Annotated in this window: 55 protein-coding genes (1 of these 55 running past the window's edge); 25 read left to right on the forward strand and 30 right to left on the reverse strand. The window is 71.3% G+C overall.

Going from position 1 to position 56,393, the window contains the following annotated elements; translation table 11 throughout:
- The coding region (locus Cco03nite_RS02610) for a family 20 glycosylhydrolase (RefSeq protein ID WP_203688293.1) at positions 1–2,206 on the reverse strand (2,206 nt) is incomplete at its 3' end.
- A 139-nt stretch (positions 2,207–2,345) separates the two neighbouring features.
- Between Cco03nite_RS02610 and Cco03nite_RS02615 the strand changes: the two genes are divergently transcribed.
- Positions 2,346–3,116 (forward strand): aminotransferase class IV, encoded by a 771-nt coding sequence (locus tag Cco03nite_RS02615; RefSeq protein WP_203688294.1) that lies wholly within the window; start codon positions 2,346–2,348, stop codon positions 3,114–3,116.
- Positions 3,117–3,228: 112 nt separating this feature from the next.
- On the forward strand, positions 3,229–3,426 hold the full coding sequence (locus tag Cco03nite_RS02620; RefSeq protein ID WP_203688295.1) for a hypothetical protein: 198 nt from the start codon (positions 3,229–3,231) through the stop codon (positions 3,424–3,426).
- A 54-nt stretch (positions 3,427–3,480) separates the two neighbouring features.
- Here Cco03nite_RS02620 and Cco03nite_RS02625 read toward each other — a convergent pair whose 3' ends face one another.
- Together Cco03nite_RS02625 and Cco03nite_RS02630 are read right to left on the reverse strand one after the other, a co-directional pair.
- Positions 3,481–4,224 carry a maleate cis-trans isomerase family protein gene (locus Cco03nite_RS02625; RefSeq protein ID WP_203688296.1) on the reverse strand — a complete coding sequence of 248 codons (744 nt, stop codon included), beginning with the start codon at positions 4,222–4,224 and terminating at the stop codon, positions 3,481–3,483.
- The gene (locus tag Cco03nite_RS02630; protein ID WP_203688297.1) at positions 4,221–4,766 is read right to left on the reverse strand and encodes a TetR family transcriptional regulator; all 546 of its coding nucleotides are present in this window, start codon (positions 4,764–4,766) and stop codon (positions 4,221–4,223) included. Before Cco03nite_RS02630 ends, Cco03nite_RS02625 begins: the two co-directional genes overlap by 4 nt.
- Before the next feature lie 81 nt (positions 4,767–4,847).
- Between Cco03nite_RS02630 and Cco03nite_RS02635 the strand changes: the two genes are divergently transcribed.
- The 3 genes from Cco03nite_RS02635 (at position 4,848) to Cco03nite_RS02645 (ending at position 7,344) form a co-directional block, all read left to right on the forward strand.
- The gene (locus Cco03nite_RS02635; protein ID WP_203688298.1) at positions 4,848–5,741 is read left to right on the forward strand and encodes a DUF4437 domain-containing protein; all 894 of its coding nucleotides are present in this window, start codon (positions 4,848–4,850) and stop codon (positions 5,739–5,741) included.
- Positions 5,742–5,838: 97 nt separating this feature from the next.
- Positions 5,839–6,495 (forward strand): HAD family hydrolase, encoded by a 657-nt coding sequence (locus Cco03nite_RS02640; RefSeq protein WP_203688299.1) that lies wholly within the window; start codon positions 5,839–5,841, stop codon positions 6,493–6,495.
- Positions 6,496–6,573: 78 nt separating this feature from the next.
- Entirely contained in the window at positions 6,574–7,344 is a 771-nt protein-coding gene (locus Cco03nite_RS02645) for a CYTH domain-containing protein (RefSeq protein ID WP_203688300.1), read from the forward strand.
- Positions 7,345–7,502: 158 nt separating this feature from the next.
- Here Cco03nite_RS02645 and Cco03nite_RS02650 read toward each other — a convergent pair whose 3' ends face one another.
- Positions 7,503–8,426: an arginase family protein gene (locus Cco03nite_RS02650; protein WP_203688301.1), complete on the reverse strand. Its 924-nt coding sequence runs from the start codon at positions 8,424–8,426 to the stop codon at positions 7,503–7,505.
- Positions 8,427–8,558: 132 nt separating this feature from the next.
- Between Cco03nite_RS02650 and Cco03nite_RS02655 the strand changes: the two genes are divergently transcribed.
- The 5 genes from Cco03nite_RS02655 to Cco03nite_RS02675 all read left to right on the forward strand — a co-directional run bounded on the left by Cco03nite_RS02655 (position 8,559) and on the right by Cco03nite_RS02675 (position 14,250).
- Complete coding sequence (locus Cco03nite_RS02655) at positions 8,559–9,017, forward strand: hypothetical protein (protein WP_203688302.1); 459 nt, start codon at positions 8,559–8,561, stop codon at positions 9,015–9,017.
- Positions 9,018–9,273: 256 nt separating this feature from the next.
- The gene (locus tag Cco03nite_RS02660) at positions 9,274–10,617 is read left to right on the forward strand and encodes a golvesin C-terminal-like domain-containing protein (protein WP_203688303.1); all 1,344 of its coding nucleotides are present in this window, start codon (positions 9,274–9,276) and stop codon (positions 10,615–10,617) included.
- Between the two features lie 95 nt (positions 10,618–10,712).
- The gene (locus Cco03nite_RS02665; protein WP_203688304.1) at positions 10,713–11,990 is read left to right on the forward strand and encodes a hypothetical protein; all 1,278 of its coding nucleotides are present in this window, start codon (positions 10,713–10,715) and stop codon (positions 11,988–11,990) included.
- Positions 11,991–12,055: 65 nt separating this feature from the next.
- Positions 12,056–12,637 (forward strand): hypothetical protein, encoded by a 582-nt coding sequence (locus Cco03nite_RS02670; protein WP_203688305.1) that lies wholly within the window; start codon positions 12,056–12,058, stop codon positions 12,635–12,637.
- 65 nt (positions 12,638–12,702) lie between these two features.
- Positions 12,703–14,250, forward strand: coding sequence for a golvesin C-terminal-like domain-containing protein (locus Cco03nite_RS02675; protein WP_203688306.1), 1,548 nt, complete (start codon positions 12,703–12,705; stop codon positions 14,248–14,250).
- 31 nt (positions 14,251–14,281) lie between these two features.
- Here Cco03nite_RS02675 and Cco03nite_RS02680 read toward each other — a convergent pair whose 3' ends face one another.
- The 3 genes from Cco03nite_RS02680 to Cco03nite_RS02690 form a co-directional block, all read right to left on the reverse strand.
- Positions 14,282–15,505 carry an RNA polymerase sigma factor gene (locus tag Cco03nite_RS02680; RefSeq protein WP_203688307.1) on the reverse strand — a complete coding sequence of 408 codons (1,224 nt, stop codon included), beginning with the start codon at positions 15,503–15,505 and terminating at the stop codon, positions 14,282–14,284.
- Complete coding sequence (locus Cco03nite_RS02685; RefSeq protein ID WP_203688308.1) at positions 15,502–15,834, reverse strand: YciI family protein; 333 nt, start codon at positions 15,832–15,834, stop codon at positions 15,502–15,504. The genes Cco03nite_RS02680 and Cco03nite_RS02685 overlap by 4 nt, the downstream gene beginning before the upstream one ends.
- Before the next feature lie 203 nt (positions 15,835–16,037).
- Positions 16,038–17,018, reverse strand: coding sequence for an ArsR/SmtB family transcription factor (locus Cco03nite_RS02690; RefSeq protein ID WP_203688309.1), 981 nt, complete (start codon positions 17,016–17,018; stop codon positions 16,038–16,040).
- Between the two features lie 65 nt (positions 17,019–17,083).
- Between Cco03nite_RS02690 and Cco03nite_RS02695 the strand changes: the two genes are divergently transcribed.
- Positions 17,084–18,337, forward strand: a complete 1,254-nt coding sequence (locus tag Cco03nite_RS02695; RefSeq protein ID WP_239167059.1) for an MFS transporter — start codon at positions 17,084–17,086, stop codon at positions 18,335–18,337.
- 384 nt (positions 18,338–18,721) lie between these two features.
- Here the strand turns inward: Cco03nite_RS02695 and tnpB are convergent, their stop codons facing one another.
- Positions 18,722–19,597 carry an IS607 family element RNA-guided endonuclease TnpB gene (gene tnpB, locus Cco03nite_RS02700; RefSeq protein WP_239167081.1) on the reverse strand — a complete coding sequence of 292 codons (876 nt, stop codon included), beginning with the start codon at positions 19,595–19,597 and terminating at the stop codon, positions 18,722–18,724.
- Between tnpB and Cco03nite_RS42155 the strand changes: the two genes are divergently transcribed.
- Positions 19,569–19,772 carry a hypothetical protein gene (locus tag Cco03nite_RS42155; protein WP_239167087.1) on the forward strand — a complete coding sequence of 68 codons (204 nt, stop codon included), beginning with the start codon at positions 19,569–19,571 and terminating at the stop codon, positions 19,770–19,772. The two genes, tnpB and Cco03nite_RS42155, sit on opposite strands and share 29 nt — an antisense overlap.
- Before the next feature lie 81 nt (positions 19,773–19,853).
- Here the strand turns inward: Cco03nite_RS42155 and Cco03nite_RS02705 are convergent, their stop codons facing one another.
- From Cco03nite_RS02705 to Cco03nite_RS02715, 3 genes are all read right to left on the reverse strand, one after another.
- Positions 19,854–20,516, reverse strand: a complete 663-nt coding sequence (locus Cco03nite_RS02705) for a DUF2306 domain-containing protein (RefSeq protein ID WP_203688311.1) — start codon at positions 20,514–20,516, stop codon at positions 19,854–19,856.
- 66 nt (positions 20,517–20,582) lie between these two features.
- Positions 20,583–21,251: a response regulator gene (locus Cco03nite_RS02710; RefSeq protein WP_203688312.1), complete on the reverse strand. Its 669-nt coding sequence runs from the start codon at positions 21,249–21,251 to the stop codon at positions 20,583–20,585.
- Positions 21,248–22,366: a sensor histidine kinase gene (locus tag Cco03nite_RS02715; RefSeq protein ID WP_239167060.1), complete on the reverse strand. Its 1,119-nt coding sequence runs from the start codon at positions 22,364–22,366 to the stop codon at positions 21,248–21,250. Before Cco03nite_RS02715 ends, Cco03nite_RS02710 begins: the two co-directional genes overlap by 4 nt.
- Before the next feature lie 93 nt (positions 22,367–22,459).
- Here Cco03nite_RS02715 and Cco03nite_RS02720 point away from each other — a divergent pair, with 93 nt between their 5' ends.
- From Cco03nite_RS02720 to Cco03nite_RS02730, 3 genes are all read left to right on the forward strand, one after another.
- A complete protein-coding gene (locus Cco03nite_RS02720) occupies positions 22,460–24,082 on the forward strand; it encodes an acyltransferase (RefSeq protein WP_239167061.1) in 1,623 nt (540 codons plus the stop codon).
- A gap of 9 nt (positions 24,083–24,091) precedes the next feature.
- On the forward strand, positions 24,092–25,210 hold the full coding sequence (locus Cco03nite_RS02725; protein WP_203688314.1) for a DNA glycosylase AlkZ-like family protein: 1,119 nt from the start codon (positions 24,092–24,094) through the stop codon (positions 25,208–25,210).
- A 484-nt stretch (positions 25,211–25,694) separates the two neighbouring features.
- Positions 25,695–26,684 (forward strand): hypothetical protein, encoded by a 990-nt coding sequence (locus Cco03nite_RS02730; protein ID WP_239167082.1) that lies wholly within the window; start codon positions 25,695–25,697, stop codon positions 26,682–26,684.
- Here Cco03nite_RS02730 and Cco03nite_RS02735 read toward each other — a convergent pair.
- The 9 genes from Cco03nite_RS02735 to Cco03nite_RS02775 form a co-directional block, all read right to left on the reverse strand.
- Positions 26,628–27,845, reverse strand: a complete 1,218-nt coding sequence (locus tag Cco03nite_RS02735) for a cupin domain-containing protein (protein ID WP_203688315.1) — start codon at positions 27,843–27,845, stop codon at positions 26,628–26,630. The two genes, Cco03nite_RS02730 and Cco03nite_RS02735, sit on opposite strands and share 57 nt — an antisense overlap.
- The gene (locus Cco03nite_RS02740; RefSeq protein ID WP_203688316.1) at positions 27,838–28,044 is read right to left on the reverse strand and encodes a hypothetical protein; all 207 of its coding nucleotides are present in this window, start codon (positions 28,042–28,044) and stop codon (positions 27,838–27,840) included. The genes Cco03nite_RS02735 and Cco03nite_RS02740 overlap by 8 nt, the downstream gene beginning before the upstream one ends.
- Positions 28,045–28,157: 113 nt before the next feature.
- Complete coding sequence (locus Cco03nite_RS02745; protein WP_203688317.1) at positions 28,158–28,559, reverse strand: STAS domain-containing protein; 402 nt, start codon at positions 28,557–28,559, stop codon at positions 28,158–28,160.
- A gap of 1 nt (position 28,560) precedes the next feature.
- A complete protein-coding gene (locus Cco03nite_RS02750) occupies positions 28,561–28,869 on the reverse strand; it encodes a hypothetical protein (RefSeq protein ID WP_239167062.1) in 309 nt (102 codons plus the stop codon).
- 196 nt (positions 28,870–29,065) lie between these two features.
- Positions 29,066–29,932 carry a hypothetical protein gene (locus Cco03nite_RS02755; protein WP_203688319.1) on the reverse strand — a complete coding sequence of 289 codons (867 nt, stop codon included), beginning with the start codon at positions 29,930–29,932 and terminating at the stop codon, positions 29,066–29,068.
- A gap of 53 nt (positions 29,933–29,985) precedes the next feature.
- Positions 29,986–30,408, reverse strand: a complete 423-nt coding sequence (locus Cco03nite_RS02760) for a hypothetical protein (protein ID WP_203688320.1) — start codon at positions 30,406–30,408, stop codon at positions 29,986–29,988.
- Positions 30,409–30,417: 9 nt separating this feature from the next.
- Positions 30,418–31,017, reverse strand: a complete 600-nt coding sequence (locus Cco03nite_RS02765) for a transcriptional regulator (RefSeq protein WP_203688321.1) — start codon at positions 31,015–31,017, stop codon at positions 30,418–30,420.
- Positions 31,014–31,355: a PEP-utilizing enzyme gene (locus tag Cco03nite_RS02770; RefSeq protein ID WP_239167063.1), complete on the reverse strand. Its 342-nt coding sequence runs from the start codon at positions 31,353–31,355 to the stop codon at positions 31,014–31,016. The genes Cco03nite_RS02765 and Cco03nite_RS02770 overlap by 4 nt, the downstream gene beginning before the upstream one ends.
- A complete protein-coding gene (locus Cco03nite_RS02775; protein ID WP_203688323.1) occupies positions 31,352–31,744 on the reverse strand; it encodes a DNA-binding protein in 393 nt (130 codons plus the stop codon). Before Cco03nite_RS02775 ends, Cco03nite_RS02770 begins: the two co-directional genes overlap by 4 nt.
- Positions 31,745–31,859: 115 nt before the next feature.
- Between Cco03nite_RS02775 and Cco03nite_RS02780 the strand changes: the two genes are divergently transcribed.
- Positions 31,860–32,651 (forward strand): sterol desaturase family protein, encoded by a 792-nt coding sequence (locus tag Cco03nite_RS02780; RefSeq protein ID WP_203688324.1) that lies wholly within the window; start codon positions 31,860–31,862, stop codon positions 32,649–32,651.
- A 16-nt stretch (positions 32,652–32,667) separates the two neighbouring features.
- On the opposite strand, the gene Cco03nite_RS02785 is transcribed toward Cco03nite_RS02780, so the two are convergent.
- On the reverse strand, positions 32,668–33,264 hold the full coding sequence (locus tag Cco03nite_RS02785; RefSeq protein WP_203688325.1) for a LysE/ArgO family amino acid transporter: 597 nt from the start codon (positions 33,262–33,264) through the stop codon (positions 32,668–32,670).
- A 77-nt stretch (positions 33,265–33,341) separates the two neighbouring features.
- Here Cco03nite_RS02785 and Cco03nite_RS02790 point away from each other — a divergent pair, with 77 nt between their 5' ends.
- Complete coding sequence (locus Cco03nite_RS02790) at positions 33,342–34,223, forward strand: LysR family transcriptional regulator ArgP (RefSeq protein ID WP_203688484.1); 882 nt, start codon at positions 33,342–33,344, stop codon at positions 34,221–34,223.
- A gap of 77 nt (positions 34,224–34,300) precedes the next feature.
- On the forward strand, positions 34,301–34,948 hold the full coding sequence (locus Cco03nite_RS02795) for an SIMPL domain-containing protein (RefSeq protein ID WP_203688326.1): 648 nt from the start codon (positions 34,301–34,303) through the stop codon (positions 34,946–34,948).
- Positions 34,949–34,971: 23 nt separating this feature from the next.
- On the opposite strand, the gene Cco03nite_RS02800 is transcribed toward Cco03nite_RS02795, so the two are convergent.
- On the reverse strand, positions 34,972–35,262 hold the full coding sequence (locus Cco03nite_RS02800) for a hypothetical protein (RefSeq protein WP_203688327.1): 291 nt from the start codon (positions 35,260–35,262) through the stop codon (positions 34,972–34,974).
- Positions 35,263–35,743: 481 nt separating this feature from the next.
- Between Cco03nite_RS02800 and Cco03nite_RS02805 the strand changes: the two genes are divergently transcribed.
- A complete protein-coding gene (locus Cco03nite_RS02805; RefSeq protein WP_203688328.1) occupies positions 35,744–36,352 on the forward strand; it encodes a dihydrofolate reductase family protein in 609 nt (202 codons plus the stop codon).
- 35 nt (positions 36,353–36,387) lie between these two features.
- On the opposite strand, the gene Cco03nite_RS02810 is transcribed toward Cco03nite_RS02805, so the two are convergent.
- Positions 36,388–37,461 carry a glycoside hydrolase family 19 protein gene (locus Cco03nite_RS02810; RefSeq protein WP_203688329.1) on the reverse strand — a complete coding sequence of 358 codons (1,074 nt, stop codon included), beginning with the start codon at positions 37,459–37,461 and terminating at the stop codon, positions 36,388–36,390.
- Positions 37,462–38,083: 622 nt separating this feature from the next.
- Here Cco03nite_RS02810 and Cco03nite_RS02815 point away from each other — a divergent pair.
- Both Cco03nite_RS02815 and Cco03nite_RS02820 read left to right on the forward strand, forming a co-directional pair.
- Positions 38,084–44,275 carry an RHS repeat-associated core domain-containing protein gene (locus Cco03nite_RS02815; protein WP_203688330.1) on the forward strand — a complete coding sequence of 2,064 codons (6,192 nt, stop codon included), beginning with the start codon at positions 38,084–38,086 and terminating at the stop codon, positions 44,273–44,275.
- Positions 44,272–44,871 carry a hypothetical protein gene (locus Cco03nite_RS02820; protein ID WP_203688331.1) on the forward strand — a complete coding sequence of 200 codons (600 nt, stop codon included), beginning with the start codon at positions 44,272–44,274 and terminating at the stop codon, positions 44,869–44,871. The genes Cco03nite_RS02815 and Cco03nite_RS02820 overlap by 4 nt, the downstream gene beginning before the upstream one ends.
- Before the next feature lie 118 nt (positions 44,872–44,989).
- Here Cco03nite_RS02820 and Cco03nite_RS02825 read toward each other — a convergent pair whose 3' ends face one another.
- Positions 44,990–46,216: an ROK family transcriptional regulator gene (locus Cco03nite_RS02825; RefSeq protein WP_203688332.1), complete on the reverse strand. Its 1,227-nt coding sequence runs from the start codon at positions 46,214–46,216 to the stop codon at positions 44,990–44,992.
- A 183-nt stretch (positions 46,217–46,399) separates the two neighbouring features.
- Between Cco03nite_RS02825 and Cco03nite_RS02830 the strand changes: the two genes are divergently transcribed.
- Positions 46,400–47,512: an RICIN domain-containing protein gene (locus Cco03nite_RS02830; protein WP_203688333.1), complete on the forward strand. Its 1,113-nt coding sequence runs from the start codon at positions 46,400–46,402 to the stop codon at positions 47,510–47,512.
- Positions 47,513–47,632: 120 nt separating this feature from the next.
- On the opposite strand, the gene Cco03nite_RS02835 is transcribed toward Cco03nite_RS02830, so the two are convergent.
- Complete coding sequence (locus tag Cco03nite_RS02835; protein WP_203688334.1) at positions 47,633–48,232, reverse strand: TetR/AcrR family transcriptional regulator; 600 nt, start codon at positions 48,230–48,232, stop codon at positions 47,633–47,635.
- Positions 48,219–50,033, reverse strand: coding sequence for an acyl-CoA dehydrogenase (locus Cco03nite_RS02840; RefSeq protein ID WP_203688335.1), 1,815 nt, complete (start codon positions 50,031–50,033; stop codon positions 48,219–48,221). The genes Cco03nite_RS02835 and Cco03nite_RS02840 overlap by 14 nt, the downstream gene beginning before the upstream one ends.
- Positions 50,034–50,217: 184 nt before the next feature.
- On the opposite strand from Cco03nite_RS02840, the gene Cco03nite_RS02845 reads away from it, so the two are divergent.
- The 3 genes from Cco03nite_RS02845 to Cco03nite_RS02855 all read left to right on the forward strand — a co-directional run bounded on the left by Cco03nite_RS02845 (position 50,218) and on the right by Cco03nite_RS02855 (position 52,194).
- Positions 50,218–50,988: an SDR family oxidoreductase gene (locus Cco03nite_RS02845; RefSeq protein ID WP_203688336.1), complete on the forward strand. Its 771-nt coding sequence runs from the start codon at positions 50,218–50,220 to the stop codon at positions 50,986–50,988.
- Positions 50,989–51,089: 101 nt separating this feature from the next.
- On the forward strand, positions 51,090–51,653 hold the full coding sequence (locus Cco03nite_RS02850; protein WP_203688337.1) for an MBL fold metallo-hydrolase: 564 nt from the start codon (positions 51,090–51,092) through the stop codon (positions 51,651–51,653).
- A 100-nt stretch (positions 51,654–51,753) separates the two neighbouring features.
- Positions 51,754–52,194: a hypothetical protein gene (locus Cco03nite_RS02855; RefSeq protein ID WP_203688338.1), complete on the forward strand. Its 441-nt coding sequence runs from the start codon at positions 51,754–51,756 to the stop codon at positions 52,192–52,194.
- Positions 52,195–52,285: 91 nt separating this feature from the next.
- Here Cco03nite_RS02855 and Cco03nite_RS02860 read toward each other — a convergent pair whose 3' ends face one another.
- The 4 genes from Cco03nite_RS02860 to sthA form a co-directional block, all read right to left on the reverse strand.
- Positions 52,286–53,575: a hemolysin family protein gene (locus tag Cco03nite_RS02860; protein ID WP_203688339.1), complete on the reverse strand. Its 1,290-nt coding sequence runs from the start codon at positions 53,573–53,575 to the stop codon at positions 52,286–52,288.
- A gap of 137 nt (positions 53,576–53,712) precedes the next feature.
- On the reverse strand, positions 53,713–55,140 hold the full coding sequence (gene gnd, locus Cco03nite_RS02865) for an NADP-dependent phosphogluconate dehydrogenase (protein ID WP_203688340.1): 1,428 nt from the start codon (positions 55,138–55,140) through the stop codon (positions 53,713–53,715).
- A gap of 201 nt (positions 55,141–55,341) precedes the next feature.
- Positions 55,342–56,346 carry an endonuclease/exonuclease/phosphatase family protein gene (locus tag Cco03nite_RS02870; RefSeq protein WP_373314203.1) on the reverse strand — a complete coding sequence of 335 codons (1,005 nt, stop codon included), beginning with the start codon at positions 56,344–56,346 and terminating at the stop codon, positions 55,342–55,344.
- Between the two features lie 5 nt (positions 56,347–56,351).
- Positions 56,352–56,393: the 3' portion of a Si-specific NAD(P)(+) transhydrogenase gene (sthA, locus tag Cco03nite_RS02875; RefSeq protein WP_203688341.1), read on the reverse strand. It continues 1,362 nt past the right edge of the window; the window shows 42 of its 1,404 coding nt (coding positions 1,363–1,404); its start codon lies off the right edge, out of view — the gene reads right to left on this strand; its stop codon occupies positions 56,352–56,354.

Raw genomic sequence — 56,393 nt, forward strand, 5'->3', positions numbered from 1 at the left:
CGAGCAGGGGGCCGGTGGCCGAGCCGGTGCGGATCTGGATGGTGCCGCCGTTTCCGCCGGAGGAGACGCGTGCGGTGAAGCCGGTCTTGCCGGTGGGATTGACGCCGGAGAATCCGATCCAGTCGCCGTTCTCGATGTAGCCGACGCGGTTGCCGCCGTGGGCGTTGGCGTCGGCGACGATCTGCACGCCGAACTGCGAGGTGTACGACTCCGCCTCGACGCGAGTGGCCGGTGGGGCGGTGCCGGTCAGGGCGAAGCTGTCGACGTCGAACAGGCTGCCGGTGCCGGTGAAGACGAGGTACAGCGGTCCGGAGCCGGTGGTGATGGTGGTGGTGATGTCGGTGTAGTTGCCCCAGCCGCCGGTGTTGGCGACGGTGGCGGTGCCGAGCAGGGCGCCGGTGGCCGAGCCGGTGCGGATCTGGATGGTGCCGCCGTTTCCGCCGGAGGAGACGCGTGCGGTGAAGCCCGTCTTGCCTGCGGGGCTGGCGCCGGAGAACCCGATCCAGTCGCCGTTCTCGATGTAGCCGACGCGGTTGCCGCCGTGCGCGTTGGCGTCGGCGACGATCTGCACGCCGGATTGGGAGGTGTAGGCCTCCGCCTCGACGCGGCCGGTCGCGGGCGGGGTCACCCAGGGGACCTGCGGCGAGCGGTAGAAGTTGATGCCCTGGGCCGTCCACCGCGGGCCCTGCGCGCCCAGGCGGGTCTTGAACGTGTCCCAGTTGCGGGCCGACTGCGGCGACCAGGCCAGCTCGGCGAGGGCGGGCAGGCGGGGGAAGGCCATGAACTCGATGTCGGCGAGTTTGGTGATGGTCTCGGACCACAGCGGGGCTTCCACGCCGAGGATGGCGCCGGCCGGTACGCCGGGCAGCAGCGTGGCGGGGTCCCAGTTGTAGGCGGTCTGCACCTCGATCAGCCCGGCCCAGGTGAGGCCGAGCGGGGTCTGGTTGGTGTACTTCATGTCGAGGTAGGCCTTGTTGGCCGGCGACATCACGACCTTGGCGCCCTTGCTGACCGCGGCGCTCAGGTCGGCGTCGGAGGTGCTGGTGCCCCAGTACTGGGCGATCCGGCCGGGGGAGTGGTCGGCCTGGCCGACCTGGTGCCAGCCCATGACGGTCTTGCCGAGGGCGCCGACGTACGGCTGGACCCGGTTCATGAAGGTGCGGTAGTCCGCGTCGGAGGTGCTGTTGGCCTCGTCGCCGCCGAGGTGCAGGTAGGGGCCAGGGGTCAGCGCGGCGAGTTCGGCGAGGACCTGCTGCACGAAGGTGTAGGTGACCTCCTTGCCGACGCACAGCGAGCTGAACCCGACGCTGGTGCCGGTGTACAGCGGCGGGGCCGTGTCGTTGCAGTTGAGTTCGGCGTAGGAGGCCTGGGCGGCATTGACGTGCCCCGGCATGTCGATCTCCGGCACGATGGTGATGTGGCGGGCGGCGGCGTAGTTGACGAGGTCGGTGTACTGCGCCTTGGTGTAGTAACCGCCGGCGCCGCCGCCGACCTGGGTGCTGCCGCCGACGGTCGCCAGGCGCGGCCAGGCGTCGATGACGATGCGCCAGCCCTGGTCGTCGGACAGGTGCAGGTGCAGGGTGTTTATCTTGTACTGGCTGATCTCGTCGAGGTAGCGCTTGACGACGTCCACGCCGAAGAAGTGCCGTGACACGTCGAGCATCGCCCCGCGGTAGCCGTAGCGCGGATAGTCGATGATCCGCCCGCCGGCGACCTCCCACGGTCCGGGCTGGACGGTGCGCGCCTCGACGGCGGCGGGCAGCAGTTGCCGCAGGGTCTGCGCGCCGTGGAACAGCCCGGCGGCGGTCTGGGCCCGGATGGTGATCAGCGCCGCGGTCACGTCCAGCTGGTAGCCCTCGCTGCCGACGCTCGGGTCGGCGCCGGACAGCAGCAGCGCGATGCCGCTGGTGGGGGTGCCGCTCGTGGTGGTGACGGGCAGCGCGTACCCGGTGGAGGGGCGCAGCAGGTCGGCCAGGTAGGTGCCGACCGTGGTGGCGGCCGGCGAGCCCGTCGGGGTCTGGATCGTGGCGGCGGCCGGCAGCGTGTAGGTGACGCCCGTGGCGGGCTGCACGGACACCGGTGCGGGCACCACGCTCTGCAGGCTCAGGGGGGCGGCATGAGCCGCGGGGGCCTGGGCGAGCCCGACGATTCCGGTGGCGGCGGCGACCGCGAAGACGAGTAGAACTTGCCGGACGCGATGGTGCACGACACCCTCCAGCGGAACGGTAAAGTTACCTGCCAGTTTGACGGCAGGCTATGTCTGGCGGTCGGCGCTGTCAAGCGACAGCTCCGATGTCTGGATCGGGCGGTCGGCGTCGCGGGTCGGCGCGGCGTACATTCGGCGCGTGACCGGACCCGACCACACGCGCGTGGAGATCGACGGACGCGCCGCCGACGCGGACGCCCTGGCGCTGATCGAGCACCGGGCCTGGGGCCACTTCACCGCGATGCAGGTGCGCGACGGCCGCACCCGCGGCTTGGACCTGCATCTCGCACGCCTGCAGGCCGCACACCGCGCGACGTACGGTGCCGATCTCGACGGCGCGCTGATCCGCGACCGTATCCGGCACGCACTTGGCGGCGCGCCGGACGCGTCGGTGCGCGTCTACGGCTACTGGGCCGGGCTCATCGTGACGGTGCGCCAACCTGAGCTCATGCCGTCGCGGCCGCACCAGGTGAGCTCGCAGCACTTCCAGCGAGCGTTCGCCGCCCTGAAGCACCCGGGCAGCGGGGCGGCGCAGGGCTACTTCCTCGACCGGGCGCTGGCCGCCGGGTTCGACGAAGCCCTGCTGGTGGACGCGCAGGGGACGATCGCGGAGGGCGCGATCACCAACGTCGGCTTCTGGCGGGCGGGCGAGATCGTCTGGCCCGACGCGCCCGCGCTGCCCGGCATCACCATGCTCGTGCTGCGCCGTGAACTCGACGCGCAGCAGGTGGCGCAGCGCCAGGCGTCGATCCGCCTCGCGGACCTGCCCGCGTACGACGGGATGTTCCTGTGCAACTCGCGCGGCTGGGCGCCCGTGGACCGGGTCGACGACACGCCGGTGCCGGTGCCCGCCGCGATGACGGCCACGATCGCGCGGGCGTACGACGCCGCGGCGTGGGACGCGATCTGAGGAACCCTCGGCTCGGTCCGGTCGTCGGTCCGAGCTGCCTGGGGCCACCCGCCGTCGCCGGTTCGCCTGCTGAGACCGGATGGCATGGCTAGCCTGGTCGTGGGAGGTCCGGATGCGCCGTATCGTGCTGCTGGTGGTCCTGGCGTGGCTGGTCGCCGGGGTGATGGCGGGAGCGCGGCGCGACTACTTCACGGGCGGCGCGGCGGACTGCGATCACGTCTCGACGATCGCGGCCACGATCCTGGCCGGCCCGTTCAACTACACGGGCGTGGACCCTACCGTCAGCTGCCAGGGCGCGGGCGGCGGCTGACGGCCGCGGGCGGCCGTGCTGACGGGTCGCCCGCCCGCCCCGCCTCGCGGGCGGTCAGTGCTCGCGCAGCAGCCGGCCGCCTCCGCTGACCTGGTCGGAGAAGCCGTGCTCGCGCAGCGCGTGCCACAGCGTGGCCGCGTTGATGGCGATCACGGGTTTGCCCAGCTCGGCTTCGAGCCGGTCGGCCTGGGCGACGAAGGACAGGTTCGTGCCGACCTGGACCACCGCGTCGACGTCGGGCGCGTCGAGCGAGGCCACGACCTCGTCCAGCCGCTGCTCCGGCACCCGGGCGATGTCCATCGCGGTGGGGCAGCGCAGCCCGGTGATCGCGGTGACGTCGAAGCCCGCCTCGGTGAAGAACCGGCCGACCTCCCGGTCGGCGATCGGCTGGTACGGCGAGAAGACCGCGATCCGGCGGCAGCCCAGCTCGGTCAGCGCGGCCCGGCACGCGCTCGCGCCGGTGGTGACCGGCAGGCCGCTGCGGTCCCGCAGGCGCTGCTCGAAGGCGGCATTGCCGTTGACGCCGCCCCAGAACGTCTCGGCGGACATGCCCATCACGAGCCGGTCGGGTTCGGCGGTGAGCACGTCGCGCACGGCGGTGTCGATCGACGCGCGGATCTGCGCCAGCAGCGCCTGGAAGTCCTCGTCGCCGCCCATGACGGGGTTGGGGATGTGCATGGAGCCGGCCCGGTAGGCGATGCCGGTGATCCCGGCGGTCCAGTAGTCGTGCTCGACGACGGTGTTGGTGCTGGGCACGATCACCCCGAAGACCGCCCGGGGGCCTACGTTGTTGGTCATGCGCGGGCCAGCCGGGTGGCGAGCTCGTCGACGGTGCGGTGCGCCCGGGTGCGGGCCGTCGGCCGGTCCAGCAGCAGGGCGTCGACCAGCAGCGGGGACACGATCGCGGCGACCGCGTCCTCGCGCTGCGCCGCGCCGACGCCGGCGGTGCGCAGCACGTCGTGGAACGGGGCGAGCAGGTCGCCGACGTAGCGGTGGCGCAGCTGCGCCTCGGCCGCGGCGGTCAGGGCCTGCAGCAGCGCGGCGACGGGCCGGTCGCGCAGGCGGTTGCACAGCAGGTCGACCTCGGCGTGCAGGTCGTGGGCCAGGTCGCCGGTGCGCTCGGCCGGTCCGAGCGGGGCGACGTCGATGAGGGCGGCGAGCACGTCGTGCGGCGTCGGCCAGTGCCGGTAGATCGTCGAGCGGGACACCCCGGTCACCGTGTGCAGCCGCTGCGGGGTCAGGGCGGCGGCTCCTTCGGCGAGCAGCAGTTCCAGCGCCGCGGTCAGCACGACGGTGGTCGTCTCCGTCGCCGGCCCCGCGGGGCGTCCAGTTCGGGTCATGGTCGTAAACGATACACCTTGTCTTGGAAACTGGTAACCGCTACATTCCGTACTGGAAACAGTCTCGGGAAGGAGACCACGGTGCGGCCTCACGTAGAACTCATCGACGAACGCGACCTGATCTGGCACATGGCCGAGTTCCAGCACGCGCACGGCTCCGCCGAGCAGCGCAACCTCAGCTACGACGAGGAGGACGGTTCGGCGTCGCTGAAGGTCAGGTTCACCGGCGACTGGTCCCGGCCGGCCGGGATCCACCGCGCCGACACCGAGTGGTACGTCCTGTCGGGGCAGGTGACCATCGGGGACACCGTGCTCGGGCCCGAGGGCTACTGGACCGCGCCCGCGGGCGTGCTGACCCCGCCGGTCACCGCCGCCGCGGGCACCGAGATCCTGCTGTTCCGCGAGTACGGCGACTGGGGCTTCGAACCCGCGGACAGCTCGCTCGACACGGTCCGCCCCGACCAGGAACTCATCGTCCTGGACACCGCGCAGATGCCGTGGATCGACGTCAAGGACGGCAGCCCGATGCGCTTCGACCTGGGCGGCACGCCCGTGCCCGGGCTCTACATCAAACTCCTGCACCGCGACGTGAAGACCGGCTTCTACACCCGCCTCATCAAGGCCAAGCCGGGCTGGCGCGAGGTGCCGCTGGCTCACCACCCGTGCAGCGAGGAGGCGTACTGCCTGGACGGCGGGTTCGACTACAACTTCGGCAAGATGTGGCCCGGCGCCTACTTCTGGCGCCCGCCGCTGGTCCGCCACGGCGACTTCACCGCCGACGCGGAGACCGGCTGCACCTGGATCGTGCGCTCCGACAGCGACCTCGTCGACTGGTACACCGACAACGCCCGCGTGGTGATGCAGGGCGACGCGACGAACTGGGGCGAGGGTTACCCGCACAGCGCCGCACCCCGCTTCGTCGAGCCGGTGCGCTCGCGCTCCATCGGACGGTGGGTCGACCCCAGCTACCAGTGATCGCAGCCGCCCGGGTGGCGCCGCGGTGATCATAGAACGGCTCTTGACGATCCGTTCTATGATCCACTGTCGGCGCGACCCGAGCGGAGGCACGTAAGTGATCGATGCGGTGTTCTTCGACGTCGGCGGAACGATCCTCGACGAGTCGCGGGAGTTCCACACCTGGGCGGACTGGCTCGGCGTGCCGCGGCACACGCTGTCGGCCGTGCTCGGCGCGGTGATCGCCCGGGGCCTGGACTATCAGGAGACGTTCCGGACGTTCCGGCCCGACTTCGACATCGTCGCCGAACGCGAGCGGCGAGCGGCCGCCGGCGAGCACGAGTCGTTCGGCGAAGAGGACCTCTACCCGGACGCGCGGTCGTGCCTGGCCGCCTTGAAGGACCAGGGCCTGCTCGTGGGCCTGGCGGGCAACCAGCCGGCTGACGCCGAGACGATCCTGCGCGGCCTTGACCTGCCCGTGGACGTGATCGGCACGTCGGAGGGCTGGGGCGCGGCCAAACCGTCACCGGCCTTCTTCGAGCACGTCGTGCGCGCAGGCGGCGGAGACCCGTCGACGATCCTCTACGTCGGCGACCGGCCCGACAACGATGTGCGCCCGGCCCTGGCCGTCGGGATGAAGACCTGCCTGATCCGGCGCGGCCCGTGGGGGCACATCCTCGACCTGCCCGCCGTGGCCGAGCAGTCCCTGTTCCGCGTCGATGCACTGGACGAGCTCCCGGGCCTGGTCGCGAAGCACAACGCGGCGCACGGCTAGGCCGGCGGCGGTGCGCCGAAAGTGGGACCGGCCGGATGCGCGGTAACCGGGATCGGTGTGCGCTCGTTGCGATCACACGTGACCCCTGAAATCGGACAGCCCCTGAGCGGTCGTTACGCCGTCCCGGACGTGCCGGCGTTCCTCGACGAGTGCGACACGGTCGAGCTGAAGGCCGTGCTGACCGAGGCGGAGGGCCGCCGGGCCGCCCGCTCGCTGGGTTTCGACCTGGCCGACGCGTCCACCAGGCACGTCTACTACCTGGACACGCCCGCGCTGGCGCTGGAGGCGGCCGGGGTGATCGTCCGCATCCGCCGCAACGGCGACGCCGGAGCCGACACCACGGTGCGTATCCGCCCCGCCGATCCGGCCGCGCTCGATCCGGAACTGCGCCGCCGCAAGGGCTTCAACGTGGAACTGGACATGGCCGCCCACGGTTTCGTCTGCTCGGCGTCGCTGAAGACCAGGCTCGCCGGGGCGACCGTGGCGGCGGCCGTGTCCGGGCGTACGCCACCGGGCGGGCTGTTCACGCCGCGGCAGCGGCGGCTGTTCCAGGCGTACGCACCGTGCGGGGTGGGCCTGGACGGGCTGTCGCTGTTCGGCCCCGTGCGGGTGCAGCGGCTGGCCGGCACCGCACGGGGCTGGCAGCAGCCGCTGGCGTTGCAGCTGTGGGAGTTCCCGGCCGAGCCGGTCCTGGAACTGTCGAGCAAGGTCGCCGCCTCGGACGCGGCGACGGCCGTGGCGCGGTGGCCGTCGTTCCTGGACCTGCACCGGGTGATCCCGAGGCTGTTCCGGCACACGAAGTCGCAGACCGCGCTGCGCGTGTCGGCCCCGCGGCCCGCGTACGGCTGAGCGGCGACGGCCGGGCGGGGTGCCGACCTCGGTGGGCTGCACGACGCCCTGAACCTCGCCCCGGCCGCCCGGCTCGACCTGGACCGTTACGCCGACGGCATGCGTTGCTGGATGCGCGGCAACCTGGACTGGTCGCTGGAGACGGTCCGCTATCGCGGTCAGGAGAGGTGACGCGTGGGCGGCACAGGCCGCAGCGCGTTGCGGATGCAGCCGACGAAGCGGTCGAGGGTCTCCGGGTGTCCAGCGGCCCGGGCGGGGTTCAGTTCGCCGATCGAGAGCACCCGGAAGCGAGGATCGCGGCAGACGATGCGCAGTGCCGCGCTGAGCCGGTCGAGTGACGGGCCGCTGTTGCGGCCGTCGGTGCTCTCGGCCAGTGGCGCATCGGTGAAGTCCAGGACGTCGACGTCCAGGTGCACCGCCAGGGCGGCGGCCGGAAGGCTGTCGAGTGCCCGCTCCGCCTGCGCCGACGGAGCCGCGGCCAGCCCGGCGCTCGAACACCAGCGCAGGCCCAGGCGCTCGACCTGTTCCCGCTCCCAGTCGGTGGCGGCTGCGTGCTCGACGCCGAGGAAGTAGAGCCGATCCGGGGTCAGCAGCGGCTGGCGGCTTAGGGCCGACACCAGCGGCTCGGTCGCGTCCGGCAGATCCAGCGCGTGCGCCAGGCCCATCCAGTCCAGGGCGCCGTCGGTGGTGCTCTGCGGTGTGTTGAGATCGAAGTGCCGGTCGACGTACAGCAGGCCGGCGTCGGAATCGTGGGCCGTCAGCGCGCTCATGACGCCCAGGGCGATCGTGCAGTTGCCGCCGAGGACCAGCACGTCCGCGTCCGCCGCCAGCGCGTCCGTCACCTGATCGGCGACGGCGACGACGGACTGCACCACCGCCGAGAGGTTCTGGGCGAAGGGGTCGCCGCGGTCCGGCGACCAGACCTGCACCGGACCGTCACCGGCATCACGGACCTGGCGGCCGGCCGCCCGCAACCGGTCGATCAGGCCGAGGTCGCGCAGCACCCGCGCGGCCGCCTCCTGGCCGGGCGCGTAGCTTCCCGCGCTGGTCGGCGCTCCCACCACAACAAGATCCCGCGGCATCGCTTCATCCTCCTGGCCTGGCTCGACCAGCGCGAGCCGCCACGCCCCTGCGGCAGGGCACCCCGAGCCCTCGCGCATGATCAGCCGAAAGTGGGGCAGACGGCCAGGTCGGTGACCGGGCAGAATGCGCCGGTGCCCTCCGTCTCCGTACGCCGCGTGAAGCGCCTCACCCCGCTGCCCGCCCTCGGCCCGCTCTACCTCGTCCTCGTAGTGATCTGCGGCGCGCTGGTCCTGGAAGCGCTCATCGCCGGCCGCTACGCCGAGCCGAGGCTGATCCCGCTGCTGATCATCTTCGGCGCCGCGTACGGGGGGATGCGCCAGGGCCTCTACCTGGTGGGCGAGCAGCTCGTGCTGCGGCACGGGCTGGGCAGTTCGGTGGTCGCCTTGAACCGGGTGCGCGAGTTCACCCTGCGTCCGGAGCCCGGCAAGGCCGGTAAGCGGCTGCTCTGGGTGGAGCTGCTGGACGGCACCCAGGTCCCCACGGGCGTCGGCGTCAGCCGCAACCTGTTCAGCCCCGTGGTCAGGATGCCGTTCGAGAAGCTGGTCGCGCTGGTGGAGCAGCTCGACACGCACCGCAGACAGGCGAGCTGAAGCTCTGACGTAAACGAACCGGGCCGGACGCGACGCGCGTCCGGCCCGGTTCGCTGCGTCCGGTGGGGAACCGCCCGCATGCCCGGAAGCAAATCTTAGATGACAATCTATGAAGATATCTTTCCATCTGAACGCATCGTTGGTTGAATAGCTTCGCTCGACCGCCAGTGGTACGAGAGGGGCACGGCATGTCCATCGATGTTCGTTCCTGCCGGTGCCTCGGTTCCGCTCCACCGACCGAGGAAGGACGGAAGGAATGAGGATCACCAAGATCACCCGTGGGCTCGGCGCCACCCTCGCCGCGCTCATGGTCACGGTCTTGCCCGGCCCCGCGGCGCCGGCGCAGGCGCTGGCCGCGGAGACCTTCACCATCGTGATGCTGCCGGACACCCAGTACGCCTCCGAGTACTGGCCGGAGGTGTTCCGGGCGCAGATGCAGTGGGTGGCCGCCCAGCGGACCGCCCGGAACATCAAGTACGTGCTGCACGTCGGCGACGTCGTCGACAACGTCGGCCAGGTCGCCCAGTGGAACAACAGCAAGAGCGCGATGGGCCTGCCCACCGACGACGTGCCGTACATCATCGGGCCGGGCAACCACGACCTGGACTCGACCACCACCCGCGCGGCGACGACCTACAACAGCCACTACCCGCGGAGCACCTTCACCGCGCTGCCGTCGTTCGGCGGAACCTACCCCGCCACCGCGAACGACAACACCTACCACACGTTCAGCGCCGGTGGTGTGGACTGGCTGGTCGTCGCGATGAAGTACGCGCCCAGCGCCGCCGAGATCACCTGGGCGAACTCGGTGGTGGCCGCCCACCCGAACCACAACTCCATCCTGGTCACCCACGCCTACCAGAACGGCGTCACCAAGGACAGCAACGGCAACAACCTGTGGACCAACCTGGTCAGCAAGCAGAAGAACTTCCGGTTCACCTTTTCCGGCCACTACGTCAACGCCGGGGTGATCACCCAGGCCGGCGTGAACGGCAACACCGTCCACCAGATCCAGGCCGACTACCAGAACTCCTCCCAGCGCGACCCCAACAGCTTCCTGCGCATCATGACGGTCGACCCGAACACCAAGACCCTCGACGTCAAGACGTACTCGCCGTTCCTCAACACCTACAAGACCGACGCGGCGAACCAGTTCGTCCTCAGCAACATCAACCTGATCCCACCCGCGTGGAACACCGTCGTCGACAACACGACCGCGGACCGGTTCACCGCGAGCGCGAACTGGGGAACGTCGACCTACTCGACGCAGCGGTACGGCGCGGATTACCGCTTCGCTGACCCCCTGTCCGTCAGCGATCCCGCCTGGTACAAGGTGAACATCCCGGAGACGGGCACCTACCAGGTCGCGGTCTGGTATTCGGCCAACGCCGGCTACAACGACGCGACGCCATACATCGTGGTGACGCCGAGCGGCAACCAGACCGTCCACGTCAACCAGCGCGCCAACGGCGGCAAATGGGTGTCCCTGGGCAACTTCACCCTGTCGGCCGGTGACGAGAACAAGGTGGGCGTGAGCCGGTGGACGGCGGGGACGGGATACGTCATCGCCGACGCCGTGAAGGTCACCCGCATCAGCTGAACCGAGCGCAGTCCCGGGCGGAGGTGCGGCCGTCGCGCCGTACCTCCGCCCTCCCGCCGACCGCGTGCGCCACCAACCGCCACGGAGTGTGTCTCGTGATCCCCGCTCTCCTGCTCGGCGCGGCCCTGGCCGCCCACCCGCTGACCCCGTTCTCGGTCGACCAGCGCGTCGAGGTGACGCTGCGTCCGGACCGCGTCGACGTCGTCGCCGTGCTGGAGGTCGGTGAGGTGGCGGCGAAGCAGCTCACGCCCGATTGCGCCGCGTTCGCCACCGCCCTCGAAGCGCGCGCCGGATCGGCGCCTCTGCAGTGGACCGTCCAATCCAGCGAGCTGAAGCGGCTCGGCGCGGCCGGCGTCGAAACCATCCGGCTCACCTGCCGGCTCTCGGCCGCGACCGAGGTCGGCGCCTCGGCGACCGTCGCGGTGGCGAACGGGTACCTGACGGACCGGGTCGGCGCCAACCAGATCGTCATGGCAGGTGACGGCGTCGCCATGCCGGCGAGCCTGCCGCCGTACGAGCGCTCGGCGGAACTGACCCTGCAAGCCGACGCCGACGCGAGCCCGCCGGTGGTTGCCGCCGCGCCGCAGAAGGGCTGGCTGGAGCGCGGCGAGGCCTGGCTGGCCGGTGTGCTCGGCGACCCGTCCCCAGGCGTGCTGCTGCTGGCCGTGCTGATGGCGGCGCTGCTCGGCGCGGCGCACGCGGCCCTTCCCGGGCACGGCAAGACCGTGATGGCCCTGTACATGGCCGGACGGCAGGGGCGGCGGCGGGACGCGGTCATCGTCGGCGGCACCGTCACCCTCACCCACACCGCCGGTGTGCTGGTCCTCGGCATCGCCACCACCGCTTTCGCCGGCCTGGCCGCCGAGTCCGTGCTCCAGTGGCTCGGCGTGGCCAGCGGCGTCCTGATCACCGCCGTCGGAGCGGGCATTCTCGTCAACGCCCTGCGCCACCGGCACGCCCATCACCACCACGGCTCGCATCACCACCACGACGGCCATGACCACGGCCACGACCATGACCACGAACATGGCCACAGCCACAGCCACAGCCACAGCCACGGCCACCATCACCACGGCGGGCGGCGCGGCAGCCTCGCCGCCCTCGGTATCGCGGGCGGCCTCGTGCCCAGTCCCACGGCACTGGTCGTGCTGCTCGGCGCGGCCGCGCTCGGTCGTCTCTGGTTCGGCATCGTCCTGATCGTCGTCTACGGCCTGGGCATGGCCGGGATGCTGACCGCCGCGGGGCTGTTGCTGCTGCGGGTGCGCGACCGCTGGGCCTGGCTCGCCCGGCTCACCGTGCCTGCGGAGGCGACCGGCTCCGTGATCATCGTCGTGGGGTTCGGCCTGGCCGCCCGAGCCGCGTTCGCCTTCTGAGCATGCCGCGCTCCGACTCGAACCCCACCCCGCCCGGCGCGCCGGGCGGCCAGAAAGGACCTGCCATGCGACCCGAAACCGTACGTCTGCTCGGCATCGCGGCCACGGCTCTCGCCCTGGTGGGAGTCACCGCCTGCGGCCAGCTGGCACCGACCGCGTCGCCGCTGCCACCCGGCGCGACCGCGTCCGCGGGCACCGCCGCGTCGGCAGGCCCGGTGCCAACGGCCGAAGCAGGAGCCTCCGCCGGACCGACCGCGCCCACCGGGTCAGCCGCGCCCGGCGCGACGCCCGCCTCGAAAAGCGCCCCCGCCTGCGATGCCGTGCTGAAGGCCCGGCAGACCGCCCTCGCCGCGATCGCTCCGGTGGCCGCGGTCCTCGCTCAGCCCGGACGGCCCCACGAAACGCTCGCCAAGGCGACCAACGACCTGAACACGGCCTACACCGCGATGCACGTCGGTGTGGCCGGCGCCGCCGAACTCACCGCCGACCCGCAGCTCAAGGCGAAGATCTCCGCGTACCAGCTGGCAGTGGAGCAGGCCATCGTCGCCGTCGAGGGATCCGACGGCGAACAGGCGAAGCTGGCCGCCGTGATCGAGCTGCCCGCGACCCGCAGCGCCGAGAGAGCAGTCGTGGCCGCCTGCTCCTGAGCAGCACGCGGCATACCGCGAATTCCCCTGCCAGCGAACCAGAACCCCTCCGACCGGGAGCCGCCATGCGCCGACCAGCCGTAACCGTCCTGCTCTCCGCCCTGCTCGCCCTCACCGGCCTGGGCGCGCCAGCCGCCCCCGCCGTCGCGGTCCCCGCCGTGGCGGACGCCGGCACCCTGGCCGTCACGTCCCTCGCACCCGGCCTCACCCTGACCAACACCTCGATCAGCGGGCCCAACCAGGTCAACATCCTGACCGCCGACCTCAACGAACCCACGCTCAAACCCAGGTACCTCAGCCCCGGCACTGTCGGGGCGACCGCCGCGCTGACCACGCAGGCCAACCGGGTCGGGGCGATAGCCGGCGTCAACGGCGACTTCTTCGACATCGGCGCGACCGGCGCACCCCGCGGCGTGGGCATCGACAACGGCTCGCTGCTGCACGGCCCGGCCTCGGGCTGGAACAACGTCGCGGCGCTGTACGCCAACGGGGCGGGCAGCCGCGGCGGCCTGGCCCAGATCTTCCTCGACGCGACGGTCACCCTGCCCGGCGGCGCGCGGCTCACCGCCACGAACCTGAACTCGCCCGACATCGCGGCCAACGGCATCGGCGTCTACAACCCGCTCTGGGGCGACGAACCGCGCAGCCAGGTCCTCGACGGCGCGACCCGCTCCCGCGAGATCGAGGTCACCGCCGGCAAGGTGAGCAAGGTGAGCACCACCCCCGGCGGCAAGGTCGCCAACGGCACCGTCGCCGTGCTCGGCGTGAACACCGGCGCCGACGCCCTGGCCGGCCTCGCGGTCGGCGACACGGTGACGGTGAACTACGCGCCGCGCGGCGGCGACGGCGCGGCGCAGGTCGCGATCGGCGGAAACCTGGTGCTGGTCAAGGACGGCGTCGCCACCACGGTCGCGCACCCGAAGAACCCGCGTACCGCGGTCGGTTTCTCCGCCGACGGCCTGAAGATGTGGCTGGTCGTGGTCGACGGCCGGTCCACGGCGAGCGTCGGCATGACCTATGTGGAACTGGCCAACTACATGAAGTCGCTGGGCGCCGACGACGCGATCAACCTCGACGGCGGCGGTTCGAGCACCCTGGTCGCCCGGATGCCCGGCGCCACCTCCGTGTCCGTGCGCAACACCCCGTCCGACGGCGCGCAGCGCCCGGTTCCCAACGGCATCGGCTTCGTCTCCACGGCGCAGGCGTGGACCACGACCGTGGACAACACCACCGCGGGCCGGTTCACGGCGAGCGCCAACTGGGGCACCTCGACGTACTCCAGCGAGCGGTTCGGGGCCGACTACCGGTTCGCCGATCCGGTGCTGGCCAGCGACTCCGCCTGGTACAAGGTCAACATCCCGCAGACCGCGGCGTACGAGGTCTCCGTCTGGTACCCGGCCAACGCCGGCTACAACGACTCGACGCCGTACATCGTGGCGACCACCAGCGGCAACCAGACGGTGCGGGTGAATCAGCGCGTCAACGGCGGCCGGTGGGTCTCGCTCGGCGTGTTCAACCTGGCCGCCGGCGACGCCAACGTCGTCGGGGTCAGCCGCTGGACCGCCGGCACCGGCTACGTCATCGCCGACGCGGTGCGGATCACCCGCGCCTGACCGCCGCCGGCGGGTGAGCGGAGCATCCCGGTCAGGATGCTCCGCTCAGCTGGTCGCGGCGTCGCACGAGGTACGCCGCCTCGGCGCTGTTGCCGGCCAGCTCGACGGCCCGGTCGTACGCCGCCTGGGCCTGCTCGCTCCGGCCCAGGCGGCGCAGCAGCTCGGCGCGCGTGGCATGGAAGGCGTGGTAGCCCGCCAGCGGCAGCTGGTCGATCTCGGCGAGGGCGACCTGGGGCCCGTCGAGTTCGGCGACCGCGACGGCCCGGTTGAGCCGCACGATCGGCGACGGGTCACGGCGGGCAAGCTGGTCGTAGAGCGCGACGATCTGCGACCAGTCGGTGTCGCGGATGTCGGGGACATCGGTGTGGACGGCGTTGATCGCGGCGAGGATCTGGTAGCGCCCCGGCGCCTGCCCGGTGGCCAGGCGAGCGCGGACCAGGGCGTGCCCCTCGGCGATCAGCCCGCGATCCCAGGCGCCGCGGTCCTGCTCGCCCAGGGTGACGAGGTCACCGGTCGCCGACACCCGCGCGGCCCGGCGGGCCTCGGTCAGCAGCATCAGCGCCAGCAGCCCGGTGGCCTCGCCGTCGTCCGGCATCAGCTCGCGGACCAGCCGGGTCAGCCGGATCGCCTCGGCGGTCAGGTCGGCGCGGACCGGCTCCGTCGCGGAGTTCGAGGTGAGGTAGCCCTCGTTGAAGATCAGGTAGAGGACGGCGAGGACCCCGCTGATCCGGCCCGGGATGTCCTCGCGCAACGGCACGCCGAACGGGATCCGCGCCGCCTTGATCTTCGACTTCGCGCGGGTGATCCGCCGGCCCATGGCGCCCTCCTCCACCAGGAACGCGCGGGCGATCTCGGGCACGGTGAGCCCGCCGACCATCCGCAGGGTCAGCGCGACCCGCGCCTCCACGGCCAGCGCCGGGTGGCAGCAGGTGAAGACGAGGCGCAGCCGGCCGTCGTCGATGGCGCCGAGCGGTTCGGGCGGGTCGAACAGCATCAGCGCCTCCCGGTGCTTCTCCTCGCGCCTGACCTCGCGCCGGAGCCGGTCGACGGCCCTGCGGTAGGCGGTGGTGGTCAGCCACGCGCCCGGGTTCGGCGGGACGCCGTCGACCGGCCAGCGTTCGACGGCGGACGCGAACGCCTCGGCGGCCATCTCCTCGGCGACGTCGAGGTCCCCGAGACGCCTGGTCAGGGTCGCGACCAGCCGGGCCCACTCCGCGTGGTGGACCCGGGTGATCACTTCGCCGACGTCGGTCATTCGCTGAGGAACGGCCGGAGCTCGACCCTGCGGTTGCAGCTCTTCGAGCCCTGGGCGGCGAGCCGCAGCGCCACGTCGAGGTGCGGCGCCTCGACGATCCAGAAGCCGATGATGTGCTCCTTCGACTCCAGGTAGGGCCCGTCGGTGAACACCGGCTCCCCGTCGCGGCCGTCGACGACGGTCGCCGAACCGGGCGAGGCGAGGCCGCCGGCGAACACCCAGTTGCCGTCCGCCTGGAGCTTCTCGTTGAAGACGTCGATCGCGGCCATCTCCTCCGCGGTGGCCCGGCCGCCCTTCTCATCGAGCACGGACATCAGGTACTGCGCCATCGGGATCATCTCCTGTGGTCGGGTGGCCGCCCCTCGGGCCGCCTTCAACCCTGCTACGAACGGGGCCGCCTGAGTCGGACACGCGCCATGAGATTTTTCTCCGAGGAGTTTCGGGCTTGTCGCAACCACCGGCGAGCGTCCCGCAGTCCGCAGTTCATCTTCCACCGCGAGGCCGATCGCCGCACGGGTGAGAGTGGGCGATGTCAGAGGGAGGCGGTGGCCGTCAGGGCGTCGCCCAGCGGGGTGCGCCGGTAGAGCACGGAGCGGCCGGAGCGGGTGCGGTCGACCAGGCCCGCACGCAGCAGCACCGCCAGGTGGTCGCCGACCGCGCCGGGTGCGAAGCCCAGCGAGCGCGCGAGCTGCGTGGTGCTGGCCGGCTCGGACAGCGCCTCCAGCAGCCGCGCCCGAGCCTTGCCGACCAGCGCGGCGAGGGCCTCGGCCGGTGGCGGATCGGGTTCCCACAGCGCGGCCACGCCGCGTGCGGCGTAGATGATCGAGGGGTGCCAGGGCTGCTCGCTGTGGGCGGCCACGGCCGGCCAGATGAACACCGACGGCACCAGCAGCAGGCCCCGGCCTGCCACGTCGACGCGGGCATCCAGCAGCCGCGGGATCTCGATGCCGCCGTCGCGCCAGCGTACGCGCGGCAGCCCGTCGAACGCGGCCGCCCAGCCGGAGCGGCCGAGGTCGGCCGACCGCTGCAGCACGTCGCGTTCGCAGATCACCCGCAGCCGGAGCCAGTCGGCGGCCAGCAGGTCGTACCACGCCCGTTCCAGCAGGTCGGCGAGCAGTCCGGTGACATCGGCGTCGTGCAGGACCGCCAGCGCGGCCGGATCGTGGCAGTCCCGCCGGGCTAGGCAGTCCCGGATGTCCCGGCGGGCCAGGGCGAGCGGGGTGGCCCGTACGGCGGCGAGGTCGTCGTCGATGGTCTGGGCCAGTCCTGCCGGGGGCGGGGCGAGGAAGCCCGGTCCGCGGTGGGGGGAGTGCAGGGCCACCACGGCCCGCATCGCCGGGTCGGCGGCCAGTCGCTCGTACGCGGGCCGCAGCCGGGCCGCCCAGCCGGGCGGGAGCCGCTGCTCGCGGGACAGCCCGGCCAGGATGCGGATCAGGCTGTCCAGCTCGAACAGCGGGGAGATCGCGAACCGGCTGTGCAACAGGTCGTCGGCGGTGACCTCGAACCGGAGCATGGCCCGACCTTACGTCGTCGGACGAAACATTCGCCGGTCGGCCGCCGGTCCGCGACGCTCGGCACGTGATCGAGACGAAGCAGGCGACGTACCGGGACGTGCTGTCCGAGCCGGTGTTCCGCACCCTGTTCCTGACCCGGACGCTGTCCATCGCGGCCGGGTCGCTGCGCATCCTGGCCCTGTCCGTGCTCGTCTTCGACCGCACCGGCTCGCCCGTGCTGACCGCGCTGACGTTCGCGATCGGGTTCGTGCCGCAGGTCGTCGGCGGGACGCTGCTCGCGGCGCTGGCCGACCGGCTGCGGCCAAGGCCGCTGATCGTCACCGGGTTCCTGCTCGACGCGGCGGCCGCGGTGACGCTGGCGCTGCTGCCGCTGCCGGTCGGCGCGAGCCTGGGCCTGCTCGCGGCGGTGGCCGTGTTCGGGCCGGTGTTCACCGGGGCGTCCAACCGGCTGATCGCCGAGCAGCTGACCGGCGACGCGTACGTGCTGGGCCGCGCCCTGTCCAGCGTGGCCGGCGGAGGCGCCCAGCTGCTCGGGCTCGCCTTCGGCGGCGCGGTCGTCGCCGCGCTCTCACCCGGCTGGGCGCTGCTCGCGGCGGCCGCGGGCGGCCTGGTCTCGGCGATCTGGGTGCGGCTGCGGCTGCCCGACTTCGCGGCGCCGCCCGCTGCGGAGGGCTCGGCGGTGGGGCGGAGCTGGCAGGTCACCGCCCTGCTGCTGCGGGATCGTCCGGTGCGCCGCCTGCTGCTGGTGCAATGGCTGCCGCCGGCGTTCATCGTCGGGGCGGAGGCGCTGGTCGTGCCGTATGCGGCCGAGCGCGGCCACGGGTCCGCCGCGGCGGGCCTGATCCTGGCGTGCGCGCCGCTCGGCATGGTCGCCGGCAACCTCGTCTACAGCCGCCTGCTCCGGCCCGCGACGCGGGAACGGCTGGTCGCCGCAGTGATCAGCGGTCTGAGCGGGCCGCTGGTGCTGCTGGCACTGCCGGTGCCGACGGCCGTCGCGATGGCCGTCATGTTCCTGGCCGGGGCGGCCTTCTGCTACTCGCTGGGCGTGCAGCGCCCGTTCCTGGACGTGCTGTCGCCGGAGCTGCGCGGGCAGGCGTTCGCGCTGCAGTTCACCGGGCTGATGACGATGCAGGGCGTCGGGCCGGTGCTGCTCGGCCTGCTCGCCGAGCGCACCTCGACCGGCGCGGCGATGGTCGTCGCAGGGGTCGGTGCGGCGGCGCTCGGCTGCTGGTGGTCGCTCACATCCGGAATCACGCCTCGCCAGGGAGCCAAAGCGATCGATCGAGATGTATTGCTAACAAATGTTTCGATGGGTTGAATCACGGGCGGGTAGGCGATCGTCGCGCCTCGAATGATGTGATCATGCAAAAGTCCGGACGTGTCCGCGCTCTCGCCTGCACCGTTGCTGATTACATAGTCGGATATCAGCACTCCCGGCCTTTCGGTCGGGAAGGGTCTTTCCGTTGCCTCGGCGGTCACCGCTTCGGCCCGGCGAAGATCCCCGTTTCTGTCCGCTGGTGCGGGATTTTGCCACCTGCCCGCCCACCCGGCCGCTTGCGCGGTCGGGTGGTGGCGCGGGTCTGACGGTCGGCTCCACAGGGGTTCGACGCTTGCGCGTCCTGGTCTCCGGCCACTCCGGTACCAGTAGAGACTGCCGCCGCCAGGGCGGCGAGGTTACGGGCCGCATTCGCGTCACGGTCCATCACCAGGGGGACTGTTCGCAGGCGAACACCCGGACGTGCAGCGGCAGCTTGGCTTTCACCGCACCGCAGTCCGAGCATGTCTTCGACGACGGGAACCAGCGGTCGGCCTTCACCGTCACACCGCTGGCCCACTCGCCCTTGTACGTCAGTTGCCGCCGGATCTGCCCGAACCCGGCGTCGGCGACCTTGCGGGCCAGGCGCCGGTTGGCCAGCATCCCGGCGACGTTGAGGTCCTCGACCACCACGGTGGCGTACTGCGCCCGGATCTGGGTGGTGAGTTGGTGCAGGGCGTCGGTGCGCAGGTTCGCCACCCGGTGGTGGACCCGGTTGCGTTCGGCGTCGGCCTTGACCCACCGCCGCGACGCGGTACGCCGGTCCGGTCCCCGACGGCGCGACACCCGCCGCGACAACCGACGCAGCCTCGCCAGAGCGTTGTCGTAATGCCCGGGGTTCGGCACGTAGGTGATCTTCCCGGTGTTGTCGGCCAGCACCGCCAGATGCTTCACCCCGAGATCGACCCCCACGACCGTGTCCGGCTGCCGGGCCGGGGTGCGCGCATCGCGGATGACCTCGACCTGGAACGACACGAACCAGCGCCCGCGCGTGTAGGTGACGGTCGCGGACAGGATCCGGGCGGTCCCCGCGGCCAGGCGGCGGTGGAGTTTGCGGGTGTTCTCGTGGGTGCGGATCGTGCCCAACCGCGGCAACGTCACATGCCTGCGGTCCGGCTCGACCCGGATCGAGCCGGTCGTGAACCGGCACGACAACCTCGCCCCACGCTTGGACTTACGCCGAGGCCTGCCCATCCGGCGGCCCGCACGAACACCTTGCTTCGACTTGCTGTAGTTGTCGAACGCCGCCGCCGCGTTGGCCAGCCCGGTGCTGTACGCCTCTTTCGAGTTGTCGGTCCACCATCTGGCGAACCGTGGGTCGTCGTCGACCGACGGCACACCGATGTCGGCGTCGTTCTACAGCTACCCGAACACGCACTTCAGCCAGGCGCAGAAGACGCAGATCCTCAACGGCCCGTACGGCTCCTTCCTGTCGTGAGGGACCTCGCGCGTTAATAAGGGCACCTTCTACATCGCATAGCGATGTGAAGGTGCCCTTCCTTTGCTCGAAGCGGGGTGGTCAGCCCACGGGCACGGCTGTCGGTGCGGGGGTGGCCCGGCGTGCGGGGCGGCGGGAGCGGCGGATGAACCACTCGGCGACCGCCAGGTTGATCAGCCAGCCGGCGGCCATGGCGGCGAAGCGGCCCAGCATGTCCGGCTGGTTCCCGGCCAGCAGCCAGGGCACGTGGGTGAACGCCTGGGTGCCGGCGGCCAGCCCGATCGCGTAGCCGCGCATCATCCAGGCCCGGTGGGCGGTGAAGTCGCGCCGCCGTACGGCGAGGAAGCCGAGCACGATGGACAGCGCCATGGCGCTGCCGAACACCAGCCGCAGCAGCATCACCCCGAGGCCGTCGATCGGCGGCACGTCGTAGGCGACCGCCATCCAGAGCCCGGACAGCGCGGCGACCAGGCCGCAGGGGATGAGCACCCGCCCGGCGATCCGGTGCCGGCCCGGCCGCCGCCGGCGCAGCACCGCGTCGAACTGGAACGCGCCGACCAGGCAGTACACCGTGGCGCCGACGATGTGCAGCACCACCGGAACCGGGCTGGCGAAGAACCGGGCGTTGCCGTCGTCGATCGGGGCGCCGGCGGCGAGTTCGGTCACCCGGAACGCCCCGGCCACGACCGGGATCAGGCTCAGGGCGACCAGGGAGTACGGGACGAGGCGAGCGCGAATGGTCACGGGTCGATGGTGCGGCCGTGCCGGGCCCGGATCATCGACCTTCAGGCTCGCGAATGGAGGTCCGGGTCATCCTTTGGTACTACGACCCGCCCGGCCCGTCTCGTACGCCCAGATCGCCGCCTCCACCCGGTTGCGCACCCCGATCTTGGTCATCAGGCTGCCGACGTGCGTCTTCACCGTGCTGAGGCTGATGAACAGGTCGGCGGCGATCTCGGTGTTGGTGCGCCCGGCGGCCAGCTCCCGCAGCACCTGCTCCTCCCGGTCGGTCAGCGGCTCCAGCGGCTGGCGGCGCGGGTGCGCGGGGTCGTGCCGGGCGAACGCGCTCAGCAGCCGCGTGGTGACGCTCGGGGCGATCAGCGCGTCGCCCCGAGCGGCGGCGTGCACCGCCTGGCTGAGCAGCGCGGGCCCGGCGTCCTTGAGCAGGAACCCGCGGGCGCCGGCCCGCAGCGCGCCGTAGACGTACTCGTCGAGGTCGAACGTGGTGATGACGACGACCGCCGTCGGCTGGGCGACTCCGGGCCCGGCGAGCTGGCGGGTCGCGGCGATCCCGTCCAGCACCGGCATTCGCACGTCGAGCAGGCACACGTCGGGGCGCAGCCGCTCGGCCAGGCGCACCGCCTCCAGCCCGTCGGCGGCGGTGGCGACCACGTCGATGCCGGGCTGCGCGTCGAGGATCATCGCCAGCCCGGTGCGTACCAGCTCCTGGTCGTCGGCGACCAGCACCCGGACGCTCATCGGGCGGGCCCGGCCAGGGGAAGTTCGACCGCCACGGTCCAACCGCCGGCCGGATCGGGCCCGGCCCGCAGCACACCGTCCAGCAGCCGCGCCCGCTCGTCCATGCCGGTCAACCCGTACCCCCTGCCGGTGTCCTTCGCGGGTGCGCCGTCGTCGCCGACCCGCAGCCGCACCATGTCGTCGTCCACGCTGACCCGGACCTCGACCCGGGTCGCCTGCCGAGCGTGCCGCTGCGCGTTGGTCACCGACTCCTGCGCCATCCGGAACAGCGCGCCGCCCAGTGCCGCGGGCAGCGATGCCAGATCGCCGTCCACGCGCACCTCGACGGGCAGGCCGGAGCCGGCGGAGCGGGCCAGCCCGTGCAGGTCACCGGCGCCCTGGTCCGGCGTGTACTCGGCTGGTTCGCCTTCCCGGAGCAGGCGCACCATGGTGCGCATCTCCGCCAGCGCCCGGGACGCCTCCGCCTCGATCACCCGCAGCGCCTCGATCGCCGCCTCGGGCCTGGCCGGCGCGATCGCCAGCCCGGCCTGGGCCCGGATCGCCATCGCCGACACATGGTGCGCGACCGTGTCGTGCAGGTCGCGCGCCAGCCGCTCCCGCTCCAGCAGCCGCACCTGGTCCAGCTCGCGGGCGCGGGCCCGCACCCGGTAGCGCCGCGCCAGCCCGGCCGCGGCCACCGCGGACACGACAGCCAGGCCGCCGAGCGAGTCGGCGGCACCGGTGCTCCCGGTCAGCGCCGACAGCCCCAGGCTACCGAGCACCGCGACCGTCGCGAGCACGATCTCGCGCCCCGAACCCCACCGCGCCACCGAGTACGGCAGCAGCAGCAGGTAGATCATCGTGTACGTCTCGGGCACGGAGTCCCGGGTGACCAGCGGCACTAGCGCGCCCACGCCGAAGGACAGCAGCACCATCGCCAGCGGCCACCGGCGACGCCACACCAGCGTCACGGTGAAACCAGCGCTGAGCAGCAGCGAAGCGATCGGAAGCGCGGGCCGCAACAGGCCCTCGACCGCGGTGAGCACGATGAGCGCGGCGATGAGCAGGTAGTCGCGCCGGCCGTGGCGCGGGACGGGCGCGGGACGCGGCTCGCGCCAGAAGGACAGTCCGAGCACGACCCGATGGTACGGGCCGGCGCGGCACGATCCGTTGGCCCGAACGGCTTCCGCCGTCGCCACGAGGCGGTCTAATGCGCGATGATCTCCGCCATGAGCGAGTTCGACTTCTGCCCGTGGCTGTTCGCCGACGACGCCACCCAGGACGAACGCGACGCGCAACTGGCCTTCCAGCGCGGCCTGGCCGGGCTGCGGTCCGCGGGCGACAGGTCCTTCGTGTCCCCGCTCGCCGCCATCCATCAGGCCGATCTGACGGTCGGCGCGCACTCCTACCTCGCCGCGCACGTCTACCTCACCGGAGAGGTCCAGCTCGGCGACAACACCAGCCTGAACCCGTACGCGGTCGTACGCGGCCCGGTGCGCCTCGGCTCCGGGGTGCGCATCGGCGCGCACGCCTCCCTGGTCGGCTTCAACCACTCCGCCGAACCCGACGCGCCCGTATACCAGCAGCCCATCGTGGCCAAGGGCATCGTCGTCGGCGACGACGTGTGGATCGGCTCGAACGCGATCGTCCTCGACGGCGTCACCATCGGCGCGCACAGCATCATCGGCGCGGGCGCGGTCGTCACCAAGGACGTCCCCGCCTGGTCGGTGATGGTCGGCAACCCGGCCCGCCGCATCCGCGACCGGCGGGACCAGGCCCGTCCCGACAGTCTGGCGGCGAAGCTGACCGACTTCGCGGCACAGGCCCGGGAGCAGGCATCGCGGCTGCTGGACCGCTGCTGGACGGGCGACACGTTCACCGACCAGCCCGCTGCCGCGCCCACCGTGCGCGCGGTCTGCGACGCGGTCGAGATCGCCGACCTGCTGCTGAACGCGCCACCGCCGCAGCTCGGCCGGGACGATCTGGTCCGCCGGCTCACCGCGCTGCAGGACCCGGCCACCGGACTCGTCCCCGAGCTGGGCGAGACACGCCCGCTGAGGCTGGACAGCGGCTCGGCGTACCACGTGCTGTCCGTCGGGTATGCCCTTGACCTGCTCGGCGCGCGCCTGCCGCACCCGGTCGAAGCCGTGCGTATGGACCCGGCCCGGCTCGTGGCGGAACTGGACGGCCTGCCGTGGGCGCGGCAGGCCTGGAGCGCTGGAGCCTGGGTGGACATCCTCGCCACCGGCCTGCACTGGAACCGCCGGCTGTGCGACCCGCGGGAGCCGGTCGAGACGCTGTTCGGCTGGCTGCTGACCCGGCAGGACGCGTTCTCCGGGCTGTGGGGCGGTCCGAGCGCGCAGGAGGGCCGGCGGCAGCCGGTCAACGGCTACTACCGGCTGACCCGGGGCACGTTCGCGCAGTTCGGGCTGCCGGTGCCGCGTCCGGAGCAGACGATCGACACGGTGCTGGCCCATGCCCGCGACGACCGGTTCTTCGGCGACGGCCGCGGCACCGCCTGCGACGTGCTCGACGTGATCCACCCGCTGTGGCTGTGCGGGCGGCAGACCCGGCACCGGCGGGCCGAGGTGCAGGCCTGGGCGCGCGACCGGCTCGCCGCGACGCTCACCCGCTGGCACCCCGACGCGGGGTTCGCCTTCAGCCCGGCGCCCACCACCGGCACCGAACACGTGCCCGGCCTCCAGGGCACGGAGATGTGGCTGGCGATCATCTGGTTGCTCGCGGACGTGCTGGGGGAGAGCGGAGCCCTGGGCTACCGCCCGCGCGGGGTCCACCGGCCCGAAGCCGCGCCCGACCTGGAGCGCGGGAGCGGTGTCGGTGCCGTGGCCTAGGCTCGGCGGGTGCGGATCCACGAGCTCACCCGCGCCGAGGCCCGCGCCGTCGCCGTACGCGCCCAGCTGCTCGACCGGCCCCGGCCGCAATCACTGCTCGACGTCGTACGGCAGCTGACGCTGCTGCAGGCGGACCAGACCGCGGCCGTCGCGCCGAACGCGGACCTGGTGCTGTGGTCGCGGCTCGGCTCGGCGTACCGGCCCGCCGATCTGGAGGCCGCGGTGGGCGACCAGGCCCTGCTGGAGTTGCAGGGGATGATCCGGCCCGCGGAGGACCTGGCGCTGTTCCGCGCGGACATGGCCGACTGGCCCGGCCGCGGCGAGCTGCTGGACTGGCAGGAGTACCGGCGCGACTGGGTCGAGGCCAACCGGGGCTGCCGGCTGGACATCATGCGGCGGCTGCGCTCCGACGGCCCGCTGCCGGCGCGGGAGCTGCCGGACACGTGCGAGCTGCGGTGGCCGTCGAGCGGCTGGAGCAACGACCGCAACGTGCTCAAGATGCTGGAGCTGATGGAGGCGCGCGGCGAGGTCGCGGTGGCGGGGCGCGACGGCCGCGAGCGCCTGTGGGACCTGGCCGAGCGCATCTTCCCCGACGATGAGGTGGTCCCGGCCGGTGAGGCCGCGCGGATCCGGGCGCAGCGGCGGCTGCGTGCGCTGGGGGTCGCCCGTGCCCGCGGCGCGCAGCAGCCCGCCGAGCCGGTCGACGTCGCCGAGGCCGGTGAGCCCGCGGTGGTCGAGGGTCTGCGGGGCCGCTGGCGGGTCGATCCGGCGCAGCTGGCGGCGGTCCGGGAGCGGCCCCTGGCGGGCCGGGCCGTGCTGCTGTCGCCGCTGGACCGGCTGGTGTTCGACCGCAAGCGCATGGCCGAGCTGTTCGAGTTCGAGTACCAGCTGGAGATGTACAAGCCCGCCGCCAAGCGCCGGTGGGGCTACTGGGCGATGCCGATCCTGTACGGCGACCGGCTGGTCGGCAAGCTCGACGCCACCGCCGACCGGCGGGCCGGGGTGCTGCGGGTGGACGCGGTCCACCGGGATGTGCCGTTCACGAAGGCGATGACGGCGGCGGTCGACCGGGAGATCGCGGACCTGGCGGCCTGGTTGCGGCTGAACCTGGATCTGCCGGGTGACTGACGGCAGACAGCGGCCGGCGGTCGCTCACCCCCGTTAGCGACCGCCGGCCTTTCACTGTCCGGGTGAACGCCGTCCCCCAACGGCATCTGTTCACCCATCCCCCTGTGCACTTCGCTCGGCGCCACCAACCGGAAACGGATTCCCGGCCGGGCCGGCCCGCTGGGACCCTGGGGCCTTCATCGAGCGTCGCGCCACTGGTGCAAACGTTATGCCGCCTGACCTGCGGTCGTCCAGGGTGCGGCCAAGATTTTTTCACGCAATGTAGTCACAGCTCTACGGTGAGTGTCCTTACGGAGCCCGTGACCGCCCCCTGTTGACGGCACAGGAGTGACCGGTGGGCCCATTGATACGCGCGTTGCCCGCGTGGCGTGGGGTTAGCCCCCGCGCAGACCCGGGGGTCGGCCGCATGGTTCGGTGCGGCCGGTTCCACAAGGCTCGTGACGTGGAACATTCCAGGAGCATCCTCACCTCGGCCGTCGGTGCGATGCGCGGCTGGCACCGCCCGCTGACCGCCAACGCCGCTGCCATGTTCGCCCTGGCCCTGGCGAGCGCCGTCGGCGTGTTCGCCGACGACCGCCTGCTGCTGGGCGAATCGGTGTGGCTCAAGCCGCTGAAGTTCGGCTTCGCCATGGGCGTGTACGGCCTGACCCTGGCCTGGCTGATCAGCAGGCTGCGCAGGGGCCGGCGGCTCGCCTGGTGGCTGGGCGCCGTCTTCGCGGTCGCCGGGCTGCTCGACGTCGGCGCCGTCGTCTACGCCGCCGCCCACGGCACCGTCAGCCACTTCAACGCCAACGCCGAGCCGGTCGCCCGGACCGTGCGCACGGTGTTCGACTTCGGCGTCCTGCCGCTTCTGCTGACCACGCTGGTCATCGCGGTCCTGGTGCTGATCCAGCGCACCGGCGACCGCGCGCTGACGATCGCGCTGCGGGCAGGGCTGGGGCTCGCCGTCGCCGGCATGGTCGTGGCCGTCTGGCTCAGCAACTCCGCCGGACCGCGTACGATCGCCGACGCCAACGGCCACCCGGTGGCCATGACCGGCGGCCACGGCATCGGCGACCCCGACGGCAACGGCATGGCCGTCACCCACTGGAGCACGACCGGCGGCGACCTGCGCGTGCCGCACTTCGTCGGGCTGCACGGCATCCAGGTCCTGCTGCTCGTCGCGGCCGTCCTGGGCCTGCTCGCGGCTCGCCACGGCCGGCTGCGCGACGAGCGGGTCCGCGCCCGGCTCACGGGCGTCGCCGCCCTCGGCTACACGGGTGTGTTCGCCGTGCTCACCTGGCAGGCCGCGCGAGGGCAGTCGGTGGTCCACCCCGACGGGCAGACATCACTGGCCTTCGTGGGGCTGGCGATGCTCGTCGTGGCGGCAGTCGTGCTGGTGGTCGTGAACTCCCCGCGTGACGCTCGCCGGGTTGCGTCAGGCGGGCACCACGACGGCTTCGCGCAGCAGCCGGCGTACCAGCACGAGTTGTGACTGCTCGTCGAGGCCGGGCAGGTCGCCGACGCGGACCGCGGCCCCGGACAGCAGCGCCTTCACGGCCGGATCGCACTCGGCCGGGTAGCCGACCGTACGGTCGTCCAGCTCGATACGGCCCTGCCCGATGGCCAGGCGCAGGCCGGGGCGGGGGCGCACCCGGCTGTCGGCGGTGAGCGCGTCGGCGAACGCGGCCTGCGCCACGGGGCGGATCGGACCCGGCCGGTGCGCGGTCCACTGCCCGGGCCGCAGCCGGCGCGCGACATCGTCGGCGTCGGCCTTCGCGACCGCGTCCTGTAGCGCCGACACGGTGGCGGACAGGTGCGGGGCGAGCGCGACCGGGTCGGACAAGTCCAGGCCGATGGGCAGCCCGGCCCGCAACTGCGGATCTTCGGCGGCGAGGCCGAGCAGCGCCTCGACGATGCTGTAGCGGGTCGGCCGGCGCAGCCCGAGGGTGAGGTGCAGGCTGGTGCGGTCCACCGCTGCCGCGGCGTGCAGCCAGCCGCGCGGGAGATACAGCAGCTCACCCTCTTCCAGCACGTGGTCGAGGTACGGGGCCCCGGTGGCCGAGGCCGCGACCTCGTCGGCGCGGCCGCCCCAGGGCTGGCGCTCCAGCGGGTCCGGGTGCACCGGCTCGTGCACCTGCCAGCGTTTGACACCGGCAACCTGCAGCACGAACACGTCGTGGGTGTCGTAGTGGGTGGCGAAGCCCTGGTTCCCGGCGGGGGTCAGATAGGCGTTGGCCTGCACCGCGCAGCCCAGCTCGCGGGACAGGTCGAGGCAGAACGACTGCAGCGGCGGCCAGACCCGGTGCAGCCCCTGAAAGATCAGGGTGGCGCCGGCGGCCAGCTGTTCGAGCACCCTGTCGTCCCGGATCTGGTCGGACACCTCGGCGCCCAGTCCTGCCCCACCGGTGAAGGACTTGGCGGGCACCACGCTGCCGGCCTTGGCGATACGCAGGAACGGGGTGCGCAGGCCGCGTTCGCTCAGCAGTTCGTCGACGGCGGCCAGGTCCAGCAGATCGTCGTGGCGGCCGGTCCGGCGCAGCAGCGGCTGCCGCCCCCAGTGCGTGCGCTCGAACTCGGCCGGGTCGCCCACGCAGCGGCGCAGCGCCGACCTGTCGGGGTCGGGAGCTGCGCCGCCGTCGAGCAGATCAGGCACCGCTGTCGGCTCCGCCGTCGTCCTCGGCCGAGTCGACCGCGTCGTCGGCGCCGGCGTCGAGCGGACCCTCCACGTCTGCGCCGCCGTCGGCTCCGCCGTCGTGCTCGTTCGGGTCGGCCTGCCGGCCCGCTCCGGCGTCGGCCGGACCTTCGGTGCCGGGTGTGCCCGTGGTCGTCAGGTCGTCGTCGTTGATGCTCATGCCGTTCCTCCCGGTGCTGTGCTGCTCACAGCGTGATCTTCTCCAGATCCCGGCCGGCCTAAACTTCGGCCGATGCCGCCGCGCCGCGGCGGGAGGTCACAGTCGTGTGCTGCTCACCGTGCTGTGGCTCGCGGCAGGTCCGGCGGTGACGGGTCGTCGGCGGGCGTCCATGGTGCCACCGGTTCGTCGAGGTCGGGGACCTCCCCGGTCAGCAGTTCCAGCACGCCGGTGACCGCCAGCACCCGGCGGACCAGGCCGGTGGCTCCGACGACACGGAAGCCGACACCCGAACCGTGCGCCCGCTCCCGGGCGGTCAGCAGGACGTGCAGCCCGGTCGAATCCATGAACGCGACCTGGGAGAGGTCGACGACGACCTTCCTGACGCCCGGCTCGCCGATCGTCGCGGACAGGGAGTCCAGCAGTTCGTCACGGACCGTCAGATCGATCTCGCCGGACACGGCCACGAGCGCTTCGCCCGGGTCGTCGCCGTGCAGGTCGACGTCGGCGGCACCCACGTCAACTCTCCTCCACCTCTGAGGGCACCGGCTCCAGCCCGGTCGCCGCCGCGACCTTGGCGACGTCCTGCGGCCCGTACGCCGTGCGCACACCCGAAACCGACATCCCCGCCGCCGAAGCCAGCTCGCCCAGCGTGTACGGGTGTGGATACACGAACTGGCGACCGTAGGCCAGCAGCAGGCGGATCTCCTCCTCGGCCCGCATCCGCCGTGCGTGCGCGTCCGCCAGCGCCGACAGCACCGCGTCGCTGCCGGCGGCGACGAGCGGGTCCGGAACCGCTGCCAGCACGGTCTTCACATCAGCGGTCACCCTACGCGTACTCACCTGACGAGATTCGCACGAACCTACGATCACCGCAAGATGAGATGATCATCGGACTTCGGGTCGGTCATCGGTGAAGCTGTTGGGCGGCAACGACTTGTGCGTATCGAGACGCCCGTGATCGGCGGCCGGCTCCGCATCGCCGCATACGGGCGGTGCGGAGCCGGAGGCGTATCGGGCTTGCTCAGGCGCGTGCCAGCAGCACCTGGGCCGTGGAGCCGGCGGGGGAGTTGTAGTGCTTGACGGTCAACCAGAACTCGCGCTCGGCGCTGCCGTCGGTGTTGATGCGCTGCAGGTACCACGTGCGCTCGATGCTGAAGTAGCGGATGTCCTGGTTCGGGCTCAGGGTCACCACGTGCGCGGCGGTGAGCGGGTTGGCGTTGTTCCAGCGCCAGGTCTTGCTGCTCATCGGCGTCATCGTGCCGGTGGACCAGGAGGCGGTGGAGGCGAGCGGGGTGACCCGCAAAGTGACCTGGCAGGTGATGGCGCCGACGTTGGTGACCCTGATTCCGTGGCGGCGTTCGTCCTCGTTGGCGCTGACCTGGATCTGCTCCACTTCGTACTGGCAGGGGCTGGCCGCGGTGGCGCCGCTGGGGATCAGCGCGACGGAGATGGCGGTGGTCGCGGGCGCGGCGTCGTAGTAGTACCAGGTGCCGGCCGGTTCACCGGGGGCGGCGGACATGGTCGGCGTGGTGCCGCTGGTGCTGTTCCAGGCGAGCGTGATGTCGGCGTTGCAGGTGATGGCGCCGACGTTCTTGACGGTGAACCAGTATTCGATCTCGCTGATGCCGCTGTTGAGGCGCTGCGCGTACCAGTCGCGGACGACCTCGAATTCGCAGGTCGAGGCGGCGGTCGCGCCCTGCGGCGACAGGCCGATCTGGTAGGCGTTGCCGGTGCCGGCGTTGTTCCAGTACCAGGTCTTGGAACTGCCCGCGGCCATGGTGCCGGTGTTGAAGGTGTACTGGCCGGCCGCCGCGTGAGCCGGGCTCGGCAGCATGAGGACGGAGCCCAGCAGGCATAGCGCGGCCAGGCCGCGAAGGAATCGACGCATGGAACTGAGTTAAACGGTAAGCAATCCTAACAGTCAATCGCCCGACCGCTCGATCAATCCGACTGGGCGGTCACCCGGTAGTTGATCTCGACCTGGTCGTGGGAGTAGATCGGCGTCCGGAACGCCAGCCGCAGCCAGCGGTGCTCGCCTCCGCGCGGGTCGTCGGCGACCTCGATGCGTTCGTCGCACGCGCCGACGTGCACCGCGCCGATGTTGCCCGTGCTGCGGAACCGGCGCACGCTCAGCTCCACCGACAGCCTCGACGGCGGCTGCGGGTACGGCAGGCTGTCGGGCAGGAACACCGCGAACTCCTGGAGGTCCTCCAGGCGCACCGCGCCACGGAAACCCGCACGTCGGGCCAGGCAGAGGTGTCCGCTGTAGACGGTTGTCCGTACGGGCCGGCCGGCCGTGGGGTCGACGCCGTCGAAGAACAGGCGCGGGCCGGGCACGATGGCGCGCAGCTCCAGGAAGTCCACGCCGGAAGACTATCGGGAGATGCCCAGCGACGCGACGAGGTCCTCGTGCAGCTCGAACCAGACGCGGTGGCACGAGTCGACCTCCATGCCGGTGACCCAGGCCGGATCGTCGGAGGCGTGCGCCAGCGCCTCGGCGAACCGGCGGTGGTATCCGCCGAACCGGGTCAGCCGCTCGGTCAGCCGCCGTTCGAGCGGGTGCAGCCGTTGCGCGAGCCCGGCGAGCTGCCCGATCAGGTCACCGGGCACCGCCTTCGCGGGGCTGTCCATGGATTCGAGCTGCCAGGCCGTGAACGTCCGGGTCGCCTGCGAGTTGAGCGGGAGGAAGTCGTCGTGCATCGCGGCGACGGCGTCGCGGGCGTCGTGGGCGTCGAGCTCCTCGCGCAGTTCGGCCTCGTTGCGGCGGCGGCCGGCCTCGGTGAGCGACCAGCCGGTCAGCCCGGCGAACGAGGCGCGGGTGACCCGCCCGTACGCCTCGGCGTCGAGCAGTTCCTCATGGGTCTGCGCGGCGTCGAGACCGAACCGGGCGGCCACGGCGTCGGTCCGGGCGAACCCCTTGAGCCGTACGGCATGCAGCACCAGGAGGCCGGCGGGCGACGTACGGGCCGTCAACGCGTCGCCCCGGTGACGGTGCCGAGGGAGCCGTCGACGACGACCGGTGCCCCGTCCTCCAGCAGCGACAAAGCCTCGGCGGCGCCGACGACGGCGGGGATGCGGCACTCGCGGGCGACGATCGCGGCGTGACTGAGCAGCCCGCCGGTCTCGGTGACGATGGCGGCGGCGAGGTGGAACAGGGGTGTCCAGGCCGGGTCGGTGGTCCGGCAGACGAGCACGTCGCCGGGCCGCAGGCGGCCGAAGTCGTCGACGGAGCGCACCAGCCTCGCCGGTCCCACCGTCCGGCCGGGGCTGGCGGGCACGCCGGTGACCCCGCCGGGCTCCACGGCGGTCACGAGCCGTCCTCGCCGAGCCGGGTCAGCACCCGCTCGTGGCGCTGCTGGGCCGCCTGGGCGCTGCGCAGGCCGAGCGCTTCGGCGATCTGTGCCCACGTCAGCCCCTCGGCGCGGGCGGTGAACAGCACTCCGGCCTCCAGCTGGTCCAGCTCGCTGCGGGCCGCGGACAGCAGCGTGATCGCGGCCAGCAGGTCCTCGGGCAGTTCGAGCGCGCCGCGGTCGGTGCCCACGCGCCACAGCGCCTGGCGGACCAGCGTGACGGCGTCGTGCGGCTGCCCGGCAGCCAGCCAGGGCAGCCGGGGAAGGTCCTGCCCGCCGCGAGCGGTGAGCCGATGCCGGGCCCGGCTCTCGGCCTCGGCATCGGCCTGGTCAGCTGATGATCGACTCACTCGGCCAGCTTCGCCTTCAACAGAGTGTTTGTCAACAACCTGTTGAAATGGTGCTGCCCGATCGGTGAGGCACAGCGGGAACACGCAACACGCCCGCGGCTCGTATTCTCCAGGCATGCATGAGCTCGCCGCGTACGTTCGAGACCTGCCGATGTGGGCGGCGGCGTTGCTGTTCCTCGCCGAGAACGTGCTGATCCTGCTGGCCGGGGTCGGGCTCGGTACGGCCGTGCTGCGGCTGGCCGGCGCGGCGCGGCTGCTGCCCGACACAGGACGGGCCGAGCCGCTGCAGCTGTGGCTGGCCGCCGGTGCGGTCATGCTCAACACCGGGGTCACGCTCGCCGGCTGGAAACTGTGGATCCTCGGTGTGATCCGGCTCGACCTCGACACGACCTGGTGGATCGCCGTCGACCTGCTGGCGCTGCTGCTCATCATGGACTTCGCGTCGTATGTGGGCCATGCCCTGGCCCACCGGCCGCGGCTCTACCCGCTCGGGCACCGGCTGCACCACCGGTTCGTCGACGCCCGGCCCATCACCCTGTTCGCCCTGCACCCGGGCGAGGTGGTCGCCTTCGGGGCGCTGTGGCTGCTGGTGCTCGCCGCGGCGCCGTTCAGCGTGTGGGCGCTGGTGGGCTACACCGTGGTGAACCTGGTCTTCGGCGTGTTCGGACACCTCGGCGTGGAGCCGCTGCCGGCGCGCTGGCGTCGTTCCCGCTTCTTCGCGATCGTGGCCACGCCGACCATGCACACCATGCACCACCTCAACCCGGCCCGTAACCTCGGCTTCTACACGACGCTGTGGGACCGGTTGTTCCGGACCCTGGACGACGACTACGACCGCTGCCGGACCGGCCACGCCCAACTGCCGGCGCTCGCCTCGGCAGCCGAGCCGGCACCGCGCCTTTCGTAGCCGCGCGGTTCCATGGTCAGGAGAACACCAGCCCGGCCGCGATGAGGGTCATCGTCGCCGCGATCACCCCGTCCAGCACCCGCCACGTGATCGGCCTGGCCAGCACCGGCGCCAGGCGGCGCGCGCCCGTGCCGAGCGCGGCGAACCAGACGACGCTGGCCGCGGCCGCTCCGGCGGCGAACAGCCACCGGCTCGGGTCGCGTACGGCGAGGCCGCCGAGCAGCAGCACGGTGTCGAGGTACACGTGCGGGTTGAGGAACGTGAACGCCAGGCAGGTCAGCAGTGTGGCCCGCAGCGGCGTGGCGGCCCCGTCCCGTGGGTCGAGGCGGCCGGGCCGCAGCGCGCGCCGGGCCGCCAGCACGGCGTACCCGAGCAGGAACGCGGCCCCGCCCCACCGGATCGCCACGAGCAGGCCGGGACGGTCGGCGACCAGCGAACCGAGCCCGCCGACCCCGGCGGCGATCAGCAGCGCGTCGGCGGCCGCGCAGGTCACCACGACCGGCAGCACGTGCTCGCGGCGCAGCCCCTGGCGCAGCACGAAGGCGTTCTGGCCGCCGATCGCGACGATCAGCGCCAGCGAGGATGTGAACCCGGCGAGCAGAGAGGTGATCATGTTTCCGACGGTACGGCCGGTGCCGTCCTCACTCCAGCTAATGTTTCTTACGAAGCATTAGCATCGCTTATGTGAGCCTGGACTCGGCACAGCTGGAGACGTTCGCCGCCGTCGTACGCGAGGGCAGCTTCGACGCCGCCGCGCGGGTGCTCAACGTGACCCCGTCCGCGGTCAGCCAGCGGATCAAGGCGCTGGAGCAGGCCGCCGGGCAGGTCCTCGTGCGCCGGTCCAAGCCGTGCCAGGCCACCGAAGCCGGGGAGCCGCTGCTGCGGCTGGCCGGGCAGATCGCGCTGCTGGAGCGCGAGGCGCTCGCCACCGCCCGGGGCGGCCGCGGCGGCGACTGGACCAGGGCCGCCATCGTCGTCAACGCCGACTCCCTGGCCACCTGGTTCATGCCCGCGCTGGCCGCGGTGCCGGCCGAGCTGCGACTGCTGTTCGACATTTACACCGACGACCAGGAGCACACCGCCGAACTGCTGCGCAGCGGCGCCGTGATGGCGGCGGTAACCGCGCAGAACGTGCCCGTGCAGGGTTGCCGGTCGCAGCGGCTCGGCGCTATGCGATACCGGGCTGTCGCCGCGCCGGCGATGTTCGGCACGTGGTTCGCCGACGGGGTCACCCCGGCGGCGCTCGCGGACGCGCCGATGGTCGTGCTCAACCGCAAGGACCGGCTGCAGCACCGGTTCCTGCGTACGCTCACCCGCCGCGACCTGGACCCGCCGATCCACTACGTGCCGTCGGTGACCGCGTTCGACGAGGCCATCCGGCTCGGCCTGGGCTGGGGCATGGTGCCCGACCTGGTCGCCGACGCGGACCTGGCCGAGGACCGCTACCGCGAACTGGTGCCGGGCGGCCTGCTGAACGTGCCGCTGTATTGGCAGCACTGGCGGCTGGAGTCGGCCGTCCTCACCGCGCTCACCACGGCCGTCCAGGCGGCCGCCGCCACCGCCCTGCGCTGACGTCCACAGGACGGCCGCCGTCGCCCGGCGACCGTATGCTGGTGCATCCTCCAAGCTCCTTCCCCTCCAGGAGAACGATGTCGGACAAGCAGATGATTAAGCACCCGTGGGGCATCAGCGTTTACGGCGCGGCCAGTGTGAAGAAGGCGCCGGACCTGGTGCGCATCAGGCTGCGGGCTGTGCGGGTGGAGAAGGACCCGCAGGCGGCTTTCATACTGATCAATGAGGAGGTACGTGCGATCCGGGAGGTGTTGCGCCGCTACGGTGTGCCGGACTCGGCAGTCGACAGCTCGCGCCTCGACCTCAAGAGCGAGTGGGACTGGAACGGCGGCAAGAAGCGCTTCGAGGGCTACCGCTGCCAGGCCTCGTTCTCGGTGTCGTCCCCGAACCTCGACTCGGTGCAGGCGCTGCTCGTCGACCTGGTGGGCGCCGGGGCCTCCGAGATCGACGCGGTCGAGTTCGACGTCAGCGCCAAGAAGCAGCTGCGTGACGAGGCCAGGGAGCAGGCGGTCGAGGCGGCACGCGCGAAGGCGGCGCGATACGCCGCGGCGGCAGGCGTGCAGGTCGGTCCGCTGATGCACCTGGAGGACGTGGACCCGGAAGCGCCGGGGCAGGAGCGCTACCGCGGCCATGGCGCGGCGGCCGACGCGGCGGACGAGTCACTGGCACCCGGCCACGTGGTCGTCTCCGCCGCGGTGATCCTGGGCTTCGCCATCGCGCCGTGACACCCGCGCGCGGATCGGCCCGATCAGTGGTCTCCGGCTGACGCGTCGTCGAAGCGGTCGGCGAGGGCGAGGAACTCGTCGCCCCAGCCGCTGGACAGCGCCACCTCCTGGATCGGGCCGGTCGGGGCGAACAGCACCGACAGCGCGAACGGCACCGAGCCTTCGGCCCGAACGCGGACGATCAGTCCGTCGATCTCGGCGAGCGCGGCGTCGGCGTCCATGAAGGATGACCACGAGAAGTCGTTGTCCGGTCGGGCTAGCCGTTCCCGCACCTCACCCAGCACGATCACGAGCGCTGCGACGTCGACACCCATCCGCCGAGTGTGCGCGACGTGTCAAGGTCGTTGACCGGGTGCTCCACATGACCACGGGGGCTGGGAGCGAGCACCTGCGGACTCGCACTCGTGGTCGTGGCTGTTGTCCGGGTGGTGGAGGTGCTGTAGACCCACGCAGGGGTGCCCGAAGGATCGACATGATCGATCTTCGGCTACCCGGCCGCACGCGGGGCGGTTCGCCGCATTCGCGAATATCGCGAAGGCTTGGGCCTTCACGGAAACGTTCGTGGGCCGCTGCGTGAGTTTTTCCCTTGGCCGGCGCACGCGCGCTGGCTCTGCGGTGGATTCCTGCTGCTCGGGGTGATCATGCCGGCCGTTGGGCGCTACTGGCCGTCTTGACATGGGCCGATGCCGGAACGAGCGGCGCCCCAGGATGGTCCCGCCCGCGCGTGAACGGCGTCGAGGGCGTCCACGCCGAGGCTGTCGCAGCACGGGCCGTTCGACCAGGGCGGCGTCGGACGTGGACTCTAGGATGGTGGGCGACGACGGCGAGGAGGCCGCCATGGGCAAGATCGTGATGATGATGTCGGTGTCCGTCGACGGCTTCTTCGCCGATCCGGACGGCGGGCTCGACTGGCACCTGATCGACGAGGAGCTGCACTACCACTTCAACGCGCTGCTCGCCCCGATGGGCGCGTTCTTCGACGGCCGCGTCACCTACCAGCTGATGGCCGACTACTGGCCGACCGCGGACCAGGACCCGGGCAGCGCGGGGCCGATGGCGGAGTTCGCGGGGATCTGGCGCGACATGCCGAAGTACGTCTTCTCCCGGACCCTTGACCAGGCCGGCTGGAACACCACCGTGCTGCGGGAGGTTGTGCCGGACGAGATTCGCAAGATCGCCGAGCAGGTCGGCGGGGACGTCGCGCTCGGCGGGGCCGCGCTCGGGGCGGCGTTCCTCGAACAGGACCTCGTCGACGAGATCCGGCTCTACGTGCACCCGGTCGTGCTGGGCCGGGGCCGCCCGCTGTTCCAGCCTGCGGACCACCGGCACGACCTGCGCCTCAAGCGCACCCGCACCTTCGGCAGCGGGGTCGTCCTGCTGCACTACGAGCGCCGGGACGGCTGACGGGCGGCGCCCCGACGAGGCGCCGCCCGCTGCGCTCAGCAGTACAGGTTGGCACCGGCGGTGGTGCCGAGGATCCCCACGAACTGCTGGTACTTGGTGACCCGGCTCTGGACCTGGGCCGGGTTGCCGCCGTTGCACTCGATGGAACCGTTGATGCTGCGGATCGTCTCGCCGAAGCCCGCGCCGTTGACCATGGCGTTGTGCGCGGTCATCGTGCCGGGTCCGTTCTGGGTCATCCAGTACCACAGGCCGGTGCGCCAGGCGACCGACGCGTCCTGCTGCACCAGCCACGGGTTGGTCAGCAGCGGCAGGCCGAGCGCGTCGCCGGCGGCCTTGTAGTTGAAGTTCCAGCTCAGCTGGATCGGGCCGCGGCCGTAGTAGGCGGCCTGCCCGGCCGGGCAGCCGTAGGGCTGGCCCGCGTCGCAGTAGTGCGGGTAGTTGGCCGTGTTCTGCTCCACGATGTGGACCAAGCCGCCGGTCTCGTGGCTGACGTTGGCCAGGAACGCGGCGGCCTCCTGGCGGCGCACGGTGTCGCTGCCGGTGGTGGCGAACGACGGGAAGGCGCTCAGCGCGGCGACCAGGCCCTGGTAGGTGTAGAAGGAGTTGCGGCCCGGGAACATCTGGTTGAAGGCCGCCTCGGAGACGACGAAGCCGCCCGGGCTGGTCGGCGGGGTCGACGGGGGCGTGCCGCTGCAGGTGTACGGGTCCCAGTACCAGGTGCTGATCGTCGGGTCGTAGCCCGGGTTGTCGTGCTCGGCGATGTAGTACAGCCCGTTGGTGTAGCGCACGATGCTGCCGGTGGTGTACCAGGTGCCCGCGGCCCAGTTGGGGTGGCTGCACGTGCCGCCGGGCGGGGGCGTGGTGCCGCCGGTGCAGGTGCCCTGGTCGGACCAGACCTCGGCGACGCCGGGCGTCTCGTTCTGGGTCCACCAGCGGGCCAGCCAGTTGCGGCCGTTGTGCGAGGCGGTCATGCCTCCGGTGTAGACGGACGACGACTGCCACGCGGCCACGCAGTTCGCGGCGGACGCGGACGACGAGGGCAGGATGACGGCGAGCGCGGCGACGACCGCCAGCACTCCGGCCAGCGCCAGGGAACGTTGTCGTGGCATGGGGACTCCTCTCCGCGGCGCAGCGCCGGCGGCTCGTGCGGGACCTGGGGGCGAGCGCTCGCGACGAAGAGTATCAATAAATAAAGCTTCCTAACAGTCGCCGGTCATGCCGTGTTGAGCGGCTGCAGAAGGGCGCGGCGTCGTGGCTCGTTCGGCCTCGGTGGGGGCCTGGTCGCGTTCCGGATCGAGCCGCGTAGTCGGGACTCGAATATTTCGACAGAACGATGACCTCGTTCGGATTCGTCATCGGGAAGCTTCGTCGCGCATCGCGGTTGTCGACGGGGCGCCTGCCGGGCGCGCCGCCCGAGGGCGGCGGGTATATCGGTTGCGTAACGATCGGCTGGCCCGGTCGCGAATGCGTCAGATCTTCGCATTGCCGCGTGGCGGCCGCATTCCCTGTGCTGGGAACGGTGGACCGCCGTAGGCCACTTATGGAAATCGATGGAAGCGCCTTGGTGTCGCTGGTCCGCGCACCGTGACTGACCGGATTTCCTTCAAGATCATCGCTATATTCCCGGAGATTCTCGTGAATTCCGAAGGATGTGTGATGTCATCTCGTCACCGAACCGCGCCATGGGGCGGCAGCGGATTGCCGCGCCGTCGAATGGGAGCGGTCGTAGCCGTGCTTGTCGGGCTGCTGGCCCCGATGCAGGCATTGCCCGCCCAGGCGGCCGGGCGTCAGGAGCCCCCAGCCGTGCATCGTCAGGCCCAGCCGGCGCGGGCCGCGCAGCTCAAGGCGCAGACGCCTCGCCGTGATCCCACCGCTGACCTGCGGATGGGCCGGCCCGATGTGGTGTCTTGGCCCACTATGGCAACGGCTGATATCGATGCGGCGGCGGCCCCGGCGAAGGTGGGTGGCCTAATGCTGGACGTCGCGGAAGCCGCGGCGGTTCCCGGCGCCGGTCTGCGGTCGGCGCAGTCGACGCCGAGCCGAGTGCGCGTGCAGGTGCTCGACCGGGCGACATCGGCCCGCACGGGGGTCGACGGTCCCGTGATCGCCGTGCAGCGGGCGGACGGCGCGACCACCGCCGGCCGGATCCGGCTGGCGCTGGGCTATGCGGCGTTCGCGCACGCTGCGGGCGGTGACTTCGGAGCCAGGCTGCGCCTGGTTGCCTTGCCGTCGTGCGCCATGGTGGAGCCCGATCGTGACGACTGCCGCAGGTGGACAGCCGTTGCCTCGGTCAACGATGCCAGGAGCCAGACGGTCAGCGCGGACATCGACGCCGCGCAGGGTTTCGCCGCGTACGCGCTGACCTCGCAGGAGGCTTCGGCGCAGGGCGACTACCGGGCGACGGCGCTGGCGCCGTCCTCGTCCTGGTCGACCGCGCTCTCCTCGGGCGGGTTCTCATGGAAGTATCCGATGCGGGTGCCGGGCACGCCCGGCGGCCTGAACCCGACGCTGGAGCTCGCGTACTCGTCGCAGGACGTCGACGGGCGCAACTCGGCCACCAACAACCAGGGTTCGTGGATCGGTGAGGGCTTCACCTACGAACCCGGCTACATCGAGCGGAAGTACAAGCCGTGTTCCGAGGACGGCCATGACGAGTCGTCGGATCAGTGCTGGGCGTTCCAGAACGGCACGGTCTCGTTGGCGGGGCACTCGGGCAGCCTGGTGAAGATCGACGACGACACGTGGAAGCTGTCCACCGACGACGGTTCCAAGGTCGAGCGGGTGACCGGTGCGGTCAACGGCGACAACGACGGCGAGTACTGGACGATCACCACGGTCGACGGCATGCGATACTTTTTCGGCAAGAACCGCCTGCCCGGCTGGACGGCGGGCAAAGAGGAGACCGAGTCGGTCTGGTCGGTGCCGGTCTACGGTGACGACTCCGGTGAGCCCTGCAACCGGTCGTCGGGCTTCGCCGACTCGTACTGTGACCAGGCCTGGCGCTGGAACCTCGACTATGTCGTGGACACTCGTGGGAACGTGATCTCGTACTTCTACGACCGGGAGACCAACCACTTCGCGCGCGGGGGGCGTACCGACGTCGACGGCACCGCCTACGACCGCGGCGGTTACCTCTCCCGCATCGACTACGGTCAGCGTGACAACGAGGTGTACAGCACGAACGCCCCGGCTCGGGTCGTGTTCTCCGCCGCGGAGCGGTGCATCCCTGGCGGTGGCGTCGACTGCGACCCGCAGGATCTGAACGCGGACACCGCGGCGTCGTGGCCGGACGTTCCGCAGGATCTGCTGTGCGCCGCCGGCGTCCACTGCGATCAGAACCAGACCTCTGCCACCTATTTCACGCGAAAGCGCCTCGCCAAGGTGCAGACGGAGATCCGCGGGGCGTCCGGCTGGGCGCCGGTGGAGTCGTGGACCCTGGAGCACGAGTTCAAGGTCAATGACGACAACTCCCGCACGCTGTGGTTGAAGAAGATCGGCCACACCGGGCACCAGGGCGCGACGCCGCAGTCCCTGCCCGCGGTGGAGCTGGACGGCATCCAGCTGGCAAACCGCATCGACCGAGACGACGACGACTTCGGTCCCCTGATCAGGTACCGGTTGGCGAGTGTCAAGACCGATAGCGGCGCGCAGATCACCGTGAACTACCAGGCGCCGGACTGCACGAAGGAAGCCGTCCCGTCGGCGGGGAACTCGACGGGACGCTGCTACCCGGTGATCTGGAACCCCCTGGGCGGCGGTGAGGAGGACGAGGTCACCGACTGGTTCCACAAGTACGTGGTGCACGACGTCGTCGTCGACGACCTGGTCGGCGGCAACGACGACATGGTCACTTCGTACGAGTACGTCGGCGCTCCGGCGTGGCGCAAGACCGAACCTGACGGCATCACCAAGACTGAGGATCTGACCTGGTCGGACTGGCGTGGTTACGCCCAGGTGATCGCGCGCACCGGTGACGGGCAGTCCATGCCCGGTCGCACCGACCACTACTTCCTGCGAGGGATGAGCGCCGGCAAGAAGGCCGACGGGACCTCGCCCGCGGTGACCGTCGCCGACTCGACCGGTGCCCAGTACACCGACCGTGACGAGTGGTCGGGCCACGAGCTGGAGACGATCGCTTACAACGGGAGTCAGGTGGTCTCCAAGACGATCAACCAGCCTTGGTCGCACACGACCCGGACCCAGACCGAGACCTGGGGCACGGTCAGGGCGAACCTGGTCGGCACCGGGACGGTGCGCGAGCTGACCGCGCTCGCCGACGATGCGCAGGGCCAGCCGCGCTGGCGGGAGACCCAGACGGTCACCCGGCGCGACACCACCTGGGGCCGGGTCTACGAGGTTGACGACCTCGGCGAGGTCGGCCAGGGCAAGGACGGGGACGACCGGTGCACCCGGACGACGTACGCGGACAATCCGGATGCCTGGCTGTACGGCCTCGTGTCGCGGGTGTGGTCGGTCTCCGTGAAGTGTTCGGTCACCGACCCCCTTCTGTCCCAGCAGCTGATCAGCGACAGCCGTACCAGTTACGACCTGCTCGCCTGGAACGCGAAGCCGACCAAGGGCGTGTCGACGCGAACCGAGACCCTGGACCGGGTCGACGGCACCGAGGTGAAGTACCTGACGGAGTCGGAGACCACGGTCCTGGACGGCTACGGGCGGATGACGTCGGCCAAGGACGCGCTGGGCTATTCCAACGGACTGGAGTACACCAGCACCAACGGCCTCACCACCCAGACCCGTACGATCAACAAGCTCGGTCACGCCATTACCACGACGATCGACCCGGCATTCGGCGTGCCGACGCGCGTCGTGGACAACGACGGCAAGCGCACCGACCTCGCGTACGACGCTCTGGGCCGGATGACCGCGGTCTGGCTGCCCAACCGTGACCGGGATCAGGGGGCGACCCCGAACGTGAAGTTCGGCTACCGCATCCGCACCGACGGCACCACGGTGGTCACCACCGAGCAGATCAACAACGACGGCAGCTACCGGCCCACGTACGAGCTCTTCGACGGCATGCTGCGGCTGCGGCAGGCCCAGCAGCCCGGACCCGGCGAATCCTGGCAGGTGACCGACACCTTCTACGACGGCAGGGGCAACGCGTTCAAGAGCAACGAGCCCTACCTCGCCCTGGGGGCGGCGGGAGACGTGCCGCTGGTGACCCCGGAGGGCGCTGTCAACGGCCAGCACACGCTTACCTATGACGGCAACGGCCGCCAGGTCGCCGACACCTTCTCGGTCGCCGGCGACGTCCGCTGGGTCACCACGACGTCGTACGAGGGCGATCGCACGCACGTCGACCCCCCGGTCGGCGGTGTGCCGACGACCTCGGTGACCGACGGCCGCGGCAACGTGACGGAGCTGCACCAGTACCAGGGCAGCGGCCCGTCGGGTCCGGCTGACGTCACCCACTACACTTTCACGCCGGCCGGCTCGCTGAAGACGGTGACCGACCCGCTGGGCAACGTGTGGACGTACCACTACAACCTGCGCCAGCTCAAGGAGTCGGTCGACGATCCGGATTCCGGCACCCGCACGTTCACGTACGATGCCGTCGGGCAGGTCACGTCGACGACCGACGCGAACCAGGCCAAGACGTCGTACCGGTACGACAAGATCGGCCGTAAGACCGAGATGTGGCAGGGAGACCTGGACAGCGGCACCAAGTTGGCGGCTTGGGTGTACGACAGCGCGGGCAACACGGGCCAGCTCTACTACAGCCAGCGCATCGTCGCCGGTGCGAGCTATTTCACGATCAACATGACACGGGACGCGCTCGGGCGGCCGACCAAGGTTCGCCACAGCTTCCCGGCCGGCGGCTCCGGTGGTGTCGGATCCCTGCTGGGCAAGAGTTATGACATCACGACCGCCTACAACACCGACGGGACCGTGCAGTCGGTCGGCATGCCGGCCGCCGGTGGGCTGGCCGCGGAGGCGGTCGCCTCCACCTATGACACGCTTCAGCGCCCCGTCACCCTGACGGGGCTGAGCAGCTACGTCACCGCATCGCTCTACGGCAACCAGGGCGAGCTGCTGCAGGCGGAGCTGTTCACCGGTGGAACCGGGAAGAAGGCGTGGCTGAGCTGGGAGTACGAGCGAGGCACCGGTCGGGTGGTGAGGTCGAAGCTCGACCGGCAAGGCGTCGCCGGTCCGGACATGGACGCCAGGTACGGCTACGACGACTCCGGCAACATCCTGTCGATCGCCGACGCTCCGGAGAGCGGCGCCCGCGACGTCCAGTGCTTCGGCTACGACTACCTGCGCCGGCTGACTGAGGCCTGGGCCACCGGCAGTGGCACGAAGACGTGTGCCGACGGCGTCGGCCAGACCGGTGTGGGCGGTCCTGCGCCGTACCACCACAGCTGGACCTTCGACAAGGTCGGCAACCGGGACACCGAGACGATCCACTCGCTCACCGGGGGCGCCGATACCGAGCGCGACTACACGTATCCCGACCAGGGCACTGGCCCGAACCAGCCGCACGCGCTGCTGGCTGTGGCCGAGACCGGTCCGGCGGGGAACCGGACCTACCAGTACGACTATGACAATGCCGGCAACGTGGTGTGCCGTCCCGGCGGCACCGCGACCAATAATTGCGGTTCCGGCACCCAGTCGGGACACCAGACGCTGACCTGGGATGCGGAAGGCCGGCTGGCCACCAGCACCCCGGCCGGCGGCCAGCCCACCAGCTACGTGTACGACGCGGACGGCAACCGCATCGCACGCAAGGAGCCGAATGGGGCGACCACCATCTACCTGCCCGGTATGGAACTGGCCCAGACCGGCACGGTGGTATCGGGCACCAGGACGTATGTGTTCGGCGGCCGCAATGTGGCGATCCGCACCACGTCAGGAGTGTCCTTCCAGGCAGGTGACCATCACGGCACCAGCTCCTGCGCCATCGACGCCAACACCGGAGCCCTCACCTGGCGGCGCGTCACTCCGTACGGCGCCAGCCGGGGTGCCGCGCCGACGGCCTGGCCCGATCAGAAGGGATTTGTCGGCGGCACGCAGGACCCGACCGGCCTGACCCACCTGGGCGCCCGGGAGTACGACCCCCTCATCGGTCGGTTCGTCTCCCCGGACCCGATCATGGATCTTGAGGATCCACAGCAGTGGCAGGCCTATGGCTACTCGAACAACACGCCGGTCACGATGAGCGATCCCACTGGCCTGCTCGGCTCGGCCAGCTGCAAGCCGGGGGAGGTCGGTGGTCCGGGGGCGTGCACCGGCACCGAGAACACCTCGGGGGGTGGCAAGCAGTGCGCGAGTGTCAAGGAGTGTGAGAAGGAGATCGCCGACCAGTCGACCGACCCTTGCGTCAAGGCGCCGGACTCCGGATATTGCAAGGCGCTGAAGCTGACGATCGACGAGATCCGCCGGAACTCGGTGGATAAGCGTGTGCAGTCCCTGCACACCGTGATGACCGGGGCGTGCATGGTGGAGTTCTTCGTGTGCCTGATCTACCCGACCGCGAAGGACGTCGAGCTGGCCTACCTGGAGTGGTACGAGTTGGTCAAGGCGGGCGGCGTCTGGGACCACAAGCCCCAGATGAAAGCGCTGTTCGGCAACAAGATGTACAGCGAGATGGCCGGCACCGGGGGAATGAAGGCGAACTTCGACATCTTCTCCAACATCCACTACGGTTACGTGGGCAAGGTCGCGGGCTTCAGCGATGAAGCGGTGCAGTTCGTCAACAAGTACATGCCCGACACGCCGATGACGGGCAAGCGGGAGAATGGCGACCTGATCTCGACTCAGATCGGCATCGACCTGCAGGCGAGGTACAAGCCGGAGCAGATCACGACCGCGCTGCTCCATCAGGCGATCATGTCCAGAGTCAACGAATACCTCACCACACCGCTGCGTGACAACGAGAAGCGAAAGATCGTGTCGAAATGAGCGGCAACACCTCCGCTACGGCGCCGGGCCGGTTGCGGGCTCGGCCCCGGCTGTTCTGGGCGCTGCTGGCAGTCTGTGTCGTGCTCGTCGCAGGCACGGTGGCGGTGACGGCGCTGCGATCCGGCCAGCGTCCGGAGACTGCGCCGAGGACGCTGGCCGAACTCGCCGAGACGGTGGTGCACGAGGGCGCGCCGGGCCAGTGGCAGCAGCGCCGGGCTGACGGCGATGCCGTCTTGTCCTACCTCCTGTCGGTCCGTCCCGGCGGCGGCGAGTCGAACGTGTCGGTGGACCGCTTCGACAGTCCGCTGTGGGCCAGATACGACTACTCGACGATCTTTCCGATCGGGGGTGACGGCGACCCTGTCACATACCGGATCGATCCGGAGTCCGCCCTGGCGGCGGATGAGGGCGAGATTGTCTGTGTCGAATGGCCAGACGACGACCCGGTCTGGCCGCAATCCTGCGGCAGCTGGCGGTACATAGCCCGCTACGGTCAGTACATCGTGCGGGTGCGGCTGGACCGCAGCGGGCTGTCTAAGGAGTCGTTCGTGCGCATCGCGCAGGGCGTGGACAGCCGGCTGAACGCCGCGCTCTGAGGTGAGCGACGCCGGGGCCGGCGGCGAAGATCCGCCGTCGGCCCCAGCGTCGCTGCTGGACGGCTGCCCGAGGCCCGGGCCGGAGACCGCCGAGGAAGGCCCGTCCAGGTCCGATGGGTCAGCGACCGGCCTGCGCCATCACCGCGAGCGGGTTGGCCAGCAGTTCGGCGAAGGCCAGCTCGGCCGCGCCGAGCAGGGTGGTGTCGTCGCCGAGCGCCGCGGTGGCCAGCCGCACCCGCTCACGTGACACGGGCAGCACGTTGCGTTCGATCCGGCTGCGGATCTGCGGCTCGGCCCCGGGGTACACGTCGCCCATGATGCCGCCGAAGACGACCACACCCGGGTTGAACAGGTTGATCAGGTTCGCGACGCCGATGCCGAGCCAATCGCCGACGTGCCGCACGGCGGCCCGTGCCGCGGGGTCGCCGCGCTCGGCGTCGGCGACGACCGCCCGCACCGCGTCGCGTCCGATCAGCTCGGCCGGGCGTCCCGCCTCGTCGAGCAGTGCCCGCTCGCCGACCTCGGCCTCCAGGCAGCCGCGCGCGCCACACGAGCAGGGCCGCCCGTCGTGCGGGTTGACCAGCATGTGGCCGACCTCGCAGCCGTATCCGGACTCGCCGTCGAGCACCTCGCCGCCGACGATGATGCCGCCACCGACCCCGACGTCGCCGTGCAGGTAGACGAGGTTCTGCACGCCGACTCCGGCGCCGCGCTCGTGTTCGGCCAGCGCGCCCAGGTGGGCCTCGTTGCCGACGGCCACGGGCAGGCCCAGGCCGAGCTGCTCGCCGAGTTCGGTGCCGAACGCCTGGTCGACCCAGCCCAGGTGGGGGCCGTAGCGGACCATGCCGTCGCCGGGGCGGATCATCCCGCAGTACGACGCGCCGACGCCGACGCAGGCCGCGCCCGGCGGTGCGGTGCGGTGCAGTTCCCGGCCGAACCCGGCGAGCACGCCCACCACGGCGTCGAGGTCGGGGCCGGACCGCGAGCGGGGTGCGACGCGGCGTTCCTGGATCGTGCCGCCCAGTGCCACCCGGGCGGCGACCAGCCGATCCACCGCGACGTCGAAGGCCAGCACGTACACCTGCTGCGCCGCGGGGGTGACGACCAGCGACGGGCGGCCGGACCGGCCCTCGCCCGCGGGCCGGCGCTCGTGCACCAGGCCGGCCGCGCCGAGCTTGGTGGTCAGTCCCATGATGGTGCTGCGATTGAGGTTCATCCGCTCGGCCAGGGCCGCGCGCGACAGCGGCCCGTCGCGGTGCACGTGCCGCAGGAGCGCGCCGAGGTTCGGCTGCGCAGCCTCCTCGGCAGCGAGGTCGGCCCGCAGCGTCGCAGGACTGGTCGGCATCGGTGAGCACCTTGTGGGCTGGTGACGTTGAAGGATCAACGATACGGGACGGGACCTGCCGCCGCCCAGCCGCCGTTGCGCGGGCATTGACATTCCCATCGATCGCCGTAAAACTCACGCATTGACGATGTTGTTTGCGTGGACGGCGTCACGCGAGCCCCTACCTGATCGAAGGGACCGCTCATGCGCCGTTTCCTGCGCAGGCTGCCGGCGTTCGCCGCCGTGCTCGCCGCCTGCTGCGGCCTGACCCTGCTCACGGCCGCCCCGGCCTACGCCGAGACCAACGGCGGCGTACGCGTCATGCCGCTGGGCGACTCCATCACCGACGGGTTCAACGTGCCCGGCGGCTACCGCATCAACCTCTGGCAGCGCATGGCGGCCGCCGGGCAGACCGTCGACCTGGTCGGCTCCGGCTTCAACGGACCCGCCGCCCTCGGCGACCACGACCACGAGGGCCACTCCGGCTGGCGCATCGACCAGGTCGACGCCAACATCGTCAACTGGATGCGGGCGTACGCGCCGCGCACCGTCCTGCTGCACATCGGCACCAACGACATCGGCCAGAACTACGACGTCGCCAACGCCCCGGCCCGGCTGTCGGCGCTCATCGACAAGATCCGGCTGCTCGGGCCGCTGACCGAGATCTTCGTCGCGCAGGTCATCCCGCGCAGCAACGCCACCGAGGAGGCGCGCTCGGTGACGTTCAACGCCGCGATCCCCGGCATCGTCGCGCAGAAGGGCCCGCGTACCCACCTGGTCGACATGCACTCCGCCCTCACCCTGGCCGACCTGGCCGACGGGCTGCACCCCAACCAGACCGGCTACGACAAGATGGCCGCCAAGTGGCACGCCGCGCTGCAGTCCGTGCCCGGCAGCCTCACCGCCGTCGCCGTGCCGCCGGTCGGCTCGGCCGTGCTGCTGTCCAACCCGCTGTCCAACCGCTGCATGGATGACGCGGGCGGCGGCTCCGCCGGACCCGGCTCGCAGGTGCATCTGTGGGACTGCCACGGCGCCGCCAACCAGCGCTGGACCCGCACCGCAGCGGGCGAGCTGCGCATCTACGGCGACCGCTGCCTGGACGTCAACGGCAACGGCACCGCCGACGGCACCAAGATCCAGGTCTGGCCCTGCAACGGCACCGCCGCCCAGCGCTTCACGTTCAACACGAACGGCACCATCGTCGGCGCCGGCTCCGGCAAATGCGTCGACGCCAAATCCAGCGGCACCCCCAACGGCACCCTCATCCACCTCTGGACCTGCAACAACACCAACGCCCAACGCTGGTTCACCCGCTGACCAGATCGCGACGATCTTGCGCGGCCGGTGGGTGCGACACGCCCTTTTCGGACGTATCCCCAACAGCTCGCGCAAGATCGTCGCGATCATCGACGCGTTCGGGTCGGTGGCGGTGGGGGGTCAGGGGCGGGCTGTCAGGCCGGTCAGGACCAGGTCGGCGAGTTCGCGGGCGATCTGGTCGGCTGACTGGGGGCCGTCGGGGCGGTACCAGGTGTGCAGTGTCGTGGTCACTCCGAAGATCGACCAGGAGACCAGTTCCGGCGAGGCGACCGCGGCGAACACCCCGGCCGCCTGCGCGTCGCGGATCAGCCCGCGCACCGCCTCCTGGTAACGCCGCCAGTCGGCCTGCAGCCGCTGGGTGCGGTCGCTGTCCATGTGCGCCAGCTCGCGGGACACCGCCGCCGACTCCGTCATCATCGCCGCGGTGCCGACCACGATGTCGTCGATGATCGCCCGCAGCGTCCACTCCGGATCCCGGCCCTGCGCCAGGATCTTCTCCAGCGCGGCCAGCCGCTGCCCGAACACCGCCCGGTACAGCTCGACGAGGAGGTCCTCCTTGGCCCCGAAGTAGTGGTACAGACCGCCCTTGGTCACCCCGGCCCGGTCCACGACCTGCTGCACCGAGGTCGCGTCGTACCCCTGCTCGGCGAACAGCGCGCCCGCGGCGGCCAGGATGCGCTCGCGCACCCCGGCCCCGCCGTCGGCTTTAGAACGCCCCATCCGGGATCTCCATCAGCGCGTTGTCGGTCGCCTCCAGCACCCGGCGGCGCGCGGACAGCTCCGGCAGCACGGTACGCGCGAAGAACCGCGCCACCGCGAGCTTGCCCTGGTAGAAGCCCACGTCGTCACCGGACGCGCCGTCCAGGGCGGCCAGCGCCACCGCCGCCTGCCGGACCAGCAGCCAGCCGATGAGCAGGTCACCGACGCTCATCAGCAGGCGCGTGGTGTTCTGGCCGACCTTGTACACCTCGGTGACGTCGTCGCCCGCCGCCCGCTGCCAGCCGAACATGGTCGCCACCATGCCGCGCACGTCGGCGATCGCCTCCCGCAGCGACTCGCACTCCAGCTTCAGCTCATCGGTGGACTCGTTCGCGTCGCAGAACTCCTCCATCTCGCCGATGAGCAGGTCCAGCGCCACCGAGCGGTCTCGCACGATCTTGCGGAAGAAGAAGTCCTGGCCCTGGATCGCGGTGGTGCCCTCGTACAGGGTGTCGATCTTCGTGTCCCGGATGTACTGCTCCATCGGGTAGTCCTGCAGGTAACCCGAACCGCCCAGGGTCTGCAGCGACAGGGCCAGCATCTCGTAGGAGCGCTCCGAGCCGACGCCCTTGACGATCGGCAGCAGCAGGTCGTTGACGTTCGCGCCCTGCGGGTGGTCGCGGTCCAGCCAGCCGGCGGTGTACAGGTAGGTGGCGCGCAGGCCCTCGGCGTACGCCTTCTGCAGCATCAGGATGCGCCGCACGTCGGGGTGCCGGTCGATGGTGACGCGCGGAGCGGTCTTGTCCGCCGCCCGGGTCAGGTCGGGGCCCTGCACGCGCTGGCGGGCGTAGTCGAGGGCGTTGAGGTAACCGGTCGACAGGGTCGCGATCGCCTTCACACCGACCTGCATACGGGCCGACTCGATGACCTTGAACATCTGCGCGATGCCGTCGTGCACCTCGCCGACCAGCCAGCCCTTCGCCGGCGTCCCGTGCTGGCCGAAGGTCAGCTCGCAGGTGCTGGACACCTTCAGGCCCATCTTCTTCTCGACGTTGGTCGCGTACACGCCGTTGCGCTCGCCCAGCTCGCCGGAGGAGTGGTCGAAGTGGAACTTCGGCACCAGGAACATCGACAGGCCCTTGGTGCCCGGCCCGCCCGCCCCCGGGGTGTCCACCGGCCGGGCCAGCACGAAGTGCATGATGTTGTCGCTCAGGTCGTGCTCGCCCGAGGTGATGAAGCGCTTGACGCCCTCGATGTGCCACGAGCCGTCGGCCTGCGGCACGGCCCGGGTGCGGCCCGCGCCCACGTCGGAGCCCGCGTCGGGCTCGGTCAGCACCATCGTCGCGCCCCACTGGCGCTCGATCATGATCTCGGCGATGCGCTGCTGCGGCGCGGTGCCCATGCTGTGCAGCAGGCCGCCGAAGCCGGGGCCGCCGCCGTACATGTACACCGGTGCCTGCGCGCCCTGGACCAGCTCGATCAGCGCCCACCACAGGGCGCGCGGGGCGACCACGCCGCCGGCTTCGGCGGGCATGTCCAGCCGCCACCACTCGGCGTCCATCCATGCCCGGTACGAGCGGCGGAAGCCGTCCGGCATGGTCACCGAGTACGTCTGCGGGTCGTAGACCGGAGGAGTGCGGTCCACCTCGGCGTACGACGCCGCGATCGGCCCGACCGACAGCCGCTCCACCTCGGCGAGCATGTGCTCGACGGTGTCGGCGTCCAGCTCGGCGAAGCGCCCCGTGCCCAGCCTGTCGCCGAGGCCGAATACCTCGAACAGGTTGAACCGCAGGTCACGAAGGTTGCTCCGGTAGTGGCTCATGCCCACCCTCTCGCCGTGGCGGACCAGCCGCCGTCCAGGGTGCCCATCCAAGCGCGGCCCGGCCCGCCCGTCAATACCGACCGGTTGGTATGTAGCTTCTCACCAACCCTACCGACCGGTCGGTCGGATCGCTAAGGTATGCGCACATCGACTGCAACATCAAGGAATGACAAGGGGCGAAGCTGTGCGCACAGGTCTGGAAGGTCGTACCGCGCTGGTCACCGGCGCCTCCCGCGGCATCGGCAAGGCCACCGCGGCCGCCCTGGCCGCCGAGGGCTGCAACGTCGTGCTGACCTCCCGGCGGCAGGACGCGCTGGACGCGGTCGCCGAGGAGTTCCGCGCGGCGTACCCGAAGGTCGGCTTCCTGGCCAAGGCCGCGCACGTGGGGGAGAAGGACCAGGCTGACGCCTGCGTCGCCGCCGCCGTGGCCGAGTTCGGCTCCGTCGACGTGCTGGTCAACAACGCCGGCACCAACCCGTACTTCGGCCCCATGGTCGACCTCGACGTCTCCCGTGCCGAGAAGACCGTGCAGGTCAACCAGATGTCCATCGTGCTGTGGACGCAGGCCGTCTGGCACGCCTCGATGGCCGCGGGCGGCGGCACGATCGTCAACATCGCCTCCGTCGGCGGCCTGGTCACCGAGCCCGGCATCGGCTACTACAACGCGACCAAGGCCGCCGTCATCCACCTGACCCGCCAGTTCGCCGCCGAACTGGCCCCCAAGGTGCGGGTCAACGGCATCGCGCCCGGCATCGTACGCACCAAACTCGCCCAGGCCCTGTGGGAGAACAACGAAGAGCTGATCAACCAGCACACCCCGCTCGGCCGCATCGGCGAACCCGACGACATCGCCAGCGCCGTCGTCTTCCTCGCCGGCCAGACCTCGTCCTGGATGACCGGCCAGACCCTCGTCGTCGACGGCGGCTCCCTCATCCGCCACTCCTTCGCCGCCTGACCGACCCGGCTCCCCTCTCCCCCCGCGCCTCCCGCCTGCCGCACGGCCGTCGGGGGCGGGAGGTGGGAGCGGGCTGGGGGCGGGGTGGGTAGCCTGTGGGGATGGCGGCGCAGTGGTGGGTGCTCAACGCGGGGTATGTCGGTGATCGGGTGGCCAGCACCGTGGCGCTGCTGCGGGACGGGGACACCACCGTGGTGGTCGATCCGGGCATGGTCGCCGACCGGCAGCAGATCCTCGGGCCGATGGCCGACCTCGGCGTCGATCCCGATGACGTCACCGACGTGATCTTCAGCCATCACCATCCGGATCACACGATCAACGCGGCGCTGTTCCGCAACGCCCGCTACCACGACCACTGGGCCTACTACGTGGACGACCAGTGGGTCAGCCGGGACGCCGAGGGCTTCGCGCTGTCCGACGCGATCAGGCTGATCCGTACGCCCGGACACACCGCCGAGGACATCACCACCCTCGTCGACACCGCCGACGGCCTGGTCGCGCTCACCCACGCGTGGTGGCATGCCGAGGGGCCGCCGGAGGATCCGTTCGCGACCGACGGCGCGGCACTGGCGGCATCCCGCGCACGAGTGCTCGCCCTCAACCCGGTCCTGATCGTGCCCGGTCACGGACCCGCATTCGCGCCCGACCCCACCACTCCGCGCTGACCTCCGGAGCTCAGGCCGGCTTGTCCGGCACCGATACCTTCCGGGTATGGCAACGGATCATCCACCGGCGAAGGCGGGCCGCTGGAAGGTAAGGCTCGTCGTGCTGCTCGTTCTGGGACTGTGCACCGGTGCGGTGCTGACCGTCGTGCCGCAGCCCGTCGGGGAACTGGGGCCGTCGTGGCGCGCGGCGCAGGGCGACGGCGTCGCGGGGAGATTCGTCGCGACGAACACGTACAAGGTGGGCCGCCACACCCATATCTGGGAGGGGACGTTCACGAGCGATGACGGGACGGTCGTCCACTTCGGGGTCGAGCTGGACAACGCCCCGCCGGACATGCGGGTGGGCGACGAAGTGCCCGCATTGGACACCGGCGCGCTCGGCGTCGTGTACGTGCCCAGCGGGTCCGGCCCGTTCCTCATCAATCTGATCTGCCTGAGCATGGCCATGTGCCCGCTGCTGGCAACCGGGATCGGCATGGCCGTGGGCGGGCTACGGCGACGTCTTCGACGACGCGTTCCCGCCCACGGTGTCCAACGCTGATCGAGGCCAGCCGTGCAAGATCGGTCGACTTGCCCGGCACCTGGGCGTACTCGCACTCAAGATACGCACAGGTGCCAGGCAAGTTCGATGATCAAGCTGCTTGGTGGCGGTCGTTGTTGCGGGTCAGGCGCAGGCGGATCTGGGCGATGCTCAGGCCGTCGATCTCGGTGACCTCGGCGGTGAAGCCGGGGGCCTTGACCGTCTCACCGGTCTTGGTGGGGATGTGGCCGAGCTTGTCCAGCACCAGGCCGGCGACCGTGGTGTAGTCCATCTCGCCCAGCCGGTTCAGGTCGATGCCCAGGTCCGGCAGGTCGTGCAGCGGGAACGAGCCCGGCACCAGGAAAACGTCGTCGGCCTCGCGTACCACGGAGACCACGTCGCGGTCGGTCTCGTCGTAGATCTCGCCGACGACCTCCTCGACGAGGTCCTCCATCGTGATGATGCCGTCGATGGAGCCGTGCTCGTCCACCACCAGGGCGAACTGCTCGCGCTGGTTGCGCAGCTGGCGCATGGCGTCAGACACCGACAGCGTCTCCGGCAGGAAGATCGCCGTACGGGCGCGCTCGCCGACCGGGCCGCCGTCGCCGAGCAGGTCGCGCAGGTGCACCACGCCGACTACCGAGTCGAGGTCGCCGTCGCCGACGACCGGGGCCCGGCTGTGGCCGGTCTCGGCCAGCACGGCCAGGCCCTCCTCGGCGGACATGTCCGCAGGCAGGGTGACGACCTCGCGGCGCGGGATCAGGATGTCGCGGATGTCCCGCTCGCTGATCTCGAACGCCCCGGAGATGATCTCCCGCTGCTCGGCGGTGAAGCTGCGCTGCGCCACGACCAGGTCGCGGATCTCCTCGGCGGAGATCTCCTCGCGCCCGGCGCGTGGGTCGACCCCGGCGATCCGGACGATCATGTCGGTGGACTTGCCCAGCAGCCACACGAACGGCCGTGACGCACTGGCCATCCAGTCCAGCGGCCGGGCCGCGACCAGCGCCCAGCCCTCGGCGCGCTGCATGGCGATGCGCTTGGGGGCGAGTTCGCCGAGCACCAGGGTGAGGAAGGTGAGGACCAGGGTGACCACGATGATCGCGGCGGTCTCGGCGGCCGAGCCGAGGAAGCCCAGCACCGGCACCAGCGGCTGGGCCAGTGACGTCGCCGCGAAGGCCGAGGCCAGGAAGCCGGCCAGGGTGATGCCGATCTGGATGGTGGCGAGGAACCGGTTCGGGTCCCGGGACAGGCGTGCCAGCACCCTGCCGCCGGAGGAGGAGCGCTCGAGCCGCTGGATCTGCGACTCGCGCAGCGAGATGAGAGCCATCTCGCTGCCGGAAAGCGCTCCGTTGATCAACATCAGGACAAGCACCAGCAGAACCTGGGTGCCGTAGCCGCCCACGGGCAGTCACTCCTCGACATGTTCAAGACAGAACCCACACCGTAGCGGGTCGGTCCGAACGTTGCGCACAGGGCGGCACGAACAAAGCTCCGTTCATGCTGGAAAACGGCATGAACGGAGCTTTGTTCGCGAACGCGTCAGTCCTGCTTGACCTCGGACTTGTCGCCCGACCACAGGGTGTGGAAGGTGCCCTCGGCGTCGACGCGCTGGTAGGTGTGCGCGCCGAACAGGTCCCGCAGGCCCTGGGTGAGCGCGGCGGGCAGGCGCTCGCGGCGCAGGCCGTCGTAGTACGCCAGGGACGAGGAGAACACCGGGGCGGGGATGCCCAGCTGCGCGGCGGTGGCCACCACGCGGCGCCAGGCCGGCACGGCCGCCCCGATCGCCTCGGTGAACTCCGGCGCGAACAGCAGGTTCGCGGGCGGGTTCTCGCCGCGGTACGCCTCGGTGATGGTGCGCAGCAGCGCGGCCCGGATGATGCAGCCGCCCCGCCACAGCGACGCGATCGCCGCCAGGTCGAGGTCCCAGCCGTACTCCTTGGCCGCCGACACCAGCATGTCCAGGCCCTGGGCGTAGCTGACCAGCTTGGACGCGTACAGCGCCTGGCGGACGTCCTCGACGAACGTGTCCGGCAGGTCCACCTTGACCTCGTGGCCCGCCAGCAGCTGCTGCGCGGTCGGGCGCTGGGCCGACTGCGACGACAGGGCGCGGGCGAACACCGACTCGCCGATGCCGGTCACCGGCGAGCCCAGCTCCAGGGCCGCCATGACGGTCCAGCCGCCGGTGCCCTTCATGCCCGCGGCGTCGACGACGACGTCGATGAACGGCTTGCCGGTCTTCGCGTCGACGTGGCCGAGCACCTCGGCCGTGATCTCGATGAGGAAGGAGGACAGGTCGCCCTTGTTCCACTCGGCGAAGATCTTCGCCTGCTCGGCCGGCTCCAGGCCCGCGCCGGAGCGCAGCAGGTCGTACGCCTCGCCGATGACCTGCATGTCGGCGTACTCGATGCCGTTGTGGACCATCTTCACGAAGTGGCCGGCGCCGTCGGTGCCGATCCAGGAGCAGCACGGCTCGCCGTCCACGTGCGCGGAGATCTTCTCCAGCATGGGCCCGAGCGACTCGTACGACTTCTTCGACCCGCCCGGCATGATCGACGGGCCCTTGAGCGCGCCCTCCTCGCCGCCGGACACGCCGACGCCGACGAAGTGCAGACCCTTCTCGGCGAGCGCGGCCTCGCGGCGGCGGGTGTCGGTGTAGTGCGAGTTGCCCGCGTCGATGACGATGTCGTCCTTGTCGAGCAGCGGCACCAGCTCGGCGATCACGTCGTCGACCGGCTTGCCGGCCTTGACCATGATCAGTACGCGGCGCGGCTTCTCCAGCGCGCCGACCAGCTCGGCCATCGTCTCGGTGGGGACGAAGTCGCCCTCGCCGCCGTGCTCGGCGATCAGCGCGTCGGTGCGGGCGCGGCTGCGGTTGTGCACCGCCACGGTGTAGCCGTTGCGGGCCAGGTTGCGGGCGAGGTTGGCGCCCATCACCGCCAGCCCGGTGACACCGATCTGTGCTGCCATGGTGTGACTCCTGGTCGTGAAAGCTCGATGTTTGCGGCCGCCCCGGTGCGTCCCTTCCATCTCATACCCCATCACGCCGGGCACGGGTTCGCACGCCCGGGGGCGGCGGTGTCCTAGTGATCGAGAACGAGCGCCCGGGTCCGGGTTCCGCGGCCTCCATCCTCTCCCGAAGACCCGGCCCGGCGAGCGCGTATGGCGCTCTCAGAGCCGGATGCGGGCGGCCACCGGCAGATGGTCGCTGCCGGTGCGGGGCAGTGACCAGACCCGGGTGACCGTCGAGCCGCGGGCCAGCACGTGGTCGATGCGGGACAGCGGCGCGGGCGCGGGCCAGCTGAACGCGAAGTCGGAGCGGTCCGAGGCCAGCTGCGAGGTGACCGGGTTCAGGCCGCGGTCGTCCAGGGTGCCGTTGAGGTCGCCGAGCAGGAGCACCCTGTCCTGCGGTTCGGCGGCCAGCGCCGCGCCGAGCTTCTCGGCACTGCCGTCGCGCCGGGTCGAGCCGAAGCCGTGCTTCCAGCCCAGGCGCAGCGAGGGCAGGTGGGCGACGTACACGGCGAGGTCGCCCTGGGGCAGCCGCACCGTGGCGCGCATGCCGCGGCTCCAGTCGTCGACGATGGCGCGGGGCCGGATCTCGACCACCCGTACCTCGGTGACCGGGAACTTCGACCACAGCCCGACCGTGCCCTGCACCGCGGCGTGCGGGTAGGCGGCGGCCAGCGCGGCGGCGTACTCGCCCATGGCCTGCTCGGTGACCTCCTCGAGCGCGATCAGGTCGGGGGAGGCCGCCAGCAGGGATCGGACGGTGCCGGCCGGGTCGGGGTTCTCGTCGCTGACGTTGTGCTGCACCACGGTCAGGTCGTACGGCTGCTCGGGGTCCGGGCCGAGCACCCCGGCGAACAGGCCGAGCCAGGCGGCCACGGGCAGCGGCAGGGTGATCAGGGCGAGCGTCGAGCGGCGCAGCAGCGCGGCCCCCAGCAGCGGCGGGACGGCCAGGCCCAGCCAGGGCAGGAACGACTCCAGCAGGCTGCCCAGGTGCCCGAGCGTGTTCGGCACGGCCGAGTGCAGCGCCAGCAGGCAGGCGACGAGCACGGACAGCGCCGCCGTGACCAGCCCCGGCGTGCGGCCGGCGGGCACCCGGGAGCCCTGGCGGGGGAAGGGCGGCCGTCGGTATGTCGTGACGCCCGTAGCCGGCGCCGTCATGGTGTCCACCAGGGTCAGTCTCGCAGGTGGGCGATGTGGCGCATCTTGTTGGTCGC

The sequence above is a fragment of the Catellatospora coxensis genome (assembly GCF_016862635.1).
In the GTDB taxonomy this organism is placed as follows: domain Bacteria; phylum Actinomycetota; class Actinomycetes; order Mycobacteriales; family Micromonosporaceae; genus Catellatospora; species Catellatospora coxensis.

What these genes read in the sequence shown, in the direction of transcription:
- Cco03nite_RS02620 (WP_203688295.1), top strand. Translation starts at nt 3,229, where the DNA reads ATGCGCCGTATCGTGCTGCTGGTGGTCCTGGCGTGGCTGGTCGCCGGG.
- Cco03nite_RS02625 (WP_203688296.1), bottom strand. Translation starts at nt 4,224, where the DNA reads ATGACCAACAACGTAGGCCCCCGGGCGGTCTTCGGGGTGATCGTGCCC.
- Cco03nite_RS02630 (WP_203688297.1), bottom strand. Translation starts at nt 4,766, where the DNA reads ATGACCCGAACTGGACGCCCCGCGGGGCCGGCGACGGAGACGACCACC.
- Cco03nite_RS02650 (WP_203688301.1), bottom strand. Translation starts at nt 8,426, where the DNA reads ATGCCGCGGGATCTTGTTGTGGTGGGAGCGCCGACCAGCGCGGGAAGC.
- Cco03nite_RS02660 (WP_203688303.1), top strand. Translation starts at nt 9,274, where the DNA reads ATGAGGATCACCAAGATCACCCGTGGGCTCGGCGCCACCCTCGCCGCG.
- Cco03nite_RS02670 (WP_203688305.1), top strand. Translation starts at nt 12,056, where the DNA reads ATGCGACCCGAAACCGTACGTCTGCTCGGCATCGCGGCCACGGCTCTC.
- Cco03nite_RS02675 (WP_203688306.1), top strand. Translation starts at nt 12,703, where the DNA reads ATGCGCCGACCAGCCGTAACCGTCCTGCTCTCCGCCCTGCTCGCCCTC.
- Cco03nite_RS02680 (WP_203688307.1), bottom strand. Translation starts at nt 15,505, where the DNA reads ATGACCGACGTCGGCGAAGTGATCACCCGGGTCCACCACGCGGAGTGG.
- Cco03nite_RS02685 (WP_203688308.1), bottom strand. Translation starts at nt 15,834, where the DNA reads ATGGCGCAGTACCTGATGTCCGTGCTCGATGAGAAGGGCGGCCGGGCC.
- Cco03nite_RS02690 (WP_203688309.1), bottom strand. Translation starts at nt 17,018, where the DNA reads ATGCTCCGGTTCGAGGTCACCGCCGACGACCTGTTGCACAGCCGGTTC.
- Cco03nite_RS02710 (WP_203688312.1), bottom strand. Translation starts at nt 21,251, where the DNA reads ATGAGCGTCCGGGTGCTGGTCGCCGACGACCAGGAGCTGGTACGCACC.
- Cco03nite_RS02720 (WP_239167061.1), top strand. Translation starts at nt 22,460, where the DNA reads ATGAGCGAGTTCGACTTCTGCCCGTGGCTGTTCGCCGACGACGCCACC.
- Cco03nite_RS02730 (WP_239167082.1), top strand. Translation starts at nt 25,695, where the DNA reads ATGCGCGGCTGGCACCGCCCGCTGACCGCCAACGCCGCTGCCATGTTC.
- Cco03nite_RS02740 (WP_203688316.1), bottom strand. Translation starts at nt 28,044, where the DNA reads ATGAGCATCAACGACGACGACCTGACGACCACGGGCACACCCGGCACC.
- Cco03nite_RS02755 (WP_203688319.1), bottom strand. Translation starts at nt 29,932, where the DNA reads ATGCGTCGATTCCTTCGCGGCCTGGCCGCGCTATGCCTGCTGGGCTCC.
- Cco03nite_RS02780 (WP_203688324.1), top strand. Translation starts at nt 31,860, where the DNA reads ATGCATGAGCTCGCCGCGTACGTTCGAGACCTGCCGATGTGGGCGGCG.
- Cco03nite_RS02785 (WP_203688325.1), bottom strand. Translation starts at nt 33,264, where the DNA reads ATGATCACCTCTCTGCTCGCCGGGTTCACATCCTCGCTGGCGCTGATC.
- Cco03nite_RS02795 (WP_203688326.1), top strand. Translation starts at nt 34,301, where the DNA reads ATGTCGGACAAGCAGATGATTAAGCACCCGTGGGGCATCAGCGTTTAC.
- Cco03nite_RS02800 (WP_203688327.1), bottom strand. Translation starts at nt 35,262, where the DNA reads ATGGGTGTCGACGTCGCAGCGCTCGTGATCGTGCTGGGTGAGGTGCGG.
- Cco03nite_RS02810 (WP_203688329.1), bottom strand. Translation starts at nt 37,461, where the DNA reads ATGCCACGACAACGTTCCCTGGCGCTGGCCGGAGTGCTGGCGGTCGTC.
- Cco03nite_RS02820 (WP_203688331.1), top strand. Translation starts at nt 44,272, where the DNA reads ATGAGCGGCAACACCTCCGCTACGGCGCCGGGCCGGTTGCGGGCTCGG.
- Cco03nite_RS02825 (WP_203688332.1), bottom strand. Translation starts at nt 46,216, where the DNA reads ATGCCGACCAGTCCTGCGACGCTGCGGGCCGACCTCGCTGCCGAGGAG.
- Cco03nite_RS02830 (WP_203688333.1), top strand. Translation starts at nt 46,400, where the DNA reads ATGCGCCGTTTCCTGCGCAGGCTGCCGGCGTTCGCCGCCGTGCTCGCC.
- Cco03nite_RS02835 (WP_203688334.1), bottom strand. Translation starts at nt 48,232, where the DNA reads ATGGGGCGTTCTAAAGCCGACGGCGGGGCCGGGGTGCGCGAGCGCATC.
- Cco03nite_RS02840 (WP_203688335.1), bottom strand. Translation starts at nt 50,033, where the DNA reads ATGAGCCACTACCGGAGCAACCTTCGTGACCTGCGGTTCAACCTGTTC.
- Cco03nite_RS02850 (WP_203688337.1), top strand. Translation starts at nt 51,090, where the DNA reads ATGGCGGCGCAGTGGTGGGTGCTCAACGCGGGGTATGTCGGTGATCGG.
- gnd (WP_203688340.1), bottom strand. Translation starts at nt 55,140, where the DNA reads ATGGCAGCACAGATCGGTGTCACCGGGCTGGCGGTGATGGGCGCCAAC.